General features: G+C 42.3%; 39 protein-coding genes and 1 pseudogene (1 of these 40 running past the window's edge). All 40 read right to left on the reverse strand.

Annotation, left to right across the window (positions count from 1 at the left end; translation table 11 throughout):
- A protein-coding gene (locus GC097_RS10665; protein WP_171683317.1) for a YitT family protein crosses the window boundary here: on the reverse strand, positions 1-471 show its 5' portion. The gene continues 402 nt to the left of window position 1, outside the view; only the first 471 of its 873 coding nucleotides appear in the window; it begins with the start codon at positions 469-471; its stop codon lies off the left edge, out of view.
- A gap of 121 nt (positions 472-592) precedes the next feature.
- A protein-coding gene (gene prfB, locus GC097_RS10670; RefSeq protein ID WP_171683318.1) for a peptide chain release factor 2 occupies positions 593-1,712 on the reverse strand; the annotation gives its coding sequence in 2 pieces (ribosomal slippage) (positions 593-1,639 and positions 1,641-1,712; 1,119 coding nt in all).
- A 56-nt stretch (positions 1,713-1,768) separates the two neighbouring features.
- Complete coding sequence (gene secA / locus GC097_RS10675; protein WP_171683355.1) at positions 1,769-4,288, reverse strand: preprotein translocase subunit SecA; 2,520 nt, start codon at positions 4,286-4,288, stop codon at positions 1,769-1,771.
- A gap of 277 nt (positions 4,289-4,565) precedes the next feature.
- Positions 4,566-5,120 carry a ribosome hibernation-promoting factor, HPF/YfiA family gene (gene hpf / locus GC097_RS10680; protein ID WP_171683319.1) on the reverse strand — a complete coding sequence of 185 codons (555 nt, stop codon included), beginning with the start codon at positions 5,118-5,120 and terminating at the stop codon, positions 4,566-4,568.
- 166 nt (positions 5,121-5,286) lie between these two features.
- Positions 5,287-5,484 (reverse strand): cold shock domain-containing protein, encoded by a 198-nt coding sequence (locus tag GC097_RS10685; RefSeq protein WP_028556842.1) that lies wholly within the window; start codon positions 5,482-5,484, stop codon positions 5,287-5,289.
- Positions 5,485-5,895: 411 nt separating this feature from the next.
- Positions 5,896-6,237 (reverse strand): flagellar protein FliT, encoded by a 342-nt coding sequence (fliT, locus tag GC097_RS10690; RefSeq protein ID WP_171683320.1) that lies wholly within the window; start codon positions 6,235-6,237, stop codon positions 5,896-5,898.
- Complete coding sequence (fliS, locus tag GC097_RS10695) at positions 6,230-6,634, reverse strand: flagellar export chaperone FliS (RefSeq protein ID WP_171683321.1); 405 nt, start codon at positions 6,632-6,634, stop codon at positions 6,230-6,232. Before fliS ends, fliT begins: the two co-directional genes overlap by 8 nt.
- Before the next feature lie 34 nt (positions 6,635-6,668).
- Positions 6,669-8,858 carry a flagellar filament capping protein FliD gene (gene fliD, locus GC097_RS10700; RefSeq protein ID WP_171683322.1) on the reverse strand — a complete coding sequence of 730 codons (2,190 nt, stop codon included), beginning with the start codon at positions 8,856-8,858 and terminating at the stop codon, positions 6,669-6,671.
- A gap of 19 nt (positions 8,859-8,877) precedes the next feature.
- A complete protein-coding gene (locus tag GC097_RS10705; RefSeq protein WP_171683323.1) occupies positions 8,878-9,291 on the reverse strand; it encodes a flagellar protein FlaG in 414 nt (137 codons plus the stop codon).
- A gap of 75 nt (positions 9,292-9,366) precedes the next feature.
- Complete coding sequence (gene pseC / locus GC097_RS10710; protein ID WP_171683324.1) at positions 9,367-10,575, reverse strand: UDP-4-amino-4,6-dideoxy-N-acetyl-beta-L-altrosamine transaminase; 1,209 nt, start codon at positions 10,573-10,575, stop codon at positions 9,367-9,369.
- 36 nt (positions 10,576-10,611) lie between these two features.
- Positions 10,612-11,562, reverse strand: coding sequence for a dTDP-glucose 4,6-dehydratase (locus GC097_RS10715; RefSeq protein WP_171683325.1), 951 nt, complete (start codon positions 11,560-11,562; stop codon positions 10,612-10,614).
- A 26-nt stretch (positions 11,563-11,588) separates the two neighbouring features.
- The gene (gene pseI / locus GC097_RS10720; protein WP_376768379.1) at positions 11,589-12,641 is read right to left on the reverse strand and encodes a pseudaminic acid synthase; all 1,053 of its coding nucleotides are present in this window, start codon (positions 12,639-12,641) and stop codon (positions 11,589-11,591) included.
- Entirely contained in the window at positions 12,619-13,227 is a 609-nt protein-coding gene (locus tag GC097_RS10725; protein ID WP_171683327.1) for a formyltransferase family protein, read from the reverse strand. The genes pseI and GC097_RS10725 overlap by 23 nt, the downstream gene beginning before the upstream one ends.
- 13 nt (positions 13,228-13,240) lie before the next feature.
- A complete protein-coding gene (gene pseG / locus GC097_RS10730; protein ID WP_171683328.1) occupies positions 13,241-14,257 on the reverse strand; it encodes a UDP-2,4-diacetamido-2,4,6-trideoxy-beta-L-altropyranose hydrolase in 1,017 nt (338 codons plus the stop codon).
- On the reverse strand, positions 14,254-15,003 hold the full coding sequence (locus tag GC097_RS10735) for a cytidylyltransferase domain-containing protein (RefSeq protein WP_171683329.1): 750 nt from the start codon (positions 15,001-15,003) through the stop codon (positions 14,254-14,256). Before GC097_RS10735 ends, pseG begins: the two co-directional genes overlap by 4 nt.
- A gap of 32 nt (positions 15,004-15,035) precedes the next feature.
- Positions 15,036-16,049 (reverse strand): SDR family NAD(P)-dependent oxidoreductase, encoded by a 1,014-nt coding sequence (locus tag GC097_RS10740; protein WP_171683356.1) that lies wholly within the window; start codon positions 16,047-16,049, stop codon positions 15,036-15,038.
- A 35-nt stretch (positions 16,050-16,084) separates the two neighbouring features.
- Entirely contained in the window at positions 16,085-16,717 is a 633-nt protein-coding gene (locus GC097_RS10745) for a pseudaminic acid biosynthesis-associated methylase (RefSeq protein WP_171683330.1), read from the reverse strand.
- Positions 16,718-16,723: 6 nt separating this feature from the next.
- Entirely contained in the window at positions 16,724-18,592 is a 1,869-nt protein-coding gene (locus GC097_RS10750) for a motility associated factor glycosyltransferase family protein (RefSeq protein ID WP_171683331.1), read from the reverse strand.
- Between the two features lie 11 nt (positions 18,593-18,603).
- Entirely contained in the window at positions 18,604-19,173 is a 570-nt protein-coding gene (locus GC097_RS10755) for a DUF8042 domain-containing protein (protein WP_171683332.1), read from the reverse strand.
- 162 nt (positions 19,174-19,335) lie between these two features.
- The gene (locus GC097_RS34705; RefSeq protein WP_171683333.1) at positions 19,336-20,955 is read right to left on the reverse strand and encodes a flagellin N-terminal helical domain-containing protein; all 1,620 of its coding nucleotides are present in this window, start codon (positions 20,953-20,955) and stop codon (positions 19,336-19,338) included.
- A gap of 172 nt (positions 20,956-21,127) precedes the next feature.
- Positions 21,128-21,358, reverse strand: coding sequence for a carbon storage regulator CsrA (gene csrA, locus GC097_RS10765; protein ID WP_171683334.1), 231 nt, complete (start codon positions 21,356-21,358; stop codon positions 21,128-21,130).
- A gap of 5 nt (positions 21,359-21,363) precedes the next feature.
- Positions 21,364-21,810: a flagellar assembly protein FliW gene (gene fliW, locus GC097_RS10770; protein WP_171683335.1), complete on the reverse strand. Its 447-nt coding sequence runs from the start codon at positions 21,808-21,810 to the stop codon at positions 21,364-21,366.
- Between the two features lie 72 nt (positions 21,811-21,882).
- Positions 21,883-22,452 carry a DUF6470 family protein gene (locus GC097_RS10775; RefSeq protein ID WP_171683336.1) on the reverse strand — a complete coding sequence of 190 codons (570 nt, stop codon included), beginning with the start codon at positions 22,450-22,452 and terminating at the stop codon, positions 21,883-21,885.
- A gap of 25 nt (positions 22,453-22,477) precedes the next feature.
- Positions 22,478-23,377 carry a flagellar hook-associated protein FlgL gene (gene flgL, locus GC097_RS10780; protein WP_171683337.1) on the reverse strand — a complete coding sequence of 300 codons (900 nt, stop codon included), beginning with the start codon at positions 23,375-23,377 and terminating at the stop codon, positions 22,478-22,480.
- Between the two features lie 33 nt (positions 23,378-23,410).
- Complete coding sequence (flgK, locus tag GC097_RS10785; RefSeq protein WP_171683338.1) at positions 23,411-24,856, reverse strand: flagellar hook-associated protein FlgK; 1,446 nt, start codon at positions 24,854-24,856, stop codon at positions 23,411-23,413.
- Between the two features lie 49 nt (positions 24,857-24,905).
- A complete protein-coding gene (locus GC097_RS10790; protein ID WP_171683339.1) occupies positions 24,906-25,403 on the reverse strand; it encodes a flagellar protein FlgN in 498 nt (165 codons plus the stop codon).
- A 36-nt stretch (positions 25,404-25,439) separates the two neighbouring features.
- Complete coding sequence (flgM, locus tag GC097_RS10795; protein ID WP_171683340.1) at positions 25,440-25,712, reverse strand: flagellar biosynthesis anti-sigma factor FlgM; 273 nt, start codon at positions 25,710-25,712, stop codon at positions 25,440-25,442.
- A gap of 114 nt (positions 25,713-25,826) precedes the next feature.
- Positions 25,827-26,249, reverse strand: a complete 423-nt coding sequence (locus GC097_RS10800) for a TIGR03826 family flagellar region protein (RefSeq protein ID WP_376768380.1) — start codon at positions 26,247-26,249, stop codon at positions 25,827-25,829.
- A gap of 113 nt (positions 26,250-26,362) precedes the next feature.
- Positions 26,363-27,133 (reverse strand): ComFC family protein, encoded by a 771-nt coding sequence (locus GC097_RS10805; protein WP_171683341.1) that lies wholly within the window; start codon positions 27,131-27,133, stop codon positions 26,363-26,365.
- On the reverse strand, positions 27,134-28,963 hold the full coding sequence (locus tag GC097_RS10810) for an ATP-dependent helicase ComFA (protein WP_246294132.1): 1,830 nt from the start codon (positions 28,961-28,963) through the stop codon (positions 27,134-27,136). It abuts the gene before it with no gap.
- Between the two features lie 114 nt (positions 28,964-29,077).
- Positions 29,078-29,473 (reverse strand): hypothetical protein, encoded by a 396-nt coding sequence (locus GC097_RS10815; RefSeq protein WP_171683343.1) that lies wholly within the window; start codon positions 29,471-29,473, stop codon positions 29,078-29,080.
- A 65-nt stretch (positions 29,474-29,538) separates the two neighbouring features.
- Entirely contained in the window at positions 29,539-30,264 is a 726-nt protein-coding gene (locus GC097_RS10820; RefSeq protein ID WP_171683344.1) for a response regulator, read from the reverse strand.
- Entirely contained in the window at positions 30,242-31,438 is a 1,197-nt protein-coding gene (locus tag GC097_RS10825; protein ID WP_171683345.1) for a sensor histidine kinase, read from the reverse strand. Before GC097_RS10825 ends, GC097_RS10820 begins: the two co-directional genes overlap by 23 nt.
- 87 nt (positions 31,439-31,525) lie before the next feature.
- The gene (locus GC097_RS10830) at positions 31,526-34,129 is read right to left on the reverse strand and encodes a stalk domain-containing protein (RefSeq protein WP_171683346.1); all 2,604 of its coding nucleotides are present in this window, start codon (positions 34,127-34,129) and stop codon (positions 31,526-31,528) included.
- Positions 34,130-34,320: 191 nt separating this feature from the next.
- Positions 34,321-34,701, reverse strand: coding sequence for a hypothetical protein (locus GC097_RS10835; RefSeq protein WP_312875647.1), 381 nt, complete (start codon positions 34,699-34,701; stop codon positions 34,321-34,323).
- A 197-nt stretch (positions 34,702-34,898) separates the two neighbouring features.
- Positions 34,899-36,104 (reverse strand): methionine adenosyltransferase, encoded by a 1,206-nt coding sequence (metK, locus tag GC097_RS10840; RefSeq protein WP_171683347.1) that lies wholly within the window; start codon positions 36,102-36,104, stop codon positions 34,899-34,901.
- Positions 36,105-36,439: 335 nt separating this feature from the next.
- Positions 36,440-36,712, reverse strand: coding sequence for an alpha/beta-type small acid-soluble spore protein (locus GC097_RS10845; protein ID WP_171683348.1), 273 nt, complete (start codon positions 36,710-36,712; stop codon positions 36,440-36,442).
- A gap of 140 nt (positions 36,713-36,852) precedes the next feature.
- A complete protein-coding gene (locus GC097_RS10850; RefSeq protein ID WP_171683349.1) occupies positions 36,853-37,407 on the reverse strand; it encodes a hypothetical protein in 555 nt (184 codons plus the stop codon).
- Between the two features lie 88 nt (positions 37,408-37,495).
- Positions 37,496-40,732 (reverse strand): S-layer homology domain-containing protein, encoded by a 3,237-nt coding sequence (locus GC097_RS10855; RefSeq protein ID WP_171683350.1) that lies wholly within the window; start codon positions 40,730-40,732, stop codon positions 37,496-37,498.
- 328 nt (positions 40,733-41,060) lie between these two features.
- Positions 41,061-42,118: pseudogene (locus GC097_RS10860) on the reverse strand (hypothetical protein); the annotation flags it as partial.

Here is a 42,118-nt window from a genome sequence, read left to right on the forward strand (position 1 = left end):
GCTTAAACCGGAGTACTTATGTAAAATTTGCGCGGCCAACCCAAGCCCGCCTGTAGAACCTCGTCCGCGAAAAACAATGCCTAGCCCAAGCCCAACGCCGATCCCGCCATAGACGGAAGCAAGTAAGGGATTTTGCGTTGGCACGCCCAGATGACTGGTCACGAGTACGCATAACGGAAAGACAACCGAGCCTACAGCCGCCTTCACGCCAAAATGTCCCCCCAGCAGCCAAAGGGCTAAGAGGAAGATCGGAATGTTCAGCGACCATTGGATGATCGCCGGATTCAAGCCGGTTACATGCTGAATCACCGTCGAAATCCCCGCGACCCCACCGGTCGCAATTTGGTTCGGGTTCAGAAAGCAGTTAAAGCTAGCCGCCATAATCAACGAGCCTATGATTAATAATGCATATTCAAAAACGGTATGTGCAGGACTTCCTATCCGTAGCAACGGTTCTCTTCTGGCCACCATAGGCCTCCTCTCACAAAAAATCCTACACCTGATAGGTGTAGGATGAACGTCTATTGCCTCTGCTATGCGCTGGCCCTCTACCTGAAGCAAAGGACTTCTCCGCACTTCGCCAATCCACCGATTACTCGGCGTTGTCCGGCTTGCGAATCTGATGACGCAAGAAAGCATCGATGAACATATCCAGATCTCCGTCCATGACCGCACCGACATTGCCGGTCTCAGCCGAAGTCCTGTGATCTTTCACCATGCTGTACGGATGAAAGACATAAGAACGAATTTGGCTGCCCCAGCCAATATCGGACTGCTCGCCGCGAATTTCAGCTAAATGCTTCAATTGCGCTTCGATCTTCTTCTCGTACAGCTTGGAACGCAGCATCTTCATCGCTTTCTCGCGGTTCTTGATCTGCGAGCGCTCTTGCTGACAGCTCACCACGACCCCGGTCGGCATGTGCGTAATCCGCACAGCTGAATCCGTGGTGTTGATATGCTGACCGCCGGCGCCGCTCGCCCGATACGTATCGATTTTGAGATCCTCTGTGCGGATCTCAACTTCCGTATCGTCCTCGATCTCCGGCATGATGTCGCACGACACGAAAGACGTGTGGCGTCTGCCCGACGCGTCAAACGGCGAAATCCGCACGAGCCGGTGCACACCCTTCTCCGCCTTCAAGTAACCGTAGGCGTTGAAGCCTGTGATCTGCAGCGTGACACTCTTCACGCCGGCTTCGTCGCCGGGCAAATAGTCGAGTACCTCGACTTTATAGCCCCGCTTCTCCGCCCAGCGGCGGTACATGCGCAGCAGCATCTCCGCCCAGTCCTGCGACTCCGTGCCGCCCGCACCGGGATGCAGCTCTAGAATCGCATTCAGCCGGTCATACGGCTGATTGAGCAGCAAGCCAAGCTCGAAGCCTTCGAGCTTGGTTTTTAGCGCCGCGATGCCTCCCTCAATGTCAGCCACCAGGCCGGCGTCGCTTTCCTCTTCCTCGAGCTCGACCATGACCTGCAGGTCGTCAAACTCGTTCGAGAAGCCCTGAAATTGATCCACAACGCTCTTGATCGCGTTGAGCTCGGCGATGGTCTTCTGGGCGCGTTCGTTATCGTCCCAAAAGTCCGGCGCCCCCATCTTTTCCTCAAAATCGCCGATCGCTTCCAGCTTATGATCTAAGTCAAAGAGACCCCCGTAATTCGGTTAATCGCTTTGCTGTTTCTCTTAAGTCTTGTTTCACTTCTGGTTCCAGCATGTCTTACACCTCTTTATTCTCTTGTGCCCGTTCTAACCGGATTCCGTTAGCTTCGCTTAGCTGCCTTGTCCGTGGCACTGTTTGAACTTCTTGCCGCTGCCGCATGGGCATGGATCGTTGCGTCCGATACGCTGTTCCTCATCGCGCACGACCGGCTTTTTGCCGCCTGCTTCGTTCTTCGTATCCACCGCTTGCCCTTCGGCCACGGCTTGACGCTCCAGGTTGCTTTGAACGTGAGCTTTCATGATATACATCGAGACTTCTTCGCGAATATTCTCAATCATCTCTTGGAACATCTCAAAGCCCTCAAACTGGTATTCACGAAGCGGATCCGTACCGCCGTAAGCACGCAGGTGGATACCTTGACGCAGTTGATCCATCGCATCGATGTGGTCCATCCATTTGCTATCTACCGCACGCAGCGCAACGACCTTCTCGAATTCACGCATGAATTCAGGTCCGATCTCTTCTTCACGCTCATCGTAACGTTTGCTAACGATCGCTTTGATCTCATCAATAATCTCTTCTTGCTCTTTGCCCCAAATAGCTTGGTCACTAATGTGCGCATCTTCTTGAAGGAAGTTGTTGTTCACGAAATTCGCAACCTCTTGAAGCTCCCACTCCTCCGGAATTTGCTCCTCCGGACAATGTGCTTTCACGACGCGCTCAATCACTGCGTTAATCATACCCTCGATGACTTCGCGGATATTTTCCGACTCCAACAGCTCGCGGCGCTGTTTATAAATAATTTCCCGTTGTTGATTCATAACATCGTCATACTGAAGGACCACTTTACGCACGTCGAAGTTGTTGCCCTCCACGCGCTTTTGAGCGGATTCCACAGCACGTGAAATTAATTTGCTCTCGATCGGCTGATCTTCTTCCATCCCGAGGCGGTCCATCATCGCCATAATATTTTCAGCGCCGAAACGTTTCATCAATTCATCCTCCAAAGAGAGGTAGAATTGCGAAGAACCAGGGTCGCCTTGACGGCCTGCGCGTCCGCGCAGCTGATTATCGATCCGTCTGCTTTCATGACGTTCTGTACCTATGATATGCAGCCCGCCGATATCATGTACGCCTTCTCCCAGCATAATGTCCGTACCGCGGCCCGCCATATTCGTAGCAATCGTCACGGCACCCGGTTGGCCCGCGCGCGATACGATTTCAGCTTCTTCCGCATGGTATTTGGCATTGAGGACTTTGTGCTGTACGCCTTTCTTTTTGAGCATCTCAGAAAGTCGTTCCGAGTTCTCGATCGACACCGTACCGACCAGAACCGGTTGATTCAGCTTGTGTTTCTCAACAATTTGCTCAACAACCGCCTTGAACTTACCGTTCTCCGACTTGTACACCACATCCGGCATGTCTTTACGAATCATCGGGCGGTTCGTCGGAACAATGATAACTTCTAGCCCGTAAATTTTCTTGAGCTCTTCCTCTTCCGTCTTCGCCGTACCTGTCATCCCCGCCAGCTTACGGTACATCCGGAAATAGTTCTGGAATGTGATCGTCGCCAGCGTCATGCTCTCATTCTGAACCTGCAGCTGCTCTTTGGCCTCAATGGCCTGGTGCAGCCCATCACTATAGCGACGGCCTGTCATAATACGGCCTGTAAATTCATCGACAATCATAACCTCGTCGTCTTGTACGACGTAGTCCACATCGCGCTTCATGATGAAACGCGCTTTCAGCGCTTGAGTCACGTGATGGTTAATGTTCACATTCTGATGATCGAATAAGTTCTCAATGCCGAATGCACGCTCCGCTTTCGCGACCCCTTCTTCCGTAAGAGCCACGGAACGCACTTTAATATCGATCGTGCAATCCTCTTCTTCTTTCAGCTTCGACACAAAACGGTCTGCCGAATAATACAAATCCGTAGACTTGGCAGCTTGTCCCGAAATAATAAGAGGCGTTCTGGCTTCATCGACCAAAATGGAGTCCACTTCATCGATGACCGCATAATAAAGCGGACGCTGAACCATCTGCTCTTTGTAAAGCACCATGTTATCGCGCAGGTAGTCGAAACCATATTCGTTATTCGTACCATACGTAACATCGCAGGCGTAAGCTGCTTGTTTTTCCTCATGGGAAAGCTCATGCAGATTAACCCCGACCGTCAGACCAAGGAATGTATAGATCTGACCCATTTCGCCGCTATCGCGCTGCGCCAAATAGTCATTGACGGTTACAACGTGCACGCCTTTGCCCAGCAATGCATTCAAGTACACAGGGAGTGTTCCAACAAGCGTTTTACCTTCCCCTGTTCTCATCTCGGCGATACGGCCTTCGTGCAGCACCATACCCCCAATAAGTTGAACGTCGTAATGACGTTTACCTAATACACGTTTAGCTGCTTCTCTGACTACCGCAAAAGCTTCCGGCAGCAAATCGTCCAGCTCCTCGCCCTTTTCCAAGCGATTTCTGAACTCGACAGTCTTGCCTCTTAATTCTTCATCGGATAACGGCTCAATGCTGGCCTCAAGCCCGTTGATATAATCAACGGCTTTTAACATCCGTTTAATTTCCCGTTCATTGGAATCACCAAAAATCTTCTTCACTAGTCCTAGCATCGGTGAACCCCTTTCCATTGCATTCGTATCCTTAAATTGTACCACCTTTGACCGTCCTGCCGCAACAAACCCTCGATCTACTTCTGCATAAACTGTCCTAAACAGACGAAAATCTCACGTTTTCAATTATTTCTATAGTATTGAATCGTTTTCTTAAATGCATGCATGCCAAATAATCGACCTCTCCGTTCAGATGAGACGATGTATAACCTTTCTATTATGAAACTGAAAAGAGCTCAATTCGATTGAATCGAATTAAGCTCTTGGTATCATTATCTTATTTATAAACTGCTGGCTCGATTAATCCGTACTTGCCGTCGTTACGTTTATAAACGACATTGACGGAATCTGTGTCCATATTAGAGAAAACAAAGAAGCTGTGACCAACCAAATTCATTTGCAAAATCGCTTCCTCAACATCCATCGGCTTCAAATCGAAGCGCTTGTTGCGGACCAATTCAAAGTCATCTTCCTCTTCCATGAAAGTGACAGGCGATGTTTCGATTTTGAACAAATCACGCTTGCCGCCTTCTTCGCGAATTTTGCGGTTGGTTCTTGTTTTATGCTTGCGAATTTGGCGCTCTAACTTGTCCACTACCAAATCAATCGAAGCATACATATCTGAATTGCGTTCTTCAGCTCTCAGCAGCACGCCAGTTAGAGGAATAGCTACCTCGATGGTTTGCAGACCTTTAACCACACTTAGCTTCACTTGTACATCGGATGTAAGGGGAGCTTCAAAATACCTATCTAGTCTGTTTAATTTTTTCTCGACATAGTCCCTGAGTGCCTCAGTTACTTCAAGGTGTTCTCCGCGAATGCTAATCATCATAGTTAAACATCTCCCTTCCTTCTTACAGTATACTACATTCCACCCCATCTTCATAATTCCTTTAAATTCCGAGCATAATATTTATACGCAAAAAAACACCCCAGGATGACTCCCAGGGTGTGCATGTTCGTAGGTGTATACTAGCGGCACAAGGCGTGCCGGATAATTATAGTCTGCTAACGTTAGCTGCTTGCGGACCACGTGCGCCTTCTACGATGTCAAACTCTACAGCTTGACCTTCGTCCAGCGTTTTGAATCCTTCTGATTGAATGGCTGAGAAATGCACGAATACATCTCCACCATCTTCACGCTCGATGAAACCATAGCCTTTCTCTGCGTTGAACCATTTCACTTTACCTTGCATAACGTACACATTCCCTTCGTCTTAAAAAATAGAAATACATAAAATAGAAATGTAAGCCCTTACTTTTTGACTATAACACCCTCCTGCTTGACCTGTCAATTTCTAACTTAGCACCCAAGTAAATTTTTTGAAAATTCGGGTATATACAAGTCGTGGATAACTGCGGATTTTGTAGAATCCTGTCGTGTCCGGCGCTTTTACGATTTATTCACAAAGTTATACACAGATTTATACACATTATCCACAGGTCGTTGTGAGTGAGTTATGGATAAGTTGGATGTGTTACGGTGGGCTTGTGCACATCATGGTTCTACTAGGATGCGCTTGTCCACAATTCCGAGATGAAAGCGTTGTAGAACCGTTGATAACCAAAAAACCTTCTGCCGCGGCAAAAGGTTTCTGTGCATAAACTTATTTTTTTCGGTCGAAAAAGAAACTTTCAGTGTCATAATGGTTATCGTATGCATTTCGCTGGGTTTTACCCGTGTCCAGCTTGGCCAGCTGCATACTTGCTTCATCCCGGAATTGCTGCAGCTTCTTCAGGAAAATGGGATCTAGACTGATCACTGCTTGAATGCGGGATTGATAGGTCTCCTTATCCCGCGCTGTCGCTGTTCCAGTGGCGTTAAGAAGCGCCTGCATGATGTCCTCGCGCTTCTCCATAAACTCTGAGATACGTTCCGCATCCATCGTCACAAGCTCGGCTAATCCTTGTTGTGTTAGTTGCTCCAGCTCCGTGACCAGCTTATCCATGCAGAGCTCCTGCAGGTGCTGCAGAGCTAGCATTTACTTGCTTAGCAGCTTGCAGCCAGGTTTCCTTCAACTGAAGCAAATAACCAAGTACCTCTTCAGCAGGCTCAACCGACTTCTTCATGTTAGCTTCGATTAAGCGGTGGTTGAAGTATTCATACAGCCTCAATAGATCAGCCGCAATCGGAGCGTTCCGATCAATCGTAATGGAGAATTCGCTAATAATGTCCTGTACCTTGACTAGGTTGGTGTTAGCGTCTTGATAGTTGGTCGTTTTCAAAGCCTCTATACCCGCACGGCAAAAACGTATGGCTCCATCACAAAGCATAATAAGCAGCTGTGCTGGGCTTGCCGTTTGTACCGTATTCTCCAAGTATTTGTTGCGTTGGGCTTGAATCATTGTTATTTCCCCCTAGTTTAAAGTAGGACTCTTATTAGCCGCCCATTTGTTGTGTTAGTTGTGCGCTTTGTGCTTGCATTTGAGTGATATATTTTTCCATAGCAGTGAATTGGTTATAGTAACGGGTTTGCAGTGCATCTAATTTTGTAGTCCAGTCATCGATTCTTTTGTTAAGTTCTTTGGTTGATTTCCCTAATGTATAGCTGGTATCTACGCTATTCGATATACCAGCTCTTGCTGTAATTTTACCTATGAGTGATGAAGCCAAGTTATTTAAACGTGTTGCAACACCGTCACCGGCAGTCGACTCTTTTAATTTGTCGTCCGAGACAAACAGCGCCATCACTTGATCCGGATTCTCTGCGATAGCTTTCTTGAGCTTATTATCGTCGATATAAATTTTCCCGTTATCTAAATAACTACCAGAGATTGCTCCACCAATCGTAACACTCGTCGATATACCAATTTCAGAAAGACTCTTCGCGCTCCCTGATGGTAAACCTGTTATTGGGCTTGAAAAAGAGCTTCGAAGATTCGTTAACGCTTGATTAAGTATCATGTCGCCACGCAATGTCCCACTCTTGGCTTTGGCTTCCCATGCCGTAATCTGGTCGTCTTTCATACTCTCGCGTTGACTATCCGTTAGCGGTGTATAATCCCTATATTTCTTTTCATTAACTTTTGTATTAATAGTATCTATAAGTTCGTTATACTTATCAATGAAATTTTTAATGTTATTGTAAATAGAATCGGTATCACCGATCACGTTAACGTCAACAGCTGACGAAGTCGTTTTCTTTGCAGTAAAATTTATCCCATTTATCGTGAAAGAGTTCGTATCATACTTCGCAATTGCTCCATTAAATTGCACCTCGGCTTGAGTTCCTTCCTTCTTAACTTGGTTGAAGGTTGCCGGTGTAGTTGTACTACTCATTTTAAATTGAGGTAGCACATTTGCTGCGCTATCTTTTTCATCAGTTAATGTAATGGAGTCCGTTGTTGGATTAGAAAAAACAATATTATGGTTACTATCCAGATAAGCAGACACTCCTAATTTGCCTACTGCCGAACTATTAATAGCATCGATCACATTAGCAATCGTTGTAGTCTTATCGATACTAATATCAACCGATGCAGAGCCTACTTTCACTCTCAATTGTTTAGTTGTCGTTAAATTTCTATCAATTAAAGTAGAAGTAGGTACATCAAGATTGGGAGCAGGTGTAGTTAGCTTACTGTTTACCTTCGTGGTATCATCATTTTGGTCGGATAGAGTCGCGGTGACTGGATTGTCGCCGGCATCTTTAAATTTTAAATTATTATTACTATCTAAGTATGCCTTTGCACCTTCAGTTGTAGATATTGCAGACTTATTAATATCCGATATTAACTTGTCATAGGTAGTATCCTTATCAATCGTGAAATCAGCTGTTGTACTACCAATCTTTATGCGCAATGTCTGCGTTGACTTCAGAGAGCTATCAATTTGTAGAGATCCTGCAAAATTATTAGTTCCTGAAATTGTAGTACCAGCTTGAGGCGTACCACCTGAAATCTTCAACACATCAGTCAGCAAATCAGCCGTATTACCCGCTACGTTCTTGGCACTTAAATTCACTTGACCTGCTTTACCTGTTGAGGTGGATGTGAAAAATAGCTTATCAATTGTCGCATCATAGCTAACATTGACACCTGTAATGCTGGATTTGCTATTAATTGAGGACACAAGACTACCCAATGTATCTGTAGGTTTTACCTCTATAGAAGTAGTCCCTTTGGATCCTCCGATGGTTAGTAATGTGTTACTGGCAAAAGTTTTAGCTGGAGTAAGAGCCCCAACTATATCAGATACCTTTGTATCTGCTCCTTTTACTGTAGCACCTAGGAGACCCGATGTTGCTGTCGCTGCAGAAGCCAACTTGTCTACTTGAAGTGAGTAATTTCCAGGGGTTGCTACAGAAGTCCCTGTTACACTTACACTGCTTTCATCAGTAGATGTAGCCTTCTTCGATTGATAAGATGACTGGAGTTTCATATTAAAAGCCAAGTCACGGAAAGCCATGATCTTCGAGTTAATAGTACGATAATCATCACGTTGCCATTCAATTGACTGCTTCTGCTGTTTTAATTTGTCCTGCGGCATACGAGCAGCCATCATTAACTTCTTTACTGTATCATCAATATCAATACCCGTTCCTGAGAATCCATTTAAACGAGTTACCATCGCTAGATCAACTCCTTAGTTATCTTTTCTCGTCCACAAGAATTCCGGCCATTTGCCAGAGCTTGGCTACAAAATCCAAACTCTTCTCAGGTGGAATTTCACGTATCGTTTCGCCCGTATCTTTGTCCAAAACTTTAACTGAGATTAGTTTAGTTTTTTGATGAATAGAAAACTCAAGAGAAGTTGTTCTACCTTGAATTGCCTTAATGGCATGTTCAATGGCTTTTACTACCTGAGCATCACTTATTGTAACATTTTCACCCTTCAGTTCGGCTGTTTTAAGATCTGATGTATTTGTAATGTTAGATGCAATGATTGCTGCTGCATTATTGGTCCCGGTCTCATCTACCTTATGAATCTTTACTGGCTCAGGAGCTAGTTTTCCTTCTCCCCCGTTGTTTCCGAACCCGCCGACTGGGTAATTCAAGCTCATAGAAAAACCTCCATCCGAAGATATAGATATATCTTTTATATCGGTTGGAGGTCTAGGATATATTAGAGAAACTTACTATGAAAATCTTATATTAGTTCTTAAATATGCATCATAAATTTTTTTTACTGCTCTTACTACATCTTGAACATCCTCGTTGGTCATTCGCGGGAAGAGAGGTAATGTAATTGCTTCCTCATAATAGCTTTCTGCCTCAACACAGTGAGTTTGCTCATACCCAATTTGTTGGTAATAGGGTTGTCTATATACCGGAATGTAGTGCACATTGACTCCTATATTTTCAGCACGTAAAGCTGCAAAAATGTCCCTTCTGTTCTTATCAAAAGCTTCCTTTTTAAAGCGAATCACGTACAAATGCCAACTAGAGTTCGATTGAGGATGCTGATACGGGATTTGTATACCTGGCATTTCTATGAAAGAATTTTGATACTTCATTGCTATTTCTCTTCGTCGCTCTACAAAATCATCCAACCTATTTAGCTGAGAGAGACCCAAGGCAGCTTGAAGATCAGTCATTCTATAGTTGTAACCTAGCTCATGCATTTCATAGTACCATGGTCCTTCATTACGCATTATAATGTCCTGATTTCTTGTCATTCCATGGTTGCGAAAAAGAAGCAGCTTTTCATAAAGCCTTTGTGAGTCAGTAGTAATAACCCCACCTTCTCCTGTCGTAATATGCTTGACAGGATGAAAACTAAACATTGTCATATCGGCTAGTGAGCCTACCTTTTTATCACTATATTTAGCCCCCAGTGAGTGTGCTGCATCCTGGATAACTAGAAGATTGTGATCTCGAGCAATACGGTGGATTTCATTTACTTCAACGGGTTGACCTGTAAAATCCACTGCAATGATTGCCTTTGTTCTTGAGGTTATTTTTGACTCAATTGATACAGGGTCTATATTATATGTATCAGGTTTAATGTCAGCAAAGACGGGGGTTCCTCCCTGATATAGAACACAGTTACTACTAGCAAGAAAAGTTATTGGAGTGGTGATGACTTCATCACCATTGCCAATTTCAGCTGCAAAACAAGCAGCATGCAGAGCTGCCGTCCCATTGCAAAATGCAACAGCGAATTTTGCCCCAACGTATGTGGCAACTGCCTCTTCAAATCTTGGAATCATGGGACCTTGTGTAATAAAATCACTTTCAAGTACGGATAAAACTGCTGCACGATCATTCTCATCTAACCATTGCTTCCCATAGGGAAGTAAATTTTTTCTTACTGGTTGTCCACCTTCTAGAGCTAATTCTTCCATCAAAGTTCCTCCTAATCATAAAAACAAGTAACCCTATCAGAGGTAGTTTGACTGAATTCTAATCCATTCTTCTGTCCGAGAAATACCCTCTTCAAGCGAAACTTGGGGCTCCCAATCTAGTAATCGCTTAGCTTTGGTTGAATTGCACAACAATTTCTGAATTTCGCTTTGAGGGTGAATATGAGGAACATGCTTAATCCTAGCTTCATCCTTAACAATAAGTAATGCCAATTCGTTAATAGAGATATCTCGCCCTAGTCCTGCATTTACAATTTGTCCATTTACAGTATTTGAGTATCCCGCTTCAACTACGAACCGTGCACAATCTTCTACAAAAAGCAAGTCTCGAGTCTGAGTACCTTCACCATAAATATTTAATTCTTTACCTGCTAACTTATTATTAAGGAAAATGGCAACAACGCCACCCTCCCCCCCAGTTTTTTGATAAGGTCCATAGGTATTAAATGGGCGAATTACAACAACTGGTAAACCATATGCATAATAATATGAAAGCACCATGTTTTCAGCGGCTATTTTAGCGCCTGCATAAGGGGATGCGGGTTTAGTTGGGTGATACTCTGTAATGCCTGTTTCATCAGTACAGCGATCATAGACCATGCAGGTACTCATAAATACAACTTTTACGTTGTGCTTACGACATTGCTCCATAATATTAAAAGTTCCTACTGTATCATTATAAAAAGTAGTGCTAGGGTTATCTATCGAATCCTGTACGTTAATCGAAGCACCTAAGTGATAACAAATGTTAAATTGGTTTGCTCCAAATAAATTACTAAGTAACACCTCATCTTTGATATCTCCGATCACTATCTCTTTAAATCCAGGGTGTTCTTGAAATTCTTTAACGTTTTCTTTGCTTCCATTTGAAAAGTCGTCAAGTATCCATACATTATGACCATCTTCTAATAATCTTTTTAATACCCACCTACCAATAAAGCCAGCTCCACCAGTTAGTATAACGTTCATGTTAGCATAACTCCTTACTTATTGTTTTATTCAAAAAGGTCCCATGTCAGAGGAGTGCCCTTCTTCACATTCTTAGAGATACGTTTACCTAATAATGTTTCATAATACTGTGGTGATAAACCAAACCCTGGCCTAATAGCACGCATATTTTTTTCAGTCAATCTCTCGCCAGCATCTATGTCTTGAGCAATATATAAAGAACGCCTAAATTGCATGGATTTCAACTCTGCTTGAAGAGGACCATAAGCAACCGTACCTAATGCACGCCAAGCTCGTTCGGTCTCAATAACTAATGACTTCATCTCATGAGGCTCCATTGAAAAAGTAGCATCAACTCCACCATCAGCTCTATTTAATGTAAAATGCTTTTCAATTACAGTTGCTCCTAATGAAATACTAGCAATCCCAACACCCACTCCTAACGTGTGATCCGACAAACCGACTTGACAATCAAACATTTGGCTCATATGCGGTATAGTATTAATATTTGAATTTTCAGGTGATGAGGGATAGGTGCTAGTGCATTTAAGAAGAATTAAATTTTTACACCCTGCTTCTTTAGCAGTTCTGACTGAAAGATCAAGCTCTGCTAATGTTGCCATTCCTGTTGATATAATCATCGGTTTACCCGTTGAGGCTACCTTACGAATTAAAGGTATATCACCGTTTTCAAAAGAAGCAATTTTATACATTGGTACATTCAGATCTTCGAGAAAATCTACAGCAGTTTCGTCAAAAGGGGTGCTGAAGCAAATTATTCCTAGTTTTTTGCATCGTTCTATAATAGAAGCATGCCATTCCCATGGAGTGTAGGCTTGTTTATACAAATTATATAATGAGTTCCCTCTCCATAAACTTTCTTTATCTTGTATGTAGAAATCGCCTTCATCCAAGTCAAGTGTCATTGTCTCCGGTGTATATGTCTGTAGTTTCAGAGCATCTACACCACAAGCAGCAGCTGCATCAACTATTTGCAAAGCTTTTTCTAAAGACTGATTATGATTACCTGACATCTCTGCTATAATAAAAGGACGCACATCACTACCAATTTTTCTATTATCTACAGTGAATGTTTTCATCATCCTGTCCTCCTATATCAGTATTAATTGCTCTTCCTGCTATTAGTCTAATAGGTGTATTCCAACCATTCAGCATTAAGTGAAGGTACTTTTCTTTATCTTTGGAATAATGAAAACTCCCCTGTCCAGATTGTTTGATTCCCTTCAACTTTCCATCGCGAATAATTGACCACTGGGAGTAAAACAAATTCTCAATACATTTAGATAATGCTTCATAAGTTGAACTAAGGGTTTCTTCATCTGAGAATTCAATTTCCTTCTGAACAAGAATGTCTCCAGTATCAATACCTGTATCCATATAATGAATAGAAACCCCTTTGGGTGTATCCTCCAAAAAGCTCCACAAATTTGGGTCTGCTCCCCGATTCCATGGGAGTAGCGAAATATGTAAATTTATTATCCTGTTCTTATATTTTTCTATAAGGTCAGGTTTTATTATATATCGGTATCCATAACTAATAATCCAATCTACAAGTATTGGATCATCAGATTTTAATTTTCCATCAAGAATTGTCACTTGATCTCCGTTAGATTCAAGGAATTTTACTACCTGTTCACGATAAGGACCAAGTAACAAAATGTGCAAAATAATCCCCCCATCAAACTGCAAATAAACATTTTAGTACTCTTGTTACACCTAACCCATCTACAATGTCAACACACTTACTACTCGATGCAAGTATCCATTCATCATTAAGCAGTGCATCTATATATGCATTTTGGATTTCTTTTTTTTCCACACTTCCACTGTGCCCCAGATACTTATCAAAACTATAATAATGGGCAGTTTTAGCTATTTCCACTTGGTTGCTGGCGTTGGTAATCACTAGAGCCGGCAGACCCATACAATATCTTTCCCAAGTAATTGTGCCGCCAGAACATATAGCAAAATAACTTTCGGCCATGATTTGAGCCATATTTGAAACCTGTACATGAAGCTTAAAATTGGGGGTATGGCTGCAAATATCTTTTATCTCCCTAATGTATGGGTTATTTTTCCCAACGACAATAATAATAGTATTGGCTAAATGTGCGAACTCTAGTAAAGAATTCAGAACATACATTGTTTCATTAGTCGGATCTGTACCACCAAAAGTCACCAAAACCTGCTTAGATTCATTTGCCGATTTGATAGGTCCCAATCTATTGAACCGAAACTCTTCTCTAAGAAGAGAATATTTCGGTCCTAATAATTTCACGCAATCTTTACTAACTAGATTATTGTAACGTCCTTTTAGATCTATGTATAAATTTTGGTCAAGCAGCAAATCACAAAAATGCTTTCTATTCGCTAAATCATCTATTACCATAACTTTTTCAACATATAGTGAAGCATACCGTTCCCAAGATTCGTCCAAAGAATAATGATCAACAATTAACCAATCCACTTTTTCTTCAAAGAAACAATGGCTATTATCAAATTGATCCTTGTTATTAATAAGGATTATTTCGTAACCTTTAGCATTAATGAATTCGTTAATATTCCCTTCCCCATCAGAACACATGAATGTAATATGTACATTATGTTTTTTAAGTTCATCAGCAAGCACCAAGCATCGCATTACATGTCCTGTACCAATAATAAGGGAAGAATCCGCTCTAAATAATACTCTCATTCCCGGTTCTTCCCATCAGTTTCGAGCTTCTTTTGTTCCACATTGTTATTAATAAAAACGAGAGACGGATCTTCCTGAAAAACATTTAAAATATCTTTCAAGCCAAACCACCTAGATATACCGTTTAATCTTTCATAAACAGTAGAAATAAGCTTCCAATCTTCTATGGTATCTAATGTCCATCGATGAAATGAATGGTCCTTATCTGAGAAATACGAATACGTTGAGAACATTTCCGGATGTTGATACAAATAAGGTGTAACATGCTCTCTATGTTCAGGATGAACAGCTTCCTTGTACGTTTTACGCAATGCAGCAATTGTAAAGATCTCCGCATCTAGCCCACGCGGAAAAGTTCTATTCATAAAATTACTTGCATAATCGACATTTTTCTCATGGAATTTTTGAATTAACGTATCTACGATGTCAGGGTCAATAAACGGGCAATCTGAGGTGACACGAACAATTGAATCAACATGAAAATATTCAGAAGCTTCATAATATCTTGAGAGGACATCGTATTCATCCCCGCGGTAATAAAAAACCCCTAGACGTTTAGCTTCATCTACAATTAAATCGTCTTCTGGAAGTGTTGTTGTAGCGATTATAATACAATCCACTAATTTACACATAGATATTCTCTCAACAACATGTGATAATATTGTTTTATTCCCCAACAACCGAAGTACTTTTCCAGGTAATCTAGTTGAACCCATTCTTGCTTGAATAACAACCGCTGTCTTCATAAAATCACTCGACCTTATAGTTTATTTAACATTTAGATTAAGTTTTGACAGTCCAGCAATGTATGCAGTTCTGATTTAGTCATAGGCTTCTGTATTTCTGAACTATAACTCTTTTGCTGAGCCAGAGTAGCTCCTTCATATTCTTTAAAATCTTTTATAAACATATTCCTAATCATAAACATATCGTTAAACTCATAAGCATGCTGGGATTCCTCTTCTGTCATTAGCTCTTCAAACATTTTCTCACCAGGTCTTAAGCCGATCTCTTTTATAGATATTTCGTTTTGAGAGATACCAAGTTTCAGGGATACCTTAGGAACTAATACATCGACCAGGTCTTTTAATAAAACTACTGGCATTTTTAAAACGAAAATCTCTCCACCTTGTGATCGTTTCATTGCTTCAATTGTTAAATCAGTCGCTTGCTGTAAGGACATCATGAATCTGCTCATACTTAAATTAGTTACCGTTATTTCTCGTTTGTTTTCTATTTGCCATTTAAAAAGAGGAATAACAGATCCACGAGATCCCATCACGTTCCCAAATCTTACAGCAGCAAAGGTGGTTTCCTTAGAACCCGTTTGATTTTGCGCAGCTGCAATCAGTCGTTCCGCCATAAGCTTTGATGCTCCATATGTATTTATAGGAGCTATTGCTTTATCAGTGCTTGTAAATATGGTTTTCTTGACACCCGTATTTAATGAGGATTGGATTACATTTTGTGTTCCAATAATATTTGTTTGTACTGCTTCAAAAGGATTGTACTCACAAGATGGAACATGTTTCATGGCAGCTACATGAAAGACATAATCTATATCTTGCATTGCCCTCTCTACCCTTGCCAAATCTCTAACATCACCAATAAAATAACGTATATTTTTATATTCCGAAAAAAGCTGCTGGAGCTCAAATTGCTTATATTCATCTCTACTTAGAATTCGGACAACTGCTGGCTTGTCTTTTAAAATAGTTTTTAGTAAGCTTACTCCTATAGTTCCTGTTCCTCCGATAATTAACACTTTCTTATTATTAAAGTATCCTTCCAGTTTGATTGCCCTCCTTACTCTATTGTCTTTTGAAATTATTGTTTTTCTAAAAGATACATTTGGTCTATGTTCATATCCTTTAAATACGGGTATTTAACTTCTTTAACAAGCTTTAAATTATCAAACCGCTTTATAAACAGTTCTGAAAAATTAGTTTTCCACATTTTATTACCATTTCCACGGTAATCAATTTCTTCATAATGATCCGAGTAATACTCAAAACCCCATATATACTTTTTACTTACGCGAACCATCTCTTCCATTGCTATATATATATCCTTTGGAGAAATATGTATCAAGACACCACTTGTATATACTAAATCAAAAAAATTATCTTTAAAAGGCAAATCAAAAGCTGAACCTTGTAAGATATTAATATTTCTAGTAGAGGCTTTTGCTTTCTCGATAGCATATTCTTGCAGTTCGATGCCAAATAAATTAGTGTAACCTGCAGCTTGTAAGCAAGCCAATTGATTCCCTGTGTTACAACCGACCTCCAAGACCCCTGAAATATCCAACATCCCTAAAAATTGTTCATTCATTTCAGTGCGAGAAACACCAAACTGTTGGTTATAGAACTCATCGAGTTCTTTTGGGTTATACGTATTCCTATCTGTATAATTAGCTCCGAAATGTCCAATCCAAAAATTCATTTGTTCTGTTTCCATACCTCTTCACACCCCGGAATTCTTTACTTTTGCTACTTCCTTAGAGAACAGTTCACAATAATCCATGTGAGTTAAACATTCGTAGATATATTTGCCGAAAACATCCAATAATAATCTTGCTTTTTTAATAGGATCATTGCATTGTTTAATTTCTGGAGATGCTTTTAATAACATGTCAAACTGAACACGATTCATCGGTTGAACGTAAACTTTATAGTAGTCATTGTTAATAATTTTATTTATTAACTTATCCCATTTTGGGAATAATTGGTTTATTAATGGGCTATTATTGCTTTTAATTAAAGAATCGAAACGCTTTAAAATATCCACTGCGTCTTGGAACATTCTCTTTACTAAAAGTAGCTCTTTTTCCATCTCTCTAATAAATCGAGAAATTTCAGACTGATTATACGTCGTTTTCCTACTTGTATACCAATGTTCTAGTCCAATTGTATTATTTTCAATATTTTTCATTACCTCATAGAGTGCCATAAAAGTAGTTCCTTCAATATGAGCTCCACCCTGCGTTGTATTTATAATTGATTTATTTTTATAAGTGGAAATTAGCATCTCCATATGCAAACGCATCATATTTAAATTCCGCATAGTGGGTATATTTTCACCATTCACACTTCTTACCCAAATATAGTCTGCCTGCTCAGCCTCTGATACCTCAGTACTACGAAGCTTGTATTCAATGCCTTTACTATAGAATTGATTATTTCGAATTGCCAGGTTCTGTCCCACTAAAATAATCGGGCTGCAGCCTAACTTAAGTAAAATTTCGAGCGTTACAACGGCAATTGAAGGAGCATCTGTTACAAACTTTTCTTCTTTAAAAATGCTTTCCTTCTGTAAATAGTGTCTAGAAACACTATCTTGACTTGTAATAGCGTGTACTTTAGGCCCAGGGTATTGAGTCAATACCTCGTAATAAACGGAACTTCCAAAAATAAGAGGAATTGAATCAATTTTTTTCTCGACTATTTCCTGATAAACAAGTTTGTTATGAGGATTCGGGTCATATGTGCATAACGCATCAGGAATAATATTGTGAGAAAGCAACACTTTATTAGCGGAGCCAACAGCAAAAATAAAGGCCTGCCGATGCTTTGCAATCTCTTTAAGATGTAATATTTCTTCTTCCAGAGAAGGTCCTGCTGAAACAATAATAACTGGCTTCGAATTAAATACTTCCGAGTATTCAAATATATTGGGACTGTTCAATACAAATTTAAAATTATTGGCACTGTTTAAAACCCACAGTTTTTCAAATGCATGGTTGGCATTAATTGTTCCCCGAAAATTTGTAACTACTTCCGTAAATTTATTCATAAAAGTGGTCGTTTGATTCTCAAAATACCTATCATAGGATGGAAGTGTTATAATTAGTACTTCGCCAGTTAACGATTTGAGAAACTCTCCGATATAATAAGAGATGTTATCTTCATTTGTTTGTAAGATGATGTTTTGAATTTGCTTGAAGTTCCAGCCTTTTAATGATCTATGACTTAACCATTGGTATGCAAATGTAAGGTTTGGCTCATAGAGTGTAACTGGTACATCTTTATATTTATTAAGAAATGCCTCAACATGATAGCCCAATCCTATACCATAAAAAAACACATGGTCGTAATTAGAAACTTCGTCCTCATATTTTGAAATGATGTTCTCTGCTTCTTTTCTAGGATCATATTGACTATGGATATATTGCTTCCTCTCCTCGATTGATAGCATTGCTAGAGTAGGCAAATTATTTTTTGACATGGTTACTTCGGATTTGAAACTATTCTCATGAGGTTCAAGAGCCTTTAACACGGCTAAGACAGCTGGAAACTTCTCTCTGAGTGCCATAACATTGTCAGCTATAATCATATTGAACTTCCTCAATTTTCGTTATATTCGCTAATATACTTTTCAAAAAGCGTTTCTAATTCGTACTCAATAAGATCCCCTATCAAGCCAAAATCCTTTACTTCCAGAGCTTCACCTAATTCTGAAATTATCTTACTTAATGTATTAATTACTTGATACGTCTCTATCTGTGAGTTCTTATTTAAATAGGATAACTTCTGAAAGGCTGTCATAAGCCATTCAAGTCCCTCCATCAGTAATGAAAATTGCACCCAAGTCTCACTTTTAGGGCCTTGATGGAATTGCTTAGCTAGAATACGCAATTCGTCCTTTGCTCTCTTTAAGTATGATTGAATAGCAAGCAATACATCCTTAGTAATCTCTGCTTCTGGTTTCATTATTACTTGCACCTCATTCATATCCTTACTAACTTTAATCCAAATCTCTTCATCAATTTCTTCGAATAATTGACCATCTACAAGAATATGACTAAAAACCAGAGATTTACTCTCAGCGAGATTCTCAATTAAAGTGAATAAATTAGTATAAGAAAGATCGTTATTCTCAAAGTTCCAAATTTCATCATTAATCGTAAGCTTCATATGCTGCCCCCTAATTTAACATTCCTAGTATTATCTATATCGGTATTTAAGGTATATAAATGTAGATTTACTATAGTTTTTAAAGTTTTCTTTTAAAAAAGTGTTACTTCAAGACTAAAAAAAGAGGTCCCCATCTTAGGGAACCCCTTTTCTATCTTAATATTAACGCAGCAGTTGAAGTACGCCTTGTGGTTGTTGGTTAGCTTGTGCAAGCATAGCTTGTGCAGCTTGAGAGAGAATGTTGTTTTTCGTGAAATCCATCATTTCTTTTGCCATATCAACATCACGGATACGGGATTCAGCTGAAGTCAAGTTCTCAGAAGCTGTTTGCAAGTTGTTGATTGTATGCTCCAAACGGTTTTGTACTGCCCCCATTTTGGAACGTGTAGCGGATACGTTTTTGATAGCAGAATCCAAAGAAGTCAAAGCTTGGGATGCACTACTTGCTGTGGAGATATCTACAGCGGACAATCCAAGAGCAGCTGTACGCATATCGCCGATTCCGAAGCTAATCGTTTGACCGCGGTTTGCACCAATTTGGAATGTTACACCACCATTACCAGTAGCTTCGGTTTGTGCTTGACTCAAACCAAGATCTTGAACGAACGATTTTCCTGTTTTATCAGAAAGAACGAGTGGCCCATTCTCATTTGTTACTAAAAGTCTACCATCGGAGCTTACATTTACTTGGACATCTGTGATGAATCCTTCTTGACCGGAAGTCAATTTGGATACTCCGTTTGCACCGGAAATTGCATTATTGATAGCTGTTTGCAATTTAAGAGCAACACTAGCCATAGTATCATTACTTCCGATACCTGAAATAGTAATCTCCATATTAGTACCTGCAAGCTTCATCATGAACGTTGATCCACTTGCAATCGCAGTACCGTTGTAGTTTGTAGTACCAGCAGCAGATGTACCGCCAGCTGCACCCATGATTTTATCATTTAGGACTGCATTTGCAGTAAGGCTAGTATCAATACTGGAATCGATACCTTTTGATCCACTTTCAAGAACTAGTTTGCCAGCAGTATCAACGTATCCAGTGATGTGAGCAACATTCTTACCGGATGCATCGATTGCTTCATTGATTTTTTGTACAATCAAATCTTTAGCTTTGTTTTGAGTGCTAGTATCAGTCGAGATACCTTTCAGAACATTTCTCTCATCAGTAGTTAGGTTCTGCCATTGAACTTTAATCTCTGAACCATCAATTTTGATAGTTTCTTCGATAAAGTTAGCATCCGCCGGTTTACCAGAGGCCATAGTACCGGAACCTGTTGCTTTTCCGGCAGTCAGTTTAGCGATTTGTGCACCTGTTGTTGTATCAACAGCAACATTCGCGCCACCAGCAGATTTCAAGTTACCATTCAACAACTTCTGAGTATTGAACTCAGTTGTGTTACCGATACGGTCGATTTCGTCTTTCAGCTGTTTAACCTCTTCTTGAAGAGCTGCACGGTCGTCAGCTGTGTTCGTTCCGTTTGCGGATTGGTCAGCCAATTCGCGCATACGTTGAAGGATGGAGTGAGTTTCGTTCAATGCACCCTCAGCTGTTTGGATCAAGGAGATACCGTCTTGAGCATTCTTAGCAGCCATATCCAAACCACGGATTTGTGCTCTCATTTTCTCGGAGATTGCTAGACCTGCTGCATCGTCGCCAGCGCGGTTGATGCGAAGACCGGAAGACAATTTCTCAAGGGATTTGCTTGCTGCTGCTGTGTTACCAGTCAATTGACGGTGAGTGTTCGCTGCTGCGATATTGTGATTAATTCTCATTTTTCTTCCTCCTGAAGGTTCGTTTGATCCACGTCCATGTGGATTTATTTGTAGGTTTACAAGCAGGTCGGCCGCCCAGCTTGTTGTCCCAATGATATATATATCGTCTAAGCGTTTCCCAAAGTTTATAGCTAAAATAAAAAAAATGTCGACTTGTGGCCGACACTTTCATTTATTTGGATCTATTCATTAGTTTACTTAGGTTCATTGGACTAATTGAACTAGCTGTAGCTTCTTTATTCGACTCCTGGATTTGCTGAAATATTTCCTTTCGAAACACTTCTACTTGCTTCGGAGCCTTTATGCCGACACGAATCGTGTCACCTTCGCTGCCAAGTATGACAATTTCAATTTGATCGCCGATCATGATCGACTCGCCTTTTTTCCTAGCCAGAACCAGCATGCTCCTCACCCCTCCACTTGCGCTGCTTCACCCAACACAATTTCATGTTTGACGTTATATTCAGAATCATGCAGAATAACTTGCTTAGCCATCTTCGATTTCACATTCCAAATGATCGGAGCCAAAAGATTCAAAGTAAATTTAGTAAAATCACTGTTTACCGTAACGACAGACCAGACGATAACATCATCAGCTGTCTCAATTTTTAATTCCTCCAGTAAGCTATCGGATAGATGAATGTCATACTCTTTGAAAAATAGAAAAGGATCCGTTACAAGAAATGAAAGATCGCCGTTCTGAACGGACTGAATGTATGAGAATGGAGCGCTATCTTCAGGTTGAACCAAAGTAAACTTTGTTAACCCCTCGAATCCTGGAACACCTTGCGTAAATGTAACAACTTCGGACTCTTGAACGTCTAACTCGCCAAAGAACAAAGTAGAAATGTGCATGTCTCAAGCTCCTTCAATACATTTTAAAATAAAAAAAGCCATAGAAATCATCTATAGCCTGATTATAACGCTTTATGTTCTGAAATCAATTTGTGGCGGTGTAATTTCTACCTTAGGGTACTGCCGCATATAAATGTCAAGTTTCCCGCGAGTGTAGTCAATCTCGGGATTATTCACTTGAGCATTCACGTTGATTTTACCATCCGTAACGTTTATTTCTGCTTTGTGCGCAGTATATGTAATATCGACATTATCGTAGCCTGCTTCGCCATAATAATCAAACTGCGGACGACTGATGCTTAAGTCTTTTGCAATTTCAGCAATCGCATTCCCACCCAAGTGGATAGCTGCCATGCGATTACCGTCTTCAACCCGGCGGGCAATGCCTTGCATCGCAATCTCGTGGCACTGAGAATAAATCCGGCTTAAAGCCGTGAGGATTGGACCTTGGCCTAGTGCGTCCCAAGCGCGGCTTTGATCAATTTCAAGCTCGCCCCTCGGCTGACGGATATCTAGTTTAGGCCGTTCCACTTGCATCTCATACGTAGCACGCGGCTGCCTGATGTCCTGCTGCCCAAGGTCTGCGTCGATCCCGATGAGAGCCGGCTGCTGGCTTATTTGTATTTGAGGAATACTAGGCATCACAACCGCCTCCTATTTGAGATTATTAGCGAAGGAAATCCACTAGCGTTGGTACAATAACTTTAGATCCTGCAGACAATGAGGCTTGATATACATTTTCTTCCATTTTTAAGTTGGTTATAACAAGCGACATGTCCGCATCCTCCGTCTTGGACTGCAAACTTTGCAGGTTAATGCCAATATCCTTGAGGCGATCCTCGGCAAGCTGTACCCGGTTTGTTTTTGCCCCGATATCTGCCCTAGCCCCTAGAACTCCGCTCATTCGTGCATCCATGAGTTCAATTGACTTCTGAATACCTGACGTGTTGTTTGTCGATAACGAAGTAGACAGATCTTTTAATATCTGAAAAGCATTATTTTGCATGCCGGATGCACCAAACACCTGCTCGGCCGTCTTGTTCATTGCAATTTGAACGCCTGCGCCGATTTCGAACTTAATCTCGCCATTGTCCGTTACAGCATTAGCTGCATTATCTGGGTCAGGAAAAGGGGGTTTATCCGTAATTTGCCCATTGAAAATATACTTGCCGTTAAATTGGCTGTTCCCGATATTGGTCAACTGATTGTATAACTGATCAATCTCAATCTTCATCGCGTTCAGTGACTCTTCTGAATTTGTCCCATTGGCAGCAGCTACAGCCAGCTCACGCGCTCTTTGCATAACCTGCCCCGTCTGGTCCAACATGGTATCCGTATAATCTAAAAACGACACCGTAGCATCTACGTTTCTTTGATACTGGTCGTTAGTTTCGAGCTCACTGCGATAACGCATAGAGAAGCTGATTCCAACCGGATCGTCTGACGGCTTATTGATTCTGCGACCTGTTGAAAGCTGATCTTGCAGTTTATCCATCCGAGATAAATTCGTATTTAAATTGCGCAGCAATTGTGTATTGAGCATGCCTTGCGTAACGCGTAATGCCATCTTATTTCACCTCATATCAAGTGTGTCAAGCTACTATCTGCCTACCGTACCCATTGAATTGATAACTTTGTCAAGCATTTCATCGAAAGTTGTAAGGGCACGGGCTGCTGCGTTATAAGCGTGCTGATATTTAATCATGTCGGCCATCTCTTCATCCAAGGAAACACCGCTAACCGATTGGCGTCTAGCATCCACTTGATCAACGAGAATCTTCTGATTCGAAACCTGACGCTGTGCCTCTTGCGTCTGAACGCCAATTTCCGACACTACCGCGCGAAGGAATTCGTCGAATGTACCGCCATTTAGGATGATTTTGGTGACGCCCGAACCATCGAAGTTGTACTTCGTATTCTTAATGCCCGCGAGTTTCAATGCCAGCTCATTGTTACCTTTTACGACACGCTCTACACCGTTAGCATCTGTATATGTTTTACCGGAAGCGGCGATTCGCTCCACGTTATCCGTAATGTTCGAGCTTACCTGAACCGTTTCTGCAGCAGTGTTAAAATCAGCGATCGGTACGAAGAAGTCCCCTCCTTTGGTCGGAGGATCTTGCAGTGTATAACCTTGCTTATGCATGTCATTAACGGCTGTGACAATGGTAGAAACCATGGAGTTCAACTGATTCTTATATTCTGTGACGTAACGTTGATCAGACAGCATTAACCCGTAGAGCTCACCACTGTTCAAATCAGCCGGATATGCCGAACTAGCCAGAGCCTCATCAAACTCCGTTGGTGTGCTAGCAACAACAAGATCCTGATTCCCCATTTTTACATGGTAACCTCCAGATTCCTCTTGCACGGTAACATTGATGACCTTGGACAACCCGTCAACAAGCAAATCCCGTTGATCCCGAAGATCATTCGCGTTATTACCAAGGCCTTCGATTCGGAAAATTTCCGTATTTAGCTCGGCAATCTGCTTCAATGTCGTATTGACTTGTGTGACTTTAACAGTCATGTTGTCTTTCAAATCCGACCCTAGATCCTTCAATTGCTTCGCAGCGTGATTGAATGCATCCGTAACAGCAAGTGCACTTTCCTTAACAACAGCCCTTGTCTCCAGATTATCCGGCTGCTTGCTCAGCTCCTGCCACGCATTCCAGAAGTTATCGAGTACCTGGCGCAGACCTGTGTCCGACGGTTCGTTGATAATGGCTTCCAGCTTCTCCAATGTATCTTGGCGAACCGTCCATTCACCTAAACTTTTATTCTCATTCGCATATTGCTTATCTAGGAAAGCTTCACGAATCCGGCTCACCTCGGTAAACATAACACCTTGTCCCATTTGCCCCGGGATAGTCGAGCGCTGCAAGCTTAGTGCCTCAATGGGCTCTGCGGCAACCATTTTGACAACCTGGCGTGAAAAGCCAGGCGTGTTAGCATTGGCTACGTTATGTCCGGCCGTTGTCAATGCGGCTTGTTGTGTAAGGATCCCCCGCTTGGATATTTCAATTCCGCCAAAAGTCGATCTCATGATTTCCCTCTCCTATGCCCCATATGGTTATTCTGATTCTATCCAGACACTAGCCTCTTCGATCAAACATCCCAAGACGATTTCCGCTCTTTGCCTGATTCGGGTTCCTGTAAACAAGATCATCCTCCGGCGGGCCAATAACTAAATCAAGGGAGTAATTAACGAATGACAATGACTGCTCAATAAGCTGTTGATTAATGATGTTGTTCTGTTTCAATTCCTCTATCGTAGCAAGCAGCTTCTGTTGTGCATCCATCAGCGCTTGTTTCTCTTCAGCCTTAAAAATAACTTTGATTAAATCGCCGACCGTAATCTTGGGGTTAGGATTATATCCTCTCGATATTAAGTAGGAGCCGATGATTTGAATCCGTTGCTGATTCGCCTCTGCAATCGCTCTTACCCACTTGTTTTCTCGATTAACAATCATGTTCAATTGATCGATGTCATTGCTAACAAGAATCGGCGTTTTCACCTTGGCAAGCTCAAGCAATGCCTCATGCGCTTCTTGAAGCTTATCCATCGTTTCCAGCAAAGGCTGTATGGACATACGATCGTCACCTGCTTCTATCTTGGATGTATTTCCTTATTTCAGATAAGGAAGAATTTTTTCTGCTAATTTAGCCGCATCAACACGGTAAGTCCCCGCTGCCACTGATGATTTCAGTTGTTCAATGCGAAGCGTCTGCTCTTCCGTACGAGCTGTTCCTGAAGCCCCTAAGAGCTCTTTCGCTTCCGCCGAAATCTCCACTTGATCCTTCGGCTTGCCTTTCTTGCCGGCAGCTTGAGTATATGCGGAATCCCCTGCTTTTTTATAAGGATTAATCGCTCCGATTCGTTGATTTTCATTAATTTTCATACCCTAACAACTCCTATGTTCTCAGACCTAAAAAAACAAAATGCCGATAATCTTTAGATCTATTATCGGCATCTCTTATATGAAACTTTATATCTTTGCTGTCCTATTTCTAAATTAATGGCGGTCCCGTAAGCGTTCTTGAATCTTAAAGCTCACATTGCCGCCCCTCTCAGCCTGCTCCGCTCTCCGTCGCTCATCTTCTTCCGTATTCCTAACATCCTTCACAAGCTTCATCCGACAAGGTTCACAGATCGTATTCTCGCGAATCAAGGTCCCGCACACTTCACAAGGGTAAGCCATATTGGGAGCATGGACGATAGAAATTCGACCCTCACGAATAAATTTCGTAATCTGTTTGATGGATACGTCCGTAGCTTCGCTTAACTCATTTATGTTAGTACCTTTGTTTGCACGCAGATACTTCAGGCATTTATCGTACTGCTGCTCCAAGTCCTTTAAACAGTTCGGGCACACCTCAGCAAATCCCTTAACGAAAATCTTCCCACAACGTGGACAATTAGCGACATTCATGCCCATTATATGGCACCCCTTTCATTGTTCCCAAACACCCCATATTTAATTCCAGTTTACAGCAATACGACAACGTTTGCATATCACTATTTTTAAGACGTTCGCGTTTGTTATTCCTTCTACCTCGCCCATGTTATCCCGAATACTTTTACCGGCAGGCACTCAGATAAAACTTTAGCGCACTGATTCATAGTACTTCCGGTTGTGTAGACATCATCCACGATATATATGACGTACGAAGCTGCCTGATAGCTCGTAAATTGATCCAGGAACATCTCGTTCATCTCAAAAACATGCGCTAAATCGTCCAGCCGCTCACTCCTCTTCTTGAAGCTTTGTTTATCCGTATGTTTGGATCGATGAAGAAGAGTCACAACGGGAAGTCCGGTTATTCTGCCTAACTCGATAGCCATCTGCTCTGCTTGGTTAAAACCGCGTTCCAGCAACCTGCGCTCACTTACAGGTACGAATGTGATAAGCTCCTGAACAGGAATCGCCTCGATAATTCTTTTCTCCCTTTCATGTTGCAATAAGTGATAAGCATGGACGAGCATGCTGCCAATAACGGCTTTGAGCCGTTCGTCCCCTCGGTATTTGTAACGGGCTAAAAGCTCTTTCATCGTTTCATCATATCTTACCGCACTGCGGCTTTGCGAGAAATAAGCGTGCTGCCTTCTTTGACAGTCATAGCATACCTCCCCTCTTCCGCATATTTGGCAAAGCACTTCTCGAATCCAGGGAATCCGCGCATAACACGAATCGCAAAGCCCTAACTGCTCAAGTCGGATCAGCTTAGTCTGTTTACAAACTAGGCACTCCTTCTTCATAGAACTAAGCAGCGAATAGACCGCAATCCTCATTCCTTCCAGCCAAGCTCTCCAATCCCTCATTCATTTCCCCCTCTCAAAATAGCCCTGTTTGCGCGCGATGCGGTTCATTTTCTGTATTTGTCGAATAGCCTCCTTTTGTGAGTGAGTAAATTCTTTTGCTGCAAAATAAACCATTCCTGCCGGATCGTCTTTTGACCTGCCAGCCCGCCCTGCCATTTGAACGAGGGCTGCTTCATCAAATAACTTGGAGTCGGCATCCAGGATAAATACATCCGACTTGGGTACAGTGACTCCTCGTTCCAGAATCGTTGTTGTCACCAGCAATTGTAAGTCCCTGTTTCGAAAGCGTTGGACTTTTTCAGCACGAGCAGCGTCCTTCGATGAAGTTCCTTCGACACACACCGTGTTGCCTCCCTGATTTAACTTTGCCCTTAGCAAATTCACCATAGGCTCCACCAACTGTATGCTGGGAACAAAAACAAACAACTGTGCACCACGTTCAACGGAAACCAGCAGCTTTGCAAGCAACAAATTGGGTAAATTGCGAGACGGTATTAATTTATTTAGAGATGAGACAGCTATGCGCTCCGGAACCGGCAAGGGATTTTTGTGAAAACGCACCGAAACCCTTACGTGAGGCAATCGGCCACGCTCAGCTTCCTGCCTGGTGATTTTCGGCGGTGTAGCCGAAAGTAGAATATTAACACCACTTGGCTTGCAAACTTTTGCAGCCGCATAAGTAAGCATCGGATTGTTATGATAAGGAAAGGCATCAATCTCATCGATAATAACGAGGTCGAATGCCTCATGAAACCGAATAAGCTGATGCGTCGTAGCGATCGTGATTACCCCCTGCTCCCATCGCTGCTGGCTGCCGCCATAAAGCGTCACTACACTACAACCGCTAAAAGCTCGCGCAATTCGAGGCTGCAGCTCCAGCACCACGTCTTTGCGCGGGGTTGCGATGAGGACACGTCCTCCATTGGCCACTGTATGATGAACGAGGGGAAATATCATTTCTGTCTTACCGGCGCCGGTAACCGCCCAGATCAGAAACCGCCGGGGAGCTTGAGATAGCGGTGATTTCCCAACTTTAGACTTCTCGCCGCATATAAAGCGCAGCCCTTCCAGAGAAGCCCGAGCCTGAGCTTCACTAAGCCCCCAGGGTTCGATATAGGCTTGAAGATTCTCCTGAGCTAGGCCTTCGTCAGCAAACTTTTGTTCCGGTAGAGACTTAATACGGTTATCCCTTGGTATACCAAGAATAAGCAGCGAGCAAAATCTGGTCCGCCCCATGGTCAAACAAGCCTCGCAGTAAGGACAATCTTGTCCGCAATGCTGACATGACGCCCAAAACATCTGCTCATCCGAGCTGCCGCACCGCCTGCAGCAATAAGCCATCCTCGTCCTAAACATCCTTCCCCAGTCTCGGAACTCTTCCATTCGAAGACCGTTCTCCAACGTTACATCACCGTTAAGGTGAGCAAGCTGAAGATAGCTCGGCCACGCTTCTCCAACGCCAAGCCCAATGCCCGATGCTTCCAACAGCTGCTCAAATTCTTCAATAAGCAGCGCCCTTCCGGTGCAAGCTGCTACAAGTTTGGCATAGACCTCCGAGTCTAACTTCACCTTCGGAACCTTTTCTTGCTTCAGCATCTCAGATGAATTTTTCCCCATTTCAAAAGACTCACTATTCCGCAGACCGCATTCTTTCGCTACATGACGAAAATGATGCAGCATTCCCTTATCATTCTCCCCTACCAGCACTGAACTAGCAGAACTGAGCTTGTGCAGCATTCGCACACCTTGCCCTAACGAAATAAAAGGTTCGAACAGTACGAGGCCGGCGTCGGCTGCGTATTGCTCGAACCAATATTGAATGTCCGTCATAGGGTGAATAGTCAAATGCCATTCCCACTCTTTATTCAAACAAACTGCGTAAAGTTGAACCTTCATTGCCCACCTTACTCTCTTTTTGGAAATGCCGTCTGTTAGCAATTCCAGCTAACCGACAGGGATCTTCACGAGGTCCTCCCTATTGCTGAGATGCACAACAACAAAAGGTTCCCCAGCATGTTGACTCATGAATTGATCAACTGCATCATATTCCGTATGATATCTAAGCTCAAGCAAATGGGTATGAGATAATCGCTCAATGATTTGCCTCGTATCGTCAGATGACCCTTCATCGAATATCGTTGCCGTAACTTCGTAGCCTTTTAATCCAGAGAAGAAAAAAAGTGAGCGAATATACCATTCAATTTGATTTTGATTATTTTTGGTGACAAGCAGAACTTTAGCCGGCTTCTTATTTCTACCCTTGCGAGCACCGAACCATAGGTGAAGCACAGCGATACTAATCCCGTAGCAACCCAAGATCCAAAGCAATCCAATCCACATAGCGGATCCCTCCCTTATTTGCAGTGTATGCCGCAAAAAGTAGAGGGGTTCCAACAAAGGGAGTCCTACAGGGTTACCCAACCATTCTTAATCGCAATAATAACCGCTTGTGTACGGTCATCCACTTCCATCTTCTGGAGAATGGAACTGACATGGTTTTTCACCGTTTTTTCACTAATATAGAGGAACTCTCCAATTAGCTTATTGCTTTTGCCCTCTGCCATGAGACGCAGAACTTCAGCTTCCCGTTTGGTAAGTGGACTATTGGTATTATGTATGTACTTAATTGCAGATTCCTTAGCGCCTTGGCCTGAACCAACCACTCCGACATCATCTAAATATGTCATGCGTCTAAGCTGATTGATTAGCTTGCCTGTAACTTTCGGATGAATATAAGCATGACCAGCTACTACGGAGCGGATTGCATTAATGAGCGACTCTGCTTCCATATCTTTAAGCAAATAACCCGAGGCTCCTTTGCGGAGGGTCTCGAACACATAGCTCTCATCATCATGCAGGGAAAGAATGATAACTTTAATATCAGGAAAAATAAGCTTTAAGCGTTCTGTTGCAACTACGCCGTTCTCAAGCGGCATGTTAATGTCCATGAGAACAATATCCGGCGTGATTTGATTGCAAAGCTCAATAACCTGGATTCCGTCGCCGCACTCACCGATGACTTCCATATCATCTTCCATATTGATGATCCGTTTAACACCTTCGCGAAACAGCTGATGATCGTCCGCAATAACAATTCGTACATTGCGCTTATGACTCGCCGTGTTGTCCATTTTGATTTTCCTCCTTGTTCTCTGCACCGCCGCCGATAGGGATTAGCATTTTAATTTTGGTTCCGGAATCTTTCGCGGAATCAATTATCATTGTGCCTTCCAGCAGCTCGACACGCTCACGCATACCCAGCAGCCCGAAATTATTCCCTTTAGCTATTTTCTGCTCTGTTTGCGGCACATCGAAGCCGACCCCATTATCTACAACGTAGATTTGTACTTGATCAGGTTCCAGTGTTAGCTCAACAGATAAGAAAGTTGCTTTCGCATGTTTTATTACATTAGATAGAGCTTCTTGCACCAGTCGGAAAATCGCAATTTCAAGCCCTGAGGGAATGCGAGTCTGCTTGCCTACGAGATTGAATTGCGTACGAATTCGATACTTCTCTTCAAAATCTTGAACATACTTGCGTAGTGTCGGTACGATGCCTAGGTCATCAAGCGCCATTGGGCGGAGATTGAAGATGATCTTCCGAACTTCTTCAAGCCCCCCTCTGACTTGTCCCTTTAAATCAACTAGTTCTTCCTTCACTGCGGGGATGTCCTCTTTTATAAGCATGCGCTGCGCAATTTCTGTACGAAGCACGACGTTCGCCAAGGTCTGAGCCATGCCATCGTGAATTTCACGCGCTATACGCTTTCGCTCTTCCTCTTGTGCCAGAATAATTTTCAAACCAAGCAGCTGCCTGTTTTTAGCCGATTCTAATATGCGAGTGACCTGATTGAGATCTCCGGATAAGTATTCTAACACTACATTCATCTGAGAAACGATCGTTTCAGCCCGCTCTACCTGCTTGTCTACATTCTTAGTTCGCACCTGCAGGTCATTGCGTCTGGTCTTCAGATTATTTTCTTTTTCCCTGGCAATAGTAAGCTGTAATTGAAAGGCAATAGCCGCTTCATAAGCAACCTTGATATCTTCCTCACGGTATTTATTAAAGTCACGGCTGACTTCCGTGAGTCGAATGCGGGAGCGCTTGTAATCCTTCTCTAGCTTGTCGACCAACTCAATCGTGATGCTCGTTTCATACTTTATTTCCTCAAGTTCACGAGTAAGCGATTCTTTCTCTAAGCGGGAAGCTTCAGCGATCTCAAACATCTGATACTTGCTGCTCTCCATGACGTTAATTGCGTTTTTTATGACACGATCTATAGCGTCTGGCTGCAAATGAAACATGCTCCTTTTTAGTGAACAATATTAGAAATTAGTCTACCCCATATTGTACCATAGTTCTTTCAATTTGAATTGAACTTCTAGCACTATTTATTCGATTGTAATCCCGTAATTCTTGGGATCCCAGCCTACTTTAAACCCTAATTTCTCAGAAATCAAACGCAGTGGCACCATGGTCACATTATTCATAATTTTTGGTGCTACCTCCGCTGTGACACGGTCCCCATTAGCCAGTAAATCCGCATTATCAATCCAGAGGTCAATTAGCTTATCCCCGCGAATAACGGTTACCTTCCGTTCGGCATCATCCCACTTCACATTACCGCCAAGAGCTTCCGTTACAAAACGAATTGGAATAAGCGTATTGTCATTCACAATCGTTGGAGCTTGCTCTAACGTCATAGCTTTATCGTTTACGGTTACTTGTTTCTTATTGACCGTGAGCTTCACTGAACTTTTCGGCAGACCTGCCAACTGTCCCTTATAAATGAAAGAGATATCATCGATATTAATTTTCCCTTTCGAGGCTCTTTCATCCTGTCCGTTCGCGGGATTAGCTACGTATACACTCTTGAGCTTAATCGGGAATTTCAGATCGGACACATCAGCCGTTAATTTGCGCCAGCCTGTCCAGTTCATGTTTTCCGTAAAGCTTACATAGTTCAATTTGCCGTTGGCATCAACAATTTCAGCACGCACCCAGTTGAAGCTTCCATCCCCAAAAACCCTCGCCGTAATAAACTCAGGTTCGCCTGCAATCTGAACACCGTTTGTGCCATCAAACCGGGCATACGCGGCTTTCGTGCCTGTACCTTTTGTAAAATCATACGCAATCGCCAAATTCTTATTTCCGTTTTCTTGCTCAATATTCACAGCTGAAACAACCTCTGCCGGATATTTATCGCCTGTTGTCATGACGGCAGACTTGTCCAAGTCATACCATACCTTCTCTTGTCCTATTGGAAGAGTAACCATCGTGCTGAAGCCGTCATATCTCGCGATAACCTGAGCAGCTTGAGAACCTGAAGCACTATCAACGTGAAGAACGCCGTCTTTCAAGCTTCCTTTCACCCCGCTAAGCTCCCAAGTTGCTGAAGCTGCAGGCAATTCTCTAGTTGCACCGCTTTTAGTGGTTACCGTAATCGGCAGCCTGAAATCCCCACCTTCTGTCAATGAAAAAGAGCCCGAATTAAATTTCATCGAATTAATTTGATTTCTGCCGATAACCTCGACGTCCATTGATGCAGAACCTTTGCCTGACTTCGCAATAATTTGCGTTTTACCAGGTGTTATAGGTGTGTACACATTATCTTTGAATCCGCCATTTGCCGTAGAACTACTCCATTGTGGAACAATACCGTCTACAGAAATTGGATTATAATAATCATCATATGCTTTAAATTGATAAGTGCTTGACTCATTCATGAATAAAATATTTTGACCTTTTAAAATAAGACCTTTCAACTCACCTTTAGGCGCGGTCGCATATACGCCTACACCATTTACAACAGAACGCTGATTGCCATTTTCCGTCTTATTCACCAGCTTCGGATCAAAATCGCCTAGAGGCCTGGACACCATCTGAGTGGATCCTCCGCCATCGAGAACCATTCCCCGCCAAACACCGGCACTGATCATAAACTGTTGAAGCTCTGGAAGCGTCATCCCCGCGCTGCCTGCGCTACGGTCAGAGGTAATAATGTATGCCGTCTTCATATCTTTTGAATATCCAATAGCTGTTCGTGAACGCGGGCTATAACCGCTGAAGTCATTGATATTTCGTGTAAAATAACTCGGCTTCGCCTCATCTACCAGCAGTGTGCTACCGCCGATGAGCATTTTGAAGTTTTTCCAATCATACGTTTTGGAAGCATCGTGTGGAACAATATCGTATTTGGTGGTGATTTTATCTCCGACTTTGAGGTGATTTACGATAAACTCGCGTGCCAGGCCAGAGCCTCTGAGAATATAGCCGTCCGCAGGAGCAACCATTTTTATATTCGTATCTACGGCAATTTCCTTCACAATATCATTTTGGATAAGCGCTTCCGTTGGAACGTGCGTTCCGTCAACCGCCCTTTGTGTCATTGCCCAAGCACTCGTATATAGGAAAAGTCCATCCGCAATCATTGCAACATCGTTATCGTCCCAATAATACGTTTTATTCACACCGCCAAGCTCAAAAGATGTCCCGTCCTTCGCCGTGACCTTCCCCTGGAAATCAAAAATATCAATGATCGGCTGATTATTCTTCGTTATAGCAAAAGAGTACAGTCCCGATATTTTGGCAGGTGTCGCCATAACCTTTCCATTCGTAATTTGAGCGCCCTCCGGAACTCCCTCGGCTTGTGTATTGAAGAAATCCCCGTTTACACCTGCTACTGCGCCGCTATCCTTCACCATGCCTAAAACACTCTGATTTTTCGTGAACTGCGTGTTCGTCCCAGCCATTGCGTCTATTTTCACGTTCGGATTCGTCAAATCGACCTCAATCACATTCGCGTTCACCGAAACATCCTTATTGCTTCTACTTGTCGTCCACACATAATTCTTCATGACTGCGCCTGATGTGATCGTCTCCTGCGAACTTAGTGTCAACGTTGATCCCGCCGCATTTACCGTAGTTCCAGCTACCAATTGCCACACCAATGCGCAAGCCAGCGCACCTATTCCTACTTGCTTCTGTACCGTCATGTTGCTTTTCCACGCTCCTCTTTCAGTCTAATTCTATTATCTATCATTTTCACGATACTTATATAGACTCTTAAACTATGGAAAAAGTTACGATAGGGTCACAGTTGTATTTATACTCCAAAAGTGAACAAAAAAAGAGAGCAAAACCCTAGCTGGGCCTGCTCTCTGCCTGAGATGCAAAACCTGTAAAATTACAGGATACGTTTTAATTTAGCTTCATGTTCGATAGACCGCGCTGATAAAAGTTCAATAATGGCGTGTTGTTGTTCTTGGACGAGTTCGATTCGTTTTACCGTTTCATTGGTTTCCAAAACAGCCTGTTTAATTTGAGTTTGTTCTAGTTCGAGTCGGTCTAGGCGTTGGTCCATACGGTCTAAGCGTTGGTCCATGCCGTCTAGGCGTTGGTCTATGCGGTCTAAGCGTTGGTCCATACCGTCAAAGCGTTGGTCCATACCATCGAGTCGGGTATTGATACCGCCTAATTGATCATTGATACTACCTAGCTCCTTGAACACTGGTACAAACTCGGCTTTCAGCAAGGCTGATAACGCCTCTTTCAATTCATTATCCACTTCCGTCACTCCCCGATTCATCTACTTGTAATAGATGCTTTTAATCGTAAATCCAGTATACCATAGGAAATGCTCTGGATGAAAAACTATTGGAGGATATGAATATATTACCATTTTGCATAGTTAAAGTCAAACATGTGTTCTTGTTTCCTCAAAAGTAAAAAGCCGCCTAAAAGAGGACGGCTTTGCTATCTATTCTAAACTAAAGCTTGAGCCTTCAAAATCTCAGCTTTGTCTGTGCGCTCCCAAGGAACATCCAGATCGTTGCGGCCAAAGTGACCGTATGCAGCTGTTTGACGGTAGATCGGACGACGCAGGTCAAGTTCTTTAATGATGCCTGCAGGGCGAAGATCAAAGTTATTGTGGATCAGCTCAACGAGCTTCTCTTCACTCACTTTAGCCGTACCAAATGTATCCACAGCAATGGATACCGGACGTGCAACACCGATTGCATAAGCTAGTTGAACTTCGCATTTTTCAGCAAGTCCAGCTGCTACGATGTTTTTCGCAACATAGCGTGCTGCGTATGCACCGGAACGGTCAACTTTTGTTGGATCCTTACCAGAGAAAGCACCGCCGCCGTGACGAGCATAACCGCCATACGTATCAACGATGATTTTACGGCCAGTCAAACCAGCATCCCCTTGAGGTCCGCCGATTACGAAACGGCCAGTTGGGTTGATGAAATAGTTTGTATTCTCATCCAATAAGTGCGCTGGAACGATTGGTGCAATAACATGCTCTTTAATATCTTTTTGGATTTGCTCCAAAGTCACTTCTTCACCATGCTGTGTGGATACAACGATTGCATCAACACGAACCGGTTTATCATCGATGTACTCGACAGTAACTTGTGTTTTACCATCAGGGCGCAGGTATGGAAGAGTTCCATTTTTGCGCACTTCTGTCAAGCGGCGAGCAAGTTGGTGAGAAATAGAAATCGGAAGCGGCATAAGCTCAGGTGTTTCGTTAACCGCGAATCCGAACATCAGACCTTGGTCGCCCGCGCCAATTGCTTCAATTTCCTCATCGGACATTGAGCCTTCTCTTGCTTCAAGAGCTCTGTCTACACCTTGAGCAATGTCAGGGGATTGTTCATTCAAAGAAACGAGAACCGCACAAGTTTGGGAATCAAATCCGTATTTTGCACGCGTATAACCAATTTCCTTGATTGTTTGTCTTGCAATTGCTTGAATATCCACATACTCAGAGCTTGAAGTAATCTCACCGATTACCAAAACTAAACCAGTTGCTACAGATACCTCACATGCTACACGAGCATTCGGATCATTGGCAAGAAATGCATCCAATACCGAGTCAGAAATTTGGTCACAAATTTTATCCGGATGACCTTCTGTTACGGATTCGGATGTAAATAAACGACGTCCACGAACTTGCGTCATATCATTCATCCTCCTAATTTCATTTAGTATGTTTGAAAAGCTTCTACTCGATGCCTCTATATGAAAAAAAGTGGGCCCGGCTTTAGCGGCAGCTTTTCACGCCAAACGGAATCCCTCTTTTGCGCTCAAGCGCTGACAAGATCTTTGAATTCCGCACTGGTAAAAATAACAGATCAAGCAAGTCAATCAATGAATAAAGACAACAAAAAAATGAACCTTTCCCGATTGGAAAAGGTTAAATTAAATATTGACCTTCAATAATTTATCTTACTTTATTTGTCGTCTAGTGTCAATGAATGTAACCGTGAAGAAATTATGAATTATTCCAAAGTGATTTAGAGAGAGAACAGGGCCTCTTCTGCACGTTGAATCAGCCTTTTAGTAATTGTTCCTCCTACCGCTCCTGCATCTCTTGAAGAGATGTGGCCCCAGTAATCCTCTTTCATTGAGGAAGAAGGAATAGATCCCAGCTCCGTCGCGAATTCCGTATCCGCATTTAACGACATATGCTTACCTACTGGCAACCCTAATTCAGCAGCAATTTCATACTTCAGAACATCTAGTGCCTTTTTTGATTGAGGAACCACCTTGTTGTTGTTTCTTGCCATAATAAACGCCTCCTTAGAGTTTTTATTATTAAAAACAATACTCCGCAGTCGACCTTTGTGGGTACACCTTTATTATGGCTGTATTCTTGAACTAGAACCGCATAAGAAGTTGTCATAATGGGTAAAATTATGGAGAAGGTTTATTTAGCAGCCGTACTTCCGTCTGCATTAAGCAGTAAATAACTGCCGCGTACCATAACAAAAATGTCCGCGGTATTTTTCGGTGAAGGCTTAATTCCGCGTCCCTCAGTCGGGAAAATCAAAAGATGGTTCAGCGCGACCTCAGTCCCCGCTGGTAGATCCTTGCCTCCCGTTACATCCGGGATGCCATTATCATCGTTGCTCATGGCTAGAACCCGGCCGGAGCGAACGATAAACTCAGTGCCAGCACCGGCGTAAAGCGTTTGTCCATTTTCTAATTGGACAACCTTCATTGTCGCTGGCGTTGGGGTAATGCTGCCGCCTCCGTTGCTCCCACTGCCAGGCTGGCTTCCGCCAGCGCTAGCAGCGATCGCGGAGGCGATGAGATCCTTCACCTTGGCTTCGCTTAAGGTATTCTGATCGAAGTAGCTCTTCGTGATCACCGGATCGGTGGACGAGCCGGGGGTTGGTGCTTCGGCTTGGGAGGTAGAACATAAGGACACACTAATTATGATTAATCCTAATAGAATAGATGTTTTAATTGTAAATTTCATGCTCCAGGTCCTCTTTCTTACTCATTTTAAAAAATTTAAAAATATCTGTAAAAGAAAAGGACCCCGAAGGGTCCTCATCTATTTGACATTATTGTTTCTTTGAAACAAGGAAAGTAACTGATTTACCATTTGGTGCGAAAGCTGTAATTAAGAATTCTGTTACGCCTGTACCTACGTTAGAAATCTCTCCAGTTTTTGGATCAATTGTGGCAGTGCCTGTACCTTGAATACCACTAATCGTATATTGAACGCCTAAGATGTCATAGTAGGTAGCAACAGCATCTGATGATAAATCATCAGGTTGTGTGTACTCAATGCCATACTGATCAAATACATGCAGTTTGTTAAACAGGGTATAAGCTTTAGTGCCATTCAGAGATGCTAACGAAGTAAAGCTTGCGGAATCATTATCTGCCTTAATCGAATCAACAGTGATTGCATCGTTCTTAACTGTTACTTCTTGAGTTAGGTTAACTGTTGTACCTTTGTTAGTGTACACAATGGCAGATACAGTAGCAGTACCTGGTTTGTTTCCAAGAACATAACCATTTGCATCTTTAGTTACACTAGTTTGATCTGGATCAAGCAAGTTAGTTCCAGTAAGGATAATGGAATTGTTCGAAGATGAAATCGAACGAACAAAGTTTACTGGAAGTTTCACTTTATTGCCAGCTGAATCTTTAGCAATTACTGATAACTTTTTAGCGAGCTTACTTGTAGGTGCATTTGTGATATCAGCAGTGCCAATATGATTTCCTTTAACAGTTGAGCTCAAGCTGTCAACAGCAGAGTAAAGAGTTCCGATTGTATTCAGGGAATAAGTCAATGAAGTATTGGAATCAATAGCCTCAATTGAATTGCTTGTGGATGAAGTGTAATCCGAGAAGGCACCACCATTAACTTGTTTCTGAATAACAGCTTTTACTGTCGCTTTTCCTATTTGATTTGGAGAAGTGTTAAGATCAAAACCTTTGTTAAAGTACACTAGTTGAGCGTTGTTAAATGTATAATTGCCGTCAGCATCAGCTGTTGGAATTGGAATAGGGTTACCGGCTGCATCATTTACAACAGTAGTAAATTTAGGTGCAACAGTCACTCCGGAACCAGTAACAGTAATATACGCTTTAACTTGGAAAGCACCTGTTTGACCATTTGCACTCACAATGGAAGCAGCAACTTTGCTAACGTCTTTACCATATTGGTCTTTCAATTGATATTCAACTTTGTCATCAGCACCAAAGATCGCTTTTGCAGCAGGTACTGTTTTAACAGTAATTTTTTCTGGCACACGAGCATCTTGAATCGGAAGACTAGTTTGCACGAAACTGTTAGTTTGGGACTGGCTAATTTGAGCGGAAACATATACAGAATTTCCAGGTCTGATGGCAGGATCTAGAGTTACTTTAAGTTTCCCTTTATCAGATCCCGTTTCTTGAAGAACAGCTCCAGTACCACCAGAGAAAATAAAGCGAGCTTTATTATCAACGATATCTTGTGCGCTTAATTTGTTGCCATTAGCATCAGTAGCTATGATTGGAACAAATACACTGTCGTCACCAGCAGCAGCTACAACGCCACTTGTATCAAACTCAACTTTAGTCGCTAAGTTAGCAGCGCCAACACTAATGGTTGCAGTTGCGGATGCAGAACCTCCATAGACATTGACAGTATAATCAGCTGTTTTGTCTACTTTTGCATCTAATTTCAATTTAACACGCGGGTTATCATTATCATCAAAGAAATCTTCAGCAACTACTGGGCTGCTTTTTACTACAACAAGGTGTTGCTCGTAAGGAGTAACAACTGGATTAATAGTAGAAATTGAAACCTCTGGGAGATTTGTGTTTGCATCAATTTCAGTAAATTGAGATTTCACAATAGCGTTTCCGTATTGATCAAAAAGCTTCAATGCAACTGAAACAGTATCGCCTTCAGCAGTAAGTTTGTTTGTAGTAGTATTAGAATAAGTTGTAGCACCTGTCTCAATTTTAGTAAGGATCGGTACAGTACCAACTTTAAAGTTTTTGGAAATAGTTATATTACTGTTGTTAAAATATACTGTAACTGGAACAAGACCATTACCTTGAGTTACACCAGCAACTTTAACATTAGCATCGATAACAAGATTACCATCATCATCTTTTTTGAAGCTTGACGGTGCTACGCCAGAAACAAGTGCAGTGAAGCTGGAAGCACTCAATGATGTTGCTTCACCATATTGGTTGCTTGCTTTCAATTTGATGATAGCATGTTTGCTGTACGCGATTGTATCGGACGCACTTACAAAGTCAATTTTGGAAACTTGCTCGTCAGTAGCTTTGAAAGTTGCAGTTGTTTTTTCAACAGCATCAGCATCAAGGCCAGACAAAGTCACTGTGTAATCACCATCAGAGATACGAGTATCAGTTGTAAGTGTTACGGATTTTTTGTCATCGGACCATTTCGGAGCAGTTGTGGATGTACCCACAGCCAATGTACCTTTAGTCAAAGCCAATTTAGCTTTATCAGTGTCAACCGCTTTGCTGAATGTAACTTCAACTTTGTATACGCCAGAAGCTTTAGCTTCAGTTACGGATACTTTACCAACGTTTGCGATAGCTGCATCAGCTTGGAATGCACCAACAACTAGGTCAGCACGAGTAGCCAATTTGGAACCGTCAGTACCTTCTGGAAGGATTTTCTTGTCAACTGCTTGTTTAACAGCGTCAGCGTACCAAGGAGTACCTGAAGTGTCTGGTTTGATTCCAAGACCTTTAACAAGTGCAGTAGCGAACTCACCAAGAGTTACGTTAGCGCCCGGGTCAAAAGTTTTGTCTGTTTTACCATCAACAAGACCTGCTTTTTTAGCAGCTTCGATGAAAGGAATTGCCCAGCCGTTAGCTGAATCGTCCGCTTTTACATCTTCAAAGCTGGAAACTTTAACGCTATCGTCAACTTTGACGCCAGCAACCAAAACAAGAACTTTCGCGAATTGTGCGCGAGTCATGTTTTCTTTGATACCGAAGGAATCATCAGCTGTACCTTCAAAGTATTTCTTTGCAAGCATAGCGTCGATTTTAGCAAGTACAGTTGCGTCTAAACCTTCAAGATCTTTGAAATCCTTGGAAGTTTTAACTGCAGCTGGAGCAGTTGTAGTAGTTGTAGTATCAGTGCTTGGTGTAGTTGTTTCAGCAGCCATTGCTACGGATGCAAACAAAGAGAAAGCCAGTGTTGCAGAAGCGATTACTTTTAAACTTTTTTTCATAACCTTTTTTTCTCCTCCTTGAATATCTTGGGTTTTATTTTTTAGTTTGGATCTTGCAATATTCGAGCTCGATTCACTCATTGTATGGTTCACCCCCTTCCCAGAGTTAGAGCATTATATAACTAAGTTCGCGTGCAGCTCTATTGGCCGCATTGGAAACTAGTAAACTTTAAGTAGGAAAATAGACACCCACACCAATTTACATTATACATTGGTCGAATAGCGTCGTAAAGAATTATTTTAGCAACTTTAGCTATTGCTTACTGCTAAAGAAATAACTTCTTATTATTAACTTGTTTTCAAAGTATTAAACGCACAGTTTTAGAAAAAGTTGCGTTTCTCTAAAAAAATATTTTAAATATTTATTCATGCAATAAAAAAAGACCCCGAAGGGTCTTTTTATTTATTCTTATTTTTGTGGCATTGCAACTGCAACTTGAACGGATTTGCCATTCGGTGCAATAGCTGTGATCAAGAACTCATGCACATTGCCATTGATTTGTGTAATCGCGCCTGTTTGTGCATTCATTTCTACATTACCACTGCCGCTCACCACGGATACGGTGTAACGAAGTCCTAGTACAGCATCATATTGGTTGATTGCTGCGTTCTCGTACTCGATACCGTATTGGTCTGTTACCATCAGCGTATCATCACCATCAGTGAAGTAGTCGTAGGCCATGTTGCCTTCTTTATACGTTGCAGTCGTTGCTCCTGCTTCAAGTTTGTCTACCGTGATCGCGTCTGCTTTCACAGTTACCGTTTGAGTCAGGTTAATCGTCTCGCCTTTGTTTGTCAGAACGACGGCAGATACAGTAGCTGTTCCTGCTTTGTTACCGATGACATAAGCGTCTGTACCATTAACAGCCACGGTTGCTACGGATGGATCCGAGCTTGAAATGCCTTGTACAGCGTTGGAAGGAAGAACGACTTTGTTTCCTGCTGAATCTTTCGCAATAACAGACAGTTTTTTGTCAAATTGACTTGCTCCAGCTGTTACTTTCTCTCCAGTTGTAAAGTCTGCTTTCAAGTTGTCTTGTGCGGCATACAACGTGCCAAGTGTATTAATGGAGTACGTCAAAGCTGTATCCGACTTCACTGCTTCGAAAGTACGAGTTACAGCAGATGAGTAATCCGAGTAAGCTCCACCATTTGTCGCTTTTTCAACGACAGCTTTTACCGTAACTTTTCCTACTTTATCCTTAGTTGAAGTTAGGTCAAAGCCTTTGTTGAAGTCAGCCAATTGGTCATTGTTATAGTAGTACGTTGTTACATTGGCCGGTGCTCCATTAATAGGTGTTGCTGCATGTTCAACTTTAGGTGCTGCGTTTGTACCTTCACCGTCTGTTGTTACTTCAACTTTGACGCGGTAGTTAGATTTTTGGCCATTTGCACTTGCAATATCCGAATCGATTTTTGAAACATCTTTACCGTACTGATCTTTCAATTGGAATTCGATATCGTCGC

Origin of the sequence: Paenibacillus planticolens, from assembly GCF_013141725.1 — a bacterium.
Lineage (GTDB): Bacteria > Bacillota > Bacilli > Paenibacillales > NBRC-103111 > Paenibacillus_E > Paenibacillus_E planticolens.

Excerpts from the sequence above, each read along its gene's own strand:
- secA (WP_171683355.1), bottom strand. The coding sequence starts at position 4,288 with ATGCTAGGACTAGTGAAGAAGATTTTTGGTGATTCCAATGAACGGGAA.
- hpf (WP_171683319.1), bottom strand. The coding sequence starts at position 5,120 with ATGATGATTAGCATTCGCGGAGAACACCTTGAAGTAACTGAGGCACTC.
- GC097_RS10685 (WP_028556842.1), bottom strand. The coding sequence starts at position 5,484 with ATGCAAGGTAAAGTGAAATGGTTCAACGCAGAGAAAGGCTATGGTTTC.
- fliT (WP_171683320.1), bottom strand. The coding sequence starts at position 6,237 with ATGGATAAGCTGGTCACGGAGCTGGAGCAACTAACACAACAAGGATTA.
- fliS (WP_171683321.1), bottom strand. The coding sequence starts at position 6,634 with ATGATTCAAGCCCAACGCAACAAATACTTGGAGAATACGGTACAAACG.
- fliD (WP_171683322.1), bottom strand. The coding sequence starts at position 8,858 with ATGGTAACTCGTTTAAATGGATTCTCAGGAACGGGTATTGATATTGAT.
- GC097_RS10705 (WP_171683323.1), bottom strand. The coding sequence starts at position 9,291 with ATGAGCTTGAATTACCCAGTCGGCGGGTTCGGAAACAACGGGGGAGAA.
- pseC (WP_171683324.1), bottom strand. The coding sequence starts at position 10,575 with ATGGAAGAATTAGCTCTAGAAGGTGGACAACCAGTAAGAAAAAATTTA.
- GC097_RS10715 (WP_171683325.1), bottom strand. The coding sequence starts at position 11,562 with ATGAACGTTATACTAACTGGTGGAGCTGGCTTTATTGGTAGGTGGGTA.
- pseI (WP_376768379.1), bottom strand. The coding sequence starts at position 12,641 with ATGAAAACATTCACTGTAGATAATAGAAAAATTGGTAGTGATGTGCGT.
- pseG (WP_171683328.1), bottom strand. The coding sequence starts at position 14,257 with ATGAGAGTATTATTTAGAGCGGATTCTTCCCTTATTATTGGTACAGGA.
- GC097_RS10735 (WP_171683329.1), bottom strand. The coding sequence starts at position 15,003 with ATGAAGACAGCGGTTGTTATTCAAGCAAGAATGGGTTCAACTAGATTA.
- GC097_RS10745 (WP_171683330.1), bottom strand. The coding sequence starts at position 16,717 with ATGGAAACAGAACAAATGAATTTTTGGATTGGACATTTCGGAGCTAAT.
- GC097_RS10750 (WP_171683331.1), bottom strand. The coding sequence starts at position 18,592 with ATGATTATAGCTGACAATGTTATGGCACTCAGAGAGAAGTTTCCAGCT.
- GC097_RS10755 (WP_171683332.1), bottom strand. The coding sequence starts at position 19,173 with ATGAAGCTTACGATTAATGATGAAATTTGGAACTTTGAGAATAACGAT.
- GC097_RS34705 (WP_171683333.1), bottom strand. The coding sequence starts at position 20,955 with ATGAGAATTAATCACAATATCGCAGCAGCGAACACTCACCGTCAATTG.
- csrA (WP_171683334.1), bottom strand. The coding sequence starts at position 21,358 with ATGCTGGTTCTGGCTAGGAAAAAAGGCGAGTCGATCATGATCGGCGAT.
- fliW (WP_171683335.1), bottom strand. The coding sequence starts at position 21,810 with ATGCACATTTCTACTTTGTTCTTTGGCGAGTTAGACGTTCAAGAGTCC.
- GC097_RS10775 (WP_171683336.1), bottom strand. The coding sequence starts at position 22,452 with ATGCCTAGTATTCCTCAAATACAAATAAGCCAGCAGCCGGCTCTCATC.
- flgL (WP_171683337.1), bottom strand. The coding sequence starts at position 23,377 with ATGGCATTACGCGTTACGCAAGGCATGCTCAATACACAATTGCTGCGC.
- flgK (WP_171683338.1), bottom strand. The coding sequence starts at position 24,856 with ATGAGATCGACTTTTGGCGGAATTGAAATATCCAAGCGGGGGATCCTT.
- GC097_RS10790 (WP_171683339.1), bottom strand. The coding sequence starts at position 25,403 with ATGTCCATACAGCCTTTGCTGGAAACGATGGATAAGCTTCAAGAAGCG.
- flgM (WP_171683340.1), bottom strand. The coding sequence starts at position 25,712 with ATGAAAATTAATGAAAATCAACGAATCGGAGCGATTAATCCTTATAAA.
- GC097_RS10800 (WP_376768380.1), bottom strand. The coding sequence starts at position 26,249 with ATGGGCATGAATGTCGCTAATTGTCCACGTTGTGGGAAGATTTTCGTT.
- GC097_RS10805 (WP_171683341.1), bottom strand. The coding sequence starts at position 27,133 with ATGAGGGATTGGAGAGCTTGGCTGGAAGGAATGAGGATTGCGGTCTAT.
- GC097_RS10810 (WP_246294132.1), bottom strand. The coding sequence starts at position 28,963 with ATGACGGACATTCAATATTGGTTCGAGCAATACGCAGCCGACGCCGGC.
- GC097_RS10815 (WP_171683343.1), bottom strand. The coding sequence starts at position 29,473 with ATGTGGATTGGATTGCTTTGGATCTTGGGTTGCTACGGGATTAGTATC.
- GC097_RS10820 (WP_171683344.1), bottom strand. The coding sequence starts at position 30,264 with ATGGACAACACGGCGAGTCATAAGCGCAATGTACGAATTGTTATTGCG.
- GC097_RS10825 (WP_171683345.1), bottom strand. The coding sequence starts at position 31,438 with ATGTTTCATTTGCAGCCAGACGCTATAGATCGTGTCATAAAAAACGCA.
- GC097_RS10830 (WP_171683346.1), bottom strand. The coding sequence starts at position 34,129 with ATGACGGTACAGAAGCAAGTAGGAATAGGTGCGCTGGCTTGCGCATTG.
- metK (WP_171683347.1), bottom strand. The coding sequence starts at position 36,104 with ATGACGCAAGTTCGTGGACGTCGTTTATTTACATCCGAATCCGTAACA.
- GC097_RS10845 (WP_171683348.1), bottom strand. The coding sequence starts at position 36,712 with ATGGCAAGAAACAACAACAAGGTGGTTCCTCAATCAAAAAAGGCACTA.
- GC097_RS10850 (WP_171683349.1), bottom strand. The coding sequence starts at position 37,407 with ATGAAATTTACAATTAAAACATCTATTCTATTAGGATTAATCATAATT.
- GC097_RS10855 (WP_171683350.1), bottom strand. The coding sequence starts at position 40,732 with ATGAGTGAATCGAGCTCGAATATTGCAAGATCCAAACTAAAAAATAAA.